Below are 42,531 nucleotides of genomic sequence, written 5' to 3'. Positions count from 1 at the left end.
AGGCAAGCCCGGCGCCTCCGCGCAAGCGATGAGCGAAGGCGCGGCGTTGCAGTGGCTGGGCGAGCGAGGCGTGGCGGTGCCCGCCATGCGCGCCTGCGCGCGGGACGACCTGGCCATTGCGGCGCGGGAACTGGGTTATCCGCTGGTGATCAAGGCCGACACCACCGAGACCCACATTTCCGACCAGGACGGCGTCATCCTGAATATCCGCAATGACGATGAATTGGCGCAGGCGCTGGCGCGCGTGGCGCAGTGGCGCAGCGAACGGGTGTTGGCCTTGCGCTATCTGCCAGGCAACGAGCTGGTCGCTGGCACCTTCGCGCATCCGCAGCTGGGACTGGTGCTGATGGTGGGATCGGGAGGGCTGTGGGTCGAACTGTTGAAGGATGTGCGCTTCGTGGCCTTGCCGGCCAGCGCCGACGAACTGACCCGCGCGCTCGAATCCACGTTGGTGGGGCGCGCCTTGCGGGAGGGCTACCGCGGCGCCAGCGGCTTCGAGCAGGCGGTCCAACTGTTGTGCGCGTTGGCGGACGCAGCGCTGCAAGCCGCGCCGGCGGTGGCGCAGATCGAGCTGAACCCGGTCACGGTTGGAAAACATGGCGCCGCCGCGGTCGATGCGGCGATCTATCTGCAGGCATAGGCATACAAGCACAAGGAGATGGTGATGAGCAAGTTCGCTGCAATATTGGCGGCGCTGGCCTTGGCCGGTTCCACGGCGCCGGTCTGGGCGCAGGCGGCCGGGTATCCGGAAAAGCCCGTGAAAGTCGTGGTGCCGTATTCCGCCGGCGGGCCGGCCGATGCGCTGATGCGCGCGCTCGGCCAGAAGCTGAGCGAGAAGTGGGGCCAGCCGGTGATCGTGGAGAACCGGCCGGGCGCCAATGAAATCATCGGCGCCGACCTGGTGGCCAAGGCCGCGCCCGACGGCTACACCTTGCTGCTGGGATCGGAAGCCGCCTTTTCGCTGAACCCTCAGCTATACGCGAAGCTGCCCTACAAGGCGGAATCCGACCTGGCGCCGGTCTGCCGCGTCGTCACCGCGCAGCTGATGCTGGTGGCGCGTCCGGATTTTCCGGCCAGCGACGTGGCCGGTACCATCGCCTTCCTGAAGTCCAATCCAGGCAAGCATACCTTTGCCATCACCGGCATAGGCGGGGTGCTGCATCTGGCGGCGGCCTGGTTCGACAAGCTGTACGGCGTGCAGACCACCGAAGTGCCTTACAAAGGATTGCCGCTGGCGCTGCAGGACGTGATGGCGGGGCGCGTGGACATGCTCTTCGCCATCAGCGGCGGTCCCATGCCGTATGTCGCCACCGGCAAGCTGAAGGCCATCGCACTGGCTGGACCGCATCGCGTGGCGATCGCGCCCGACGTGCCGACCTTCGCGCAGGCCGGCTATCCCGAATTCGATGCGTCGGTGTACTTCGCGCTGGCCGCGCCGGCGGGCACGCCGCAGGCCATACGCAGCAAGATCGCCGTCGACGTGGCCGCGATCGTGGGGGAGGCCGATTTCATCGACAAGAACCTGACGGCGATCGGCTTCGAACCCGTCAGCGAAACGCCGGAAGCTTTCGCAGGCTTCCTGACCAAGGATCGCGCCGTCGCGGCGCAACGCGTGCAGACCGCCGGCGTGAAGCTGGATTAGGCCGGGCACAGACTACACGGAGCATCACCATGACTACCCTGACTTCCGACATGGGCTGGAGCAATGCCACGAAGATCGTGGTGCGCGGCCACGATCTCAATCGCGACATCATCGGCCGCTTGAATCTCGGCGATTTCGCCTTCCTGGAAATTACCGGCCGGACCCCCAACCCGCAGGAGTCGACGTTGTTCAACGCGCTGCTGGCGGTGCTGGTCGAGCACGGCATGACGCCCACCGCGATGGTGGCGCGTCTGACCTATCTCGGCGCTCCCGAATCGATGCAGGCCGCCATCGCGGCCGGTCTTTGCGGCATGGGGACCAAGTTTGTCGGCACGGCGGAGGGCGCGGCCCGGCTGTTGCAGCAGGCATTGCCGCTGGGCAGCGCGGAGCCGCTGGATATCGACGGGGCCGCGCGCGCCATCGTCGCCGACCATCGCGCCGGCAGGCAATTGGTGCCGGGCCTGGGGCATCCGGTGCACAAGCCGGTGGACCCGCGCGCAACAGCCCTGTTCGCCGTCGCCGAACGCACCGGATTCAAGGGCCGCTATGTGGCGCTGATACAGGCCTTGTCGGCAGAGGCGGAGCGGGCATTGAACAAGCCGGGCGTGCTGCCGGTGAATGCCACCGGGGCGCTGGCGGCCCTGGCGAGCGAGCTGGGCATACCTTGGCAGCTGTGCCGCGGCATCGCCGTGATCGGTCGCGCGGTCGGGCTGGTCGGCCATATCGCGGAGGAATTGCGCAATCCCATCGCCGAACGCCTGTGGGTGCGCACGGATGCGGAAGTGTCGGCGCATCTGCACGCGGCTGCCCGGGAGGCGGGCGCATGAAACTGCTCGAACATGTCCGCGTCCTGGATCTGGGGCGCTTCATCACCGCGCCTCTGGCGGGCCAATTGCTGGGTGAATTGGGCGCCGACGTGGTGAAGGTGGAAGCCGCGGACGCCATGGATCCGTTCCGCGCCTTCGAGGGCGGGCTGTACGGCCCGCATTTCCAGTCGCACAACCGCAACAAGCGTAGCCTGGCCCTGGAATTTGGCAGCGCCGAGGGACTGGCGGCGCTGCACAGGCTCATCGCCGGCGCGGACGTCGTCCTGCTCAACATGCGGCCAGGGGTCGAAAGCAAGCTGGGGCTGGATTACGAAAGCCTGCGCCAGCTCAATCCCGGGCTGGTCTATTGCTCGGTCACAGGCTTCGGCGCCAGCGGTCCGTATGCTCACCGCCCGGCGTTCGACAATGTTGGACAGGCGCTGTCAGGCTGGCTGTCGATGTTCCATCAAGGCGCCGATCCGCGCGTGCCGGGACCGCCCGTGTCCGACTCGCTGACGGGCTTGTACGCGGCCTTGGGCGTGCTGGCCGCATTGCTGGAACGGGCTCGCAGCGGCCTGGGCCGCAAGGTGGAAGTGTCCATGCTGGAAGCGCTGATTGCGTTTTCGACGGAACCGCTGGGCCAATTGTCGGCCAAGGGCGAGCGGCCGGGCTATTACGGCCGAGCGTCCATGTCCCAGTCGTACATCCTCACCTGCGCCGATGGCCTGCGCATCGGCCTGCACCTGTCCAGCCCGGAGAAGTTCTGGTGCGCATTGATCGCCGCCATCGAGCGTCCGGACCTGTTGGCGAAGTTTCCGGACCGGGCCAGCCGGGTCGCGCAGTACGACGCCATCGCGACCGAACTGGCCGCCGTATTCGCGCAGCGCGCGCGTGCAGACTGGATGACGGTCCTGGAAGCGCACGATGTGCCGGCCGCGCCGGAGCGCCTGCTCGATGAACTGGCCGATGACGCGCAGGTGCGCCATCTGCAGGTGTTCCACGAACTGTCGCATCCGCGCCAGGGGCGGGTGATGGCGGCCAACCGCGCCATCCGGTTCGACGGAGACAACCGCAGCGGCTTTCTGCCGCCGCCGGAATTCGGTGAGCATACGCTGGAGGTGCTGGCCGAGGCGGGGTTCCGACAGGAGGAGATCCAGGGCTTGCGCGAGCGCGGCGTGATCGGCGCCTAGCCACTGACGAAGGAGACGCATGATGATCAGACAACCGACGCGTTGGACGGCGTGCGCCGCGCTGTTCTGCGCCGCCGCCATGGCGCAGGCGCAGGATTACCCGAACAAACCCATACATCTGGTGGTGCCGTATCCACCTGGAGGCGGCACCGATGTGGTGGCGCGGGCGGTGGCGCAGCGCCTGCAGTCCGGGCTGGGCCAGCCGGTGGTGGTGGAGAACAAGCCCGGCGCCAGCGAGATCATCGGCACCGGCAGCGTGGCGCGTGCCGCGCCGGACGGCTACACGATAGGCCTGGTGACCAGCACCTACTCGATCAACTGGGTGCTGGATGGCGGGCTGCCGTACCGGCCCGCCCAGTTTTCAGCCGTTGCGCCGCTGGTGGGCGTGCCGATGCTGGCGCTGGTGCCTGCGGGTTCGCCGCATGCCGATCTGGCCGCGCTGATCGCGGCCAGCAAGCGCAGTCCCGGCCGCATGAATTACGCTTCGCTCGGCCCCAACAGTTTGCAGGCCATGTCCAGCGAATGGCTCAAGCATTTGTCGGGCGCCGATCTGACCGCGGTGGCCTACAAGGGCGCGGCGCCCGCTCTGGTGGCCTTGTCCACCGGTGAAGTGGATTTTGCCTTCGCCGGGCTGGGGGCCAGCCGTGCGTTGCTCGATGCCGGCAAGCTGAGGCCCCTGGCGGTGTCTACCCGCAAGGCCTTTTCCGCCATGCCGGCCCTGGGGGCGGTGGCCGCCGACGTGCCAGGCTTCGATATCCAGATCTGGTATGGCGTGGTGGCTCCGGCTGGCGTGCCGAAAGCCATCCTGCAAAAGCTCAACACGGCGCTGTCCGATCTGGCCGGCGACGCGCAGATGCAGCGCCAGTTCACGGACCTGGGCAATGTGCCCATGGCCATGGGCCTGGACGAGTTCAGCGCCTTCCTGGCGCAGGATGCGCAACTGTGGCGCGACATCATCACAGCCGCCGGCATCAAGCCGCAGTAGGCGCGGCGGGCGCGGCCTCAGCCGGCGTATGGCCGCGTCGAACTGCGAATGGTGAGCGTGGCCGGAAAACGCGAGGGCAGGGGATGGCCGGGGTCGGCCGGAATGGGTTCGGTTTCGCCGTGTATCCGGGCCAGCAGCAGGTTGATGGCGTAGGCGCCCATGGGATGGACGGGGGGCGCCACCGTGGTCAGGCCGTCGCCGACCAGCTCGAACCAGTCGGGGTCGCCGTAGCCCACCACCGACACGTCGGCCGGGCAGGCCAGGCCCAGGCCGCGCAGGGCCTTGAGCGCGCCGACGGTAAGGCGCGAGCTGCCTACGATCAGCGCGGTCGGCGGCTTGGCGCCGCTCATCATGCCGTGCACCGCGCGATGGGCGAACTCGACCCGGGGCGGTCCCACGGCGGTCATGCTGGCGTCCAGTCCGGCGTGCCGCATTGCGCCGTAGAAGCCGGCCAGCCTGTCCTCGCCGCAACTCAGGTCGGTGGTGGTGCCGACATAGGCGATGCGCCGGTGGCCGTAGTGGATCAGGTGCTCGGCGGCGGCGCGGGTCGCGGCCTGTTCGTCGATCACCACCGCTTCCGCCTCCATCGAGGCATGCTGGCGGATCAGCTGGATCGCGTGCACGCCCTTGAGCAGCGCCACGGTCTCGGGTTTGGGCGTGACGGTGGGCGTGATGATGACGCCGGCCGCGCGCGACACCACGAAGGCGCGCAGGTCGTTCAGTTCGCGCTCCGGGTTGTCCTCGGTGATGCTCAGGGCCAGCTGGAAACCGCGGGCAACGGCGGCGTCGGCGACGATCTTGGCGACCGAGGCGTAGAAATCGTTCTGGATGTCAGGCACGATCAGGCCTATCACGGGGTTGCGCGCCGAGCGCATGTTCTGCGCGCTGCCGTTGGGCACGTAACCCATCTTGCTGGCGGCTTCGCGCACGCTGGCCTTGGTGGCGGCGCTGATCTTGGGGTGGTCTGCCAGCGCGCGCGACACGGTTGCATGCGACAGGTCCAGCGCGGTTGCGATGTCCTTGATGGTGACGTTGGTGCGGGCGGCTATGTCAGCCATGGCTGGGTCCGTTGCTGGCGTTGCTGGAAGGCGTCGATCTCGGCGGTTCGCTGCAGCGCGAGGTCGATGTCGTCCGTGCCGTCGAGCAGCAATTGACGGCGCCCCGCATCGATATCGAAGGCGTAGTCGGTGCCGTCCGGTCCGGTGACGCGCTGGCTGGCCAGGTCGACGGTGCAGCTGCTGCCGGGGCGGCCCAATGCCTGTTCCATCAAGGTGTCGATGGCGTCGATGGGCAGGGTCACGGGCAGCAGGCCGTTCTTGAGGCAGTTCTCGTGAAAGATCGGCCCGTAGCTGGCGGCCACGATGGCGCGGATACCATATTCCTGATGCGCCCACACCGCATGTTCGCGCGACGAGCCGCAGCCGTAGTTTTCGCGCGCGAGCACGATGGCGGCGCCTTGATAGCCGGCCTGGTTCAGGACGCAGTCGGGGCGCGGCTGGCCGTGCTCGTCGTAGCGCAATCCCCCCATGAAACCATCGGCCAGGCCGCTGCGTTCGATAGTCACCAGCCAACGCTGGGGCACGATCGCGTCGGTGTCCACATGGTCTTGATTCATGGGCAGGATGATGCCGTGGGCTTGGAGGAAGGGCTTCATATTAGACCAGATCCCTATGGTCGATGATGGCGCCGGCAATGGCCGCCGCGGCCGCGCTGGCGGGGCTGGCGAGATGGGTTCGGGCTCCTGGTCCCTGGCGGCCTTCGAAGTTGCGATTCGAGGTCGAAACACAGCGTTCTCCGGGCGGCACTTTGTCCGCGTTCATGCCCACGCACATGGAGCATCCAGGTTCGCGCCATTCGAATCCGGCCGCGCGGAACAGGCGGTCCAGGCCCAGCTCCTCGGCGGCGCGCTTGACCCGCTGCGATCCGGGGACCACCAGCGCGCGCACGCCGGCGGCGACCTGGCGACCCTGCGCGACGCGCGCCGCGGCCAGCAGATCGGACAGACGCCCGTTGGTGCAGGATCCTATGAACACCCATTGCACCGGCACGCCGGCAAGGGCCGCGCCCGGCGTCAGGCCCATGTAGCGGTAGGCCTGGCGCAGCGCGGCGCGTTCGCCCGCATCGGCCGCGTCTTCGGGGTCGGGCAGGGCTTCATGCACGCCGGCGACTTGCGAGGGGCTGGTGCCCCAGGTCAATTGCGGACCGTCCAGCGCCAGCGTCAGATCCAGTTCGGCTTCGTAGCGCGCTCCCGCATCGCTGCGCAAGGCGCGCATTGCCTGCTGTGCGGCCTCGTCGCCGCTGGTGGCGGGCGCATGGCGGCGCAGGTAGTCCAGGGTAACGGCGTCGGGCGCGATCACGGCGGCGCGCGCGCCGGCTTCGATCGCCATATTGCAAAGCGTCAGGCGCTCTTCCATCGACAGCGCGGCCACGGGCGCGCCGGCCAACTCCAGAAAGCCGGCCGCCGCGCCGCGCACGCCTATGCGGCGCAGTACGTGCAGGGTCAGGTCCTTGGCGCTCAGGCCTGCGGGCAGGGCGCCGGCCAGCGTCAGGCGGATCGCCCGCGGGCGGCGCATCGCGAGCGTTTGGGTGGCCAGCACATGCTCGGCCTCCGACGTGCCTATGCCCCAAGCCCAGGCGCCCAGCGCACCCAGGGTGGAGGTATGGCTGTCGCCGCAGGCCACCGTCATGCCCGGCAGCACCAGGCCCAGTTCGGGCGCGATGACATGCACGATGCCCTGGTCGGGATCGTCGATGCCGTAGTGGCGTATGCCGCTGCGGGCGGCGTTGCTTGCCAGCGCGGCGATCATGGCCTCGCTGCCGGGCACGTGTTCGCCGCGCCGTCCGGGCGCGGTGGACACGATGTGGTCGGCGATTGCCACATTCCGTTGAGGGCTATGCACGCGGCGACCCTGGGCCCGCAGCGATGCGAAGGCCTGCGGACTGGAGAGGTCGTGCAGCAGGTGGCGGTCGATGTGGATCAGGCTGCGCCCGTCGGCCAGGTCAGCCACGTGATGGCTATCCCACAGTTTGTCGAACAGGGTTTGCGGCAAGCCGCCTGGAAGGTCGGACGGAGCGGTGGCGGGATTCTGCATGGCGACTCTCCAGTGCACACGTATGAATTCTATTGGGTAGGGGTAAAACTCGGGTAAACGAGCATCATCAGGCTTATTGACTCGAAAATCTCGGCTCATTATATTGCGATCAGTGCAAACGTGTGCATTATCAGAAGTCGCTTCCCAAAAAAATAACGAGGAGACATCCATGAAGTGCGTAAAGCAGGTTCGCAGTAGGGTGGCCGCCACGCTGGCGGCGCTGGGCATGTGCGCGGCGCTGGCGCCCGCCGCCGCCATGGCGGCCTATCCGGAGAAGACCATCAGGCTGATCGTGCCGTTCGGCGCGGGCGGCACCACCGACATCCTGGGCCGTGTGCTGGGGCAGAAGCTGGGCGACGCATTGGGCCAGACCGTGATCGTGGAGAACCGCCCCGGCGCCAATGGCAACATCGGCAGCGACGCGGTGGCGAAGGCGGCGGCCGATGGCTACACGCTGTTGTTCGCCGCCGATGCCACGCTGGTCATCAATCCCTCGCTGTATCGCCAACTGCCGTTCCAGCCCGAACGCGACTTCGCGCCGATCTCGCGCATCGCCGTGGTGCCTCTGGTGCTGGTGGCCAATCCGGGCGTCAAGGCCGACACGCTGCCGGAACTGGTCAAGCTGGGACGCAACGGCGATTCGCGGCTGGACTTCGGCAGCGCCGGCGCCGGCAGCATGGGCCATCTGGTCGGCGAACGCCTGAACCGCGCGACCGACATGAAGATGACGCATATCCCCTACAAGAGCGGCGCCCAGGCGATCGCCGACGTGGTGTCGGGCCAGATTCCGTTGCTGATCACGGGGCTGGCGGTGGCCGATCCGTTTCTCAAGAATGGCAAGCTCAAGGCCATTGCGGTCACTTCCGGCCAGCGCTTTCCAGGCGCGCCGACGGTGCCCACGATCGCGGAAGGCGGAGTGAAGGATTTCGATTCCCCCAGCTGGTACGGCTTGCTGGCGCCAGCCGGCACGCCCGCGCCGGTGCTCGAGAAAATCCACGGCGCCCTGGCGACCGCCTTGCAGACCGAGGAGATGAAGGCGCGCATGGTCGAACTGGGCGCGTGGCCAGTGGTCGACAGCCGGGCGGCCTTCGCCGAACTCATCAAGCAAGACACCGTCCGCTGGTCGCAGATCATCCAGGCCGCCGGCATCACTGTCCAATAACCTCACATTGACAAACTCATTCATGCGCATTACCGCCATACGAGAAATCGCCGTCCCGCTGCAAGGCAACATATCGAATTCGCTGGTCAACTTCGCCGAACATACAGTGTCGCTGGTGGCGTTGGTAAGCGATACGGTGCGCCATGGCCGTCCGGTCATCGGCTACGCCTTCGATTCCATAGGCCGTTATGCGCAGCCCGGGCTGCTGCGCGAACGCTTCATTCCGCGCCTGCTCGCGGCGCGGCCCGAAGCGCTGCTCAATGAGGATGGCACTGCCTTCGACCCGGCGCGCGCAAGCAGCGCCATGATGCGCAACGAGAAGCCCGGCGGCCATGGCGACCGGGCCGCCGCGGTTGGCGCGCTGGAGCTGGCGTTCTGGGATTTGAATGCCAAGCTGCGCGACGAGCCGGCTTATCGCGGCATTGCGCGGCACGCGGGGCGCGCGCCCGGTAGCGGCTCGGCGCAGGTGTATGCGGCTGGCGGTTACTACTACGACAGCGGCGACCCGGTACGTCGGCTGAAGGAGGAATTCCAGGCTTATCGCGATCAGGGGTTCGTCAAGTTCAAGATGAAGATCGGCGGTGCGTCCTTGTCGCAGGACCTGGCCCGCATCGAGGCTGCGCTGGCAGTAGCGGGCGAGGGCGCCAATCTTGCGGTCGACGCCAACGGGCGCTTCGACCTGCCTACCGCCTTGGCCTACGCCCGCGCCATGGAGCCTTACGGCCTGCGCTGGTATGAGGAAATCGGCGACCCGCTGGACTATGAACTCAACAGCCAGGTCGCGCATGCCTACGCCGGCCCGATCGCCACTGGCGAGAATCTTTTTTCGCTGCCGGACGTGAACAATCTGCTGCGCTTTGGCGGCATGCGCCCGGCCACCGATATCCTGCAGATGGACGCGGGCCTGGCCTACGGCCTGACCGAGTACCTGCGCATGGTGGCGGCGGTGGAGCGGGCCGGCTTTTCGCGCGGCTGCCTGCATCCGCACGGCGGGCACTTGATCAATCTTCACATCGCCGCCGGCCTGGGGCTGGGCGGATGCGAGGCATACCCGGGGGTGTTCCAGCCATTCGGCGGCTATCCCGCGCAATGCGCGCTGGGCGCAGGGCAAGTCCGGCCGACCGACGCCCCGGGATTCGGACTGGAACAGAAACAGGAATTGGCGCCGTACATTGCGGCCCTGGCTACAGGCAGTGCTTGAGGAAGCTGACATCATGAAGATTGCGATTATGGGATGTGGGGCCATGGGCTCCGTGTACGCCGGTCTGCTGGCGGCTGGCGGGCATGATGTGCTGGCCATCGATCATTGGGCCGAGCACGTGGAGGCCATGGCCTCGCGCGGCTTGCGCGTGGAAGGCGCCAGCGGCGACCGCGTGGCGCGGGTGCGCGCATTCAGCCAGGCGCCGGCCGAAGCGGTCGATCTGATCATCATTGCGGTGAAGGCCGCGCAAGCCGGCAGCGCGGCCGTTCAGGCGCGATCGATGCTTGGGCCGCGCACGCGGGTGTTGACGATACAGAATGGCCTGGGCAGCGCGGACAGCGTGGCCGAAGCCATAGGCGCGGACAGGTTGGCGGTGGGTATCGCCGCCGCGTTTGGCGCGTCCTTGCCTGGACCGGGGCATGTCCACCACAACGGCATGTCCGCGGTGCGCATGGGTGCCTATGCGAGCCTGCCGCAGGCGGACCTCGAGGGTATCGCCGCGGTGTGGAGCGATGCCGGCTTCAATGCCCAGGCGGTCGACAACTTGGCCGCGATGCAGTGGGAAAAGCTGATCTGCAACGTCGCCTACAGCGCGCCTTGCGCGCTCACCGGCCTGACCATAGGCGCAGTCATGGACGATCCGCACATCGGCGCGGTCAGCCAGGCGGCGGCGACCGAGGCATGGACGGTTGCCCGCGCGCTGGGAGTTCCGATCCAGGTCGCCGATCCGGTCGCGCACGTCCGCGCCTTCGGCGACCGCATACGCGAGGCCAAGCCTTCGGTGCTGCTGGACCATGAGCGCAAGCGCACGAGCGAGATCGACTACATCAACGGCGCGATTCCCGTGCAGGCCAGGAAGGCAGGCGTTTGCGCGCCTGTGAATGAAACCTTGACCAGGCTGGTCAAACAGCGCGAGGACGGCTTCAGCAGCGGCCGCGCCAAGCATTAGCGGGCGCTTGGACCGAGCGCACGGCAAAGCGCGCTCTTTTCCGCAGGAAAGAGCGCGCTGGCGCGGTGTTGGATGGCTTTTAGATAGCGGCTGTCAGGGTGGCGTGCAGCCAGCGTCCGATGGCGACCGCCTGCGCGTCTGCATGGGCCTGTGCGAGCACCTGGATGCCCAGCGGCATGCCCTCTGAACTCAAGGCAGGCACGCTCACGGCCGGCGCGCCCAACAGGGACGACACGCAGCTGAAGGAATAGTCGCCCGTGGGCTGCTGCGTATCCTGCAGCGCGGCGATGAGCGGGGCCGGACCGCAGGACGACAGGCCGATCAACGCATCGCACTGGGTCGTCAGCGCAGCAAGGCGTTGGCGCGCATGCTCGCGTTCCAGCAGCGCCTGGCGGTACAGGTCGAGGGTCATGCCCGCGCCCAGGTCGAGCTGCCGCACCAGGCTGGGCCCCAGCGTCCCGGGATGCTGTTCAGCCAGATTCTTCAGGCTCCAGTGATGTTCCCAGGCGATGATGCGCATGGACAGCGTACCGGCCTGGGCGATGGCCTGCTCGAAATCCTCCAGCAGCGGCAGATCCCCGCGCCGGATGATACGCACGCCCTCCGCCGCCAGGCGCTGCAACGCCTCTTCGAAGACGTGGCGCGACGCTGCATCCAGGCGTTGCCACCCCTCGCTTTCAAAGACCGCAAGGCGTTCGGGTTTGAGCGGCAGCCGTGGCCTGGGTGTTTCATACAGCCCGGGGTGGCCCGGATCGCCGCCGACGCGTTTCACGATTTCGATGGAGGTGCGCCACATGTCGGTCGCGCAGCCGGCATGCACGCCGATGTGGGACTGGCTGAACCCCTGGCGTTCGCCCCGGTTGATCGCGCCGTATGTCGGCTTGAGCGCCCAATTTGCGCTGAAGCTTGCGGGCCTGATGACCGAGCCGACCAATTGGGAGCCGATGGCTACCGGCACCATGTTGGCGCCGACGACCGCGCCGGAACCGCTGGATGAGCCGCCTGGCGTGCGCTGCGCGTCGAAAGGGTTGGTGGTCGGTCCGGGGTCGAGAAAGCCCAGGGCAGTCGTGACGGTCTTGCCCAGAACTATCGCGCCGGCGTCGCGCAGCGCCCGGACCACGGCGCTGTCGCGCTTGGGGAAATTGCCTGCGTAGGCCGCGCTGCCCATCTGCGTGGGCATGTCGCGGGTTTCGATCAGATCCTTGATGCCGACGGGCATGCCGTCTATCGACGACAGGGGCCGGCCCTCGCGATAGCGCTTGACGGAGGCGTCGGCGGCTTCCCTGGCCGCGGCTTCATTCAGGACCACCCAGCCCTGGACAGCGGGCTCACGCGCCGCAATGACGTCCAGGCAGCGTTCCAGATAGGCGCGAGGCGAGTCGCTGCCTTCGCTGAATCCGCCTCGGCGGTCGTGGAAGGTCAAAGAATCATGGGTACTCGGATCGTAGTGCAATGCCTGCTCCTGTGCTTTGGTGTTGAGGGGTATGCGCCGGGTCAGTCGGCCTGGAGGCCGGCCTCGTCGATGAGCGTCGTCCAGCGCTGGTATTCCGCCATGAAGAATTGATCGAACTGCGCGGGCGTTCCGGTCTGCGCCTGCATGCCCAGCGCGGCCAGGCGGGCCTGGATATCAGGCATCGCCAACACCGTACCCAGGTCCTGGTTCAGTTTGGCCAGGAGGTCCGGCGGCAAGCGGGCCGGCGCGAACAAGCCATACCAGGCTTCGAGCCGCAGCTCCGGCAAGCCGACTTCGGCCGTGGTCGGTACGTCCGGCAAGGCCGCCAGCCGCGATTCGGATGCGACCGCGTAGGCCTTGGCCCGGCCGCTGGTGACGTACCCGATCACGTTGCCGTTGCCCAGCTGCATGAGCATGTCGACTTCGCCGCCCAGCAGGGCGCGCGAGGCCTCCAGCGCGCCGCGGTAGGGCACATGCATGATGTCCACGCGCGCCTGGCGCTTGAACATCTCGGCGTAGAGTTGCAACGCCGAACCCGTTCCGTTCGACGCATAGGTGTACTTGCCCGGCGCGTCCCTCAGCTTCTGCACCGCCTCGGCCATGGTATCGGCAGGCATGGACGGATGGGCCAGGAGCAGGACGGGCAGGCTGCCGATCTTGCCGATGCGGGAGTAATCGCGGACGACGTCGATGCGCGCGTTCTTGTTCAGCGCGGGCAGGGTGACGAGTTCGGAGTACGTGAGCATCAGCGTGTAGCCGTCGGGCTGGGCGCGGGCGGCGAACTCCGAACCGATCAGAGTGCCGGCGCCAGAGCGGTTTTCCACCACCACGGCCTGGCCCCAGAGCTGTGTCAGCTTGGGTCCGATCAGGCGCGCCAGGATGTCGGCGGTGCCGCCCGCGGTAGTGGGAACGACTATCGTCACCGGCCTGTCGGGATAGGGATTGGCGGTGGCAGCCGTTGCGTTCAGCGGCGCCATGCAAGCAAGAAGAAGTGCGACTCCGGCGCGTCTCAAGCCGTGTTTCATCTGTAGCCCCTTGGTGGTTCATGTCCAGGGGATGCGCCCCCTTGATTTTCGACCATGGTGACCTGCGCCAGCGTTGCTTTCAAACGACTTTATCGCTAGCATGATTTACATTTTCTCAAGCGAAAAGAGACGTCGCATGGACGCTTTGCCACCGCTCAATGCGGTACGCACTTTCGAAGCGGCGGGGCGCCTGGCGAGCATATCCGAGGCGGCGGCCGAGCTTTGCGTCACGCCCTCCGCGGTCAGCAGGCAGATACGGCTGCTGGAAGAGCATCTGGGGCGAAAACTGTTTTACCGGCAACATCGCGCCATCGTGCTGACGCCCACCGGCAAGCAGTATCTGGCGGACGTCGCGAAATCGCTGGTCGCGTTGCGCCGCGCCACCTCCGTCGCCATGAAGCCGCAGCGCCAGGCGACCTTCACGATACGCGCCCCTCACAGCATTGCGATGCGCTGGCTGCTGCCAGAGTTGGCGAAGTTCCGAGTGCAGTATCCGGACATAGACGTCAAGCTGCACACGTCCTTGACGCCGCCGGATTTCGAATGCGAAGACCTGGATGCGGGGATCGTCCTCGGCCGCGGCGATTGGAAGGGGGGGCTGAGCTACATGTTGCTGCGCAACGAGTTGATCCCCGTGTGTTCGCCGGAAAAAGGCAGACGCCTGCGCACGCCGAAGGACCTGGTGGGCGAAACTCTGCTGCATGTCTTTGGCCGTCCCGACGATTGGACGGCGTGGCTGCGCGCCGCCAAGGTCAGGGGTATCGATATCGATCGCGGCATGAAATATGAATCATCGGCGCTGGCCTACGAGGCGGCGCTGGAGGGATATGGCGTCGCCATCGCGCAGAAGGGCCTGATCGACCGGGACTTGCGGGAAGGGCGGCTGGTGGCTCCGTTCGACCTGACGGTGGACCAGGGCGACTACACCTACTACTTCGTCTTGCCGCCCGATGGCTACAAGCGCCGCTCGGCTGCCTTGACCACGTTCCGGCGCTGGGTCCGATCGGTCTCGCTTTCGGCATAGTCCGGCGCCGCATCGCCTTGCTTCGATCAGCTAGTCCGCTGCGCCGCCCTGTTCCATTTTTGGGTTGCTGAGGGCGGTTTTTGATCCTAGTCGGCCCGCGCTGACTTGACTATCGTTACGCGCGGTGCGCGCTCCGGCGCGGATAAGGCCAATCCGCAGGTGCCTGAGTGCGGTTGGCTGCAACGACGAGAACAAGGGGAATCCAATGACAACTTCAAGTACAGATGCGTACAACAGCACGCCAGCATGGGTGGCGAAGGCGCTGGCTTGGCCAGTGACTGCGGGGTTGGGGCGCACGCTGCTGACCTTGCCGTTCTGGTACAGCGGCATCGGCAAGCTGCTGGATTTCCAGGCGGCGACCGAGGAGGCTGCAGGCTTCGGGCTGAGCCCCGCGCCGCTGGTCGCCGCGGCTACCATCGCGGTGCAATTGCTGGGATCCGCCCTGATCATCCTGCGGCGCAGGCCTTGGCTGGGCGCGGGCGCGTTGATTGTGTTCGTGCTGATGGCGATTCCCGTGGCCCATCCGTTCTGGCAGGTTGAAGGCGCGCAGCGGCACTATCAATTGATGTGGGTGGCCGAACACATGGGCCTGATTGGCGGCCTCATGCTGGCCGCCTCCATGGGAGAAAAGAGCCGTTCAGCCGGCCGGCAAGCGGGCTAGACCCGCATGCTGCTATCCATGGGCGGCCTCGTGATAACCGCCGCCCAGTGCGCGGTGCAAGGCGACATCGATCGCGAAGCGCCGGCTGTCCAGCGCCGCCACCACGCGCTTCTGGGTCGCCAGCCGGTCTTCGACGATCAGGACCGATTGGAAATCCGCCGCGCCGCTGGTGTAGCGGGCGCGCGCCAGTTCCCAGGCGCGTTCGAGCATGTCCAGGGATTCCCGCGCGTAGCCGAGCTGTTGGTCCAGCGAGCGGTGGTTAAGGGTGATGCCGGCGATTTCGTTGACGGCCTGCGCTAGCGCCGCGTCGTAGTTGGCAACGGCGGCATCGTAGTCGGCGCGCGCCACGCCATAGGCGGCCTTGCGGCGCCCCGCGTCGAATATCGGCAGGCTGAACGCCGCGCCGACCGAGCCGAAATCCGCGCCGGAACGCAACAGATTGCCGATCCCCAGCGATTGCAGGCCCAGGACCGCGCTCAGGTTGATGTTGGGATAGAAGTCGGCTTGGCGCGCGTCGATCTGGTTGGACAGCGCCTCTACCCGCCAGCGCGCGGCGGTCAAATCAGGGCGCCGTCCCAGCAGGTCTGCGGGCAGGTTGGCGGGCAAACCGGACGCGCGCAGCACGGGGCGGGCGGGGCGGTCTATTTCCAGCGCGGCATCGGGTCCGACACCCAGCAGCGCGCTCAGGCGAAAGCGGGCCAGGCCGATCTGTTCCTCGGACGCCGCCAGTTCGGCGCGCACCGCCGGCGGGCCGGCTTGCGCCTGGCGCAAGTCGGCCTCGGAGTCGTAGCCGGCCTCAAAGCGCATCCGCACCAGGCGTTCGCTGTCCTGGCGGATGCGCAGCACCTCTTGCAGCATGTCGCGGTCGTTGTACAGGCGCAGCAGATCGGCGTACACCGTCGCAATCGCGGTAGACAAGCTCAGTTCGGCGGCGGCGCCGTCCGCCCGCGCCGCGGACAGTTCCGATACGGCGGACGCCAGCAGCGCGCGGTTCTTTCCCCAGAAATCGAATTCGTAGGAGAAATCCAGCGCCGCGCGTGCGCTGTCGTTCCAGCCGCGCAGCGCATCGGACACGGGCGCGCCGGTTTCGGTGCTGGGCTTGGCCTCGGTCATGCCGCCTGTCAGGGCCGCATGCGGATACAGCGCGGCGCCCGCGCCTTGCACGCCGGCCTGAGCGCGCCGGATGCGCGCCTGCGCCACGGCCATCGTCGGCGCTTGGGACAGCGCTTGCGAGATCAAGCGGTCGAGCTGAGCGTCCTGATACTGCTGCCACCATTGCCGCGCCGGCCACGCCGACTGCTCCGCCGCCAGGCTGCGGGCGCTGGCGAGGCTCTGGCCGGACGCCGGCGCGGGCTTGGGACCGAGGTCGGGCGGGGTGACGCAGGCCGATAGCAGCAAAGCCATCGCCAGGCTCAGGGCGGGTGCATGGCGGCGCATGTTCATGCTTGCTCCTTGGCGGCGCAGGTGAAGCCGGGATAGAACAGGCGCAGTGGATTCCAGGACGCCCGCGCCCCCGGACGGGAATCGATGGCGATGGTCGGCACGGCAGACATGCCGGTACCCAGCCGTTCCAGGCCGGGCTGATCCGGGTCCAGCACGATGCGGACCGTGAAGCGGCGCACGATCTTGGTGAAGTTGCCGGTGGCGTTGTCGGGCGGGATCACGGCGAACTCCGAGCCGCTGGCGCCCGCCACGCTCTCCACCGTTGCGCAATAGCGGGCGTCCGGTATGGCGTCGACGCGCACGCTGACCCGGTCGCCGGGGCGGATGCGGGCGAGTTGCGTTTCCTTGAGATTGGCCTCGACCCACAAGTCCCGGGTGGGCGCGACCGCCATCAGGCGGGTACCCACGGCAACGTATTCGCCCGGACGGACATTGCGGCCCGCGACGCGGCCCTCGCGCGGGGCGACCACGGTGGTCGCCGCCAGATCGTTGCGGGCCTTGGCCAGCCTGGCCTGGGCGCTGTCGCGGCTGGCTTGCGCCGCTTCGCGCTGCGCCTGCAGCACGGTCAGTTGCTGTTGCGCGTACTCCGCTTGCGCTTCGTTCTGGGTCAGGGTCGAGGCGGCCCGCACCTGCTCGGCGCTGGCCTGGTCGTAGAGCGCGCGGCTGACGCCGCCTTGTTGGACCAGCGATTGCGCACGGCGGTAATCCGCGAGGTTGCGCGCGGCCTGCGCGCGGGCGGAGGTGACGGTGGCCTGGGCGATGCGTATCTGCGTGGCCTGCAGCGTCTGCTGCGCGCCGATCTGTTCCAGCGTGGCGCTGGCCAAGGCCACCGCGGACTCCGCGTCGGCCACCGCGGCTTGGTAGTCCTTGGGATCTATCCGCACGAGTTGCTGTCCGGCTTCGACCTTGCGGTTGTTCTCGGTATCCACGCTCTGGACATAGCCGCTGACCTTGGTGGCGACATAGGTCAGATCGCCCTTCACATAGGCGTTCTCGGTGCGCTTGTAGGGCGTGGCGCCGTGCCACAGCGCGTAGGCGCCGTAGACCAGGCCGCCCAGGGCCAGGACGATGGCCGAGGCCGCCAGGATGCGGTGGCTGGTGTGCAGGATGACCTGGCGGACGCTGGGCGCAGGCGCGGGAGTGGTTTCGGTGCTCATGGAATGGCCTCTGATCTTCTTAGGCGGTCTTGCTGGAAAGGGATGGAACGGGAACGGGGGGTGCGGGCGCAGCCAGTGGGCTGGGCAGCCTGGGCAGGGCCCACACCAGCACCGCGCCCAGCATCAGCAGGACGGCAGCCAGCAGGAATGCGTCGCCGTAACTCAGGGTGTAGGCCTGCCCCGCGACGCTGCGCGCCAGGCGGCCCAGCGCCGCGCCCTGCGCGCCGCCCGGGTCGGCGACCCAGTTGGCCATGCCGCTGGCGGTCTGGCTCAGGCGCGTGGCGGTCTCGTTGGCCAGTGCGCCCACGCTTTCAATCAACATGGCGGAGTGGTACTTCTCGCGTTCGTTGACCACATGGCTGAACACCGCGATGCCGCTGACCAGGCCCAGCACCCTCGAATAGTTGAAGATGATTCCGCAGGTAGCGCCGTCGGTCTTGCCGATGCCGTAGACCGCAAAGCGCAAGGTCGCAACCGAGAACAGGCCTTGGCCCAGTCCGGCGACCAGCAACGCCGGCGCAAAGTTCTGCGCAGTCCATTCTGGGCTGAGGGAGCCGCTGAGCAGGCAGGCCAGCGCGAACAGGGCCAGGCTGGCGCTGAGCACCAACCGTTGGTCGACGCGCGGCGCCAGCCAGAAAGCGATGGGCAGCGAAACGACCGTACCCAGCGATAGCGGCAGCAGCATCGCGGAAATCTGTTCCAGCCGGAAACCGTGGATGCGCATCAGGTACTGCGGCGCGATCCAGACGGCGAACAGCGTCCCGAAACGGAAAATGATCTGCAGCACGATGGCCCAGCTGAAGGTGGACTTGCGGAAGATGTCCAGGTGCAGCAGCGGGCGGTTTGCCTTGAGCAGGCTGGCCGCGCCCAGACCCAGCCCGACCAGGCCCATCAGCAGACAGGCGCTGATCCACCAGGTTTCAAGCCAGAAATGGCGTTCGCCTTCCGAGATGGCGATGACCAGGGCGCTGAGACTGGCCGAAAGCAGGGCGTAGCTGGGCCAGTCCTTCACTTTGAGATAGTGGATGTCGCCGCGGTCCTGGCGCAGCGCGCGCCGGGCCAGCAGGTAGTACGCCGCGCCCAAGGCGGCCTGGGCCCAGAACAGCATGCGCCAGCCACCCAGCGCCGCGAGTTCGGCCGCCAGCCAGCCCGCCAGGCCGACCCCGATGGATGTGGCCGCGGCAAAGGCCGCCAGGCCGCGCACCTGGTTCCGGCCAGGCGGCAGGGTGGTCATGACCAGCAAGAACATCAGCACGGGCAGCATGCCGCCGAAGAAGCCTTGCGCGAATCGCATGGTCAGGGCCCAGGCCAGGTTCGGCGACAAGGCCACGGCCGCGGACGCCAGCGCGAAACCCAGGCCGGCCCAGCGCATGCTGCGGCCGCGGCCGAAAGCGGCGGCCGAGGTCATCACGATGGGTAAGCAAAAAATCTGGCCCACGTTGTAGATCGTGGTCAGCCATGCGCTCGCGTCGGCGCTGGCGGACAGGCCGCCGCCTATGTCGCCGAGCGCCAGGATGGCGGCCAGGGGAAAGGTGGATCCGATCACCGCGCCTAGCGAGGCGACCGCCAGGGCGTAGAAGCGGCCGGGCAAGGGCGGTGGCGCGGGTAATGAAGGGGCTGACATGGCTTTGTCTATAAATACTAATAGTATCGTTAGGCAAAATATATACTCTCGGTATCGTTAGGACAACCGGAATTCGACGAGAATTGGCAACATCGATGGAACGGTGCAACCCGCAGACGCGATCGACGCCAGCGGGAAGCGTCTGAATAATTTTGGACTCAGGGAGTAGACGTGGCGGAACCCAAGACCCAGAGGCGATCACGCGTGTCGCACGGCGCCGTGCGCAGCGAGGAAACCCATAGCGCCATCATCGAGGCGGCGGCCGCCATTCTTGAGGAGTCCGGCTATGCCGGCTTCACGTTGGACGCGGTCGTCAAACGGGCGGGCTCCAGCAAGCCTTCCATTTACCGCTGGTGGAAGAACAAGGCGGCGCTCATCATCGAGGTGTACGAACGTTCAGGCGAATCCGCCCTGACCACATCGCGCAAGGGCAACTTGCGCGACGAGCTGGCCGACTTCCTGGCCGCATTGTGGAACTGGTGGGGCGGCACGCGGGCGGGTGAGGCGCTGCGCAGCATCGTGGCCGAGGCGCAATCCGATCCGCAGACGCTGGGCCTGCTGCGCGACGAGTTCGTGGACCGGCGCAAGAACAACCTGCGAGTGATCTTCCAGCGCGCCTGCGACAGGGGCGAGCTGCAGTGGAGTCCGGATGTGGAAGCCGCCATGTCCTTGGCGATGGGGACCAGCTGGTTCCACATGCTGACGGGCACACTGGCCGACACGCGCCTGTGCGAGGTTTATGCCGACATGCTGGTCCGGGCCTTGACGGTGTCCCGGGCTAGCTAGCGCCCGCGTCGCCGCTACGCCAGGAACGTCCTGTCGATGTCCTTGATCGTCGCCGTGCCGGCAAGTTTCATGCTGAGCTCCAGTTCGTACTTCAAGGTGTTCAGCACGGACGTCACGCCCGCGGCCCCACCCAAGGCCAGGCCGTACAACACCGGGCGGCCGACGGCGACCCCGCTGGCGCCCATGGCCAGCGCCTTGAACACATGCACGCCACGGCGTATGCCGCCATCGAGATAGACAGGCACCTTGTGGCCGACGGCGTCCACGACCCCGGGCAGCGTCGTGAACGCCCCGGGAACCGAATCCAGTTGGCGCCCCCCATGGTTGGACACCTGGACGGCGGCCGCGCCGGCATTGACGGCGTCCTTTGCATTGCCGGGCGATTGAATGCCCTTGACCACGACGGGCAGGCCCGACTCGCGGGCGATGAACTCCAGGTCCTTGAAATCCAGATCGCGCTTGAAGATCGTGAACAGCTCGGCCAGCGTCGCGCCCGCAGGCGCGTTGGGGACGTTGGGGAATGGCAGGGAGGCCGGAAATTTGAAGCCCGTGCGGCGGTCCGATTCGCGGTTGCCCGACCACTCCAGATCCACCGTGAAAACAATGGCCGTCGCGCCCATGGCCTTGGCCCGCGCGATCAATTCGCGGTTCACACCCATGTCCTTGGTGAAATACAGCTGGAACCACTTAGGGCCGCGACTGACCTTGGCCATCTCCGACAACGGGACGTTGGCCAGCGTCTGGGCGGTGAACAGCGCGCCGGCATCGGCCGCGCCTTTCGCGGTGCCCAGTTCCGCTGAGGCGTGGGCCAGGCCGTGCGCGGCCATGGGGGGCACGAAGATCGGGATTTCGACCTTGGACCCGAGCAACTCGGTCCGGGTGTCGGGTTGCTTCACCCCGGCCAGATAGCGCGGCATGATCGCGTGATCGTCGAACGAGCGCACGTTTTCGCGCAAGGTCCATTCGTCGCCGGAACCGCTGCTGATGTAGCTGAACTGCGGAACGGGGATGAGTTTCCTGGCCTCTTCCTCGAGGTCATGGAGATTGATGATGTCCAGCTTTCTTTCGGCGCTGCCTGCCTTGTAAACGCCAGCGCCAGCGGGGGCTGCCTGTGCGGCAGAGGCAGGCGAGGCCGAAGCCGCCAGGAGGCCGCCCGCCATCATGCTCAGGCTGCCGATCATCATTTCACGTCTGGAAGTTTGCATGTTCTCTACTCCGCCGGTTGGGGTGAGCCCGCCGGCAACATCTCTTGGTCCGGATTACGCCTGGCGCGAACACGTCCACGCCGAAATCGCTACGCTTTCAGCGGGTGCTGAAGACGTCCTATAAGCTTAAGCAGCAGGACATTGGTGAGGTAGTGGCTAATAATTGATCTGACTGTCCTGATTTTGTATCTAATTGGCAGCACCATCGTGGGATGACATGCCATCTGGCGGTGCAAATCTGTGCCGATGACTCGGGGCAGAACCCATGCTGCACACAAATCTACAAAACTATAAATATCTTTATTGTAGAAAAAATATATAAATTGGTAGAATTGCCGCCGAGGCCGCGAAGACGGCCCCGAGCGGCCGCCGGCCGCGTTTCTGGAGACCAAGAGTGAAAAGCTTTTCCGCGATCGTCCTGGCGGTTGGCCTGGCATGCGCAACGTCAGTACCGGCTGCCAGCCCGCCGCCTCCGAATGTGCTCATCATCCTGGCCGACGACCTGGGCTACAACGACATCCAGCCTTTCGGCCAGGACGTGATCCAGACTCCTGCGCTCAAGCAGCTGGCGCAGGAAGGCATGCGCTTCACCAATTTCCACGTCAACCCGACCTGCTCGCCGACCCGCGCGCAGTTGCTTACCGGGGTGGACAACCACTTGGCAGGCATGGGCGCCATGGGCGAGTACCACATCCCCGAGATGGACAAGCATCCCGGCAATTACATCGGTTCGCTCAACGACCGGGTCAACACGCTGGCCGAAGTGCTCAAGGAGCGCGGCTACGCGACCTTCATGGCGGGCAAGTGGCACCTGGGCGGCAAGCCGGAGCAGTTGCCGGGGGCGCGCGGATTCGAGCGGTCCTTCGCCCTGATCAACCCAGGAGGCAGCCACTGGGACAACAAGGGTTTGTTGGCGGTGCAGCCGCGCACCCGCTTTGTCGAGGACGACAAGACGGTGGCGCGCGACACGGGCGAGTTCTCGTCCAATCTCTATACCGACCGTTTCGTCGACTACATCAAGGCCGCCCAGCAGGCAGGCAAACCGTTCTTCGGCTATCTGGCGTTCCAGGCCGTGCACGACCCCTTGCATGCGCCGGAGGCCGACATCGCCAAGTACCGGGGCAAGTTCGCGGAGGGCTACGACGCGCACCGCAAGCGGCTGTTCGAGAACATGCAGCGCCTGGGCGTCATTCCCGCCGGCACGCGCATGTCCGCGCCGGCGCCGCTGTTCACACCCTGGAAGGACCTGGTGCCAGAGGAGCGCGCCCGGCAGGAACGCGTCATGGAGATCTACGCCGGCATGGTGGACAACCTGGACAGCAATGTCGGGCGCGTCATCGACCAGCTCAAGCGCAGCGGCCAGTATGAGAACACGGTGATCTTCTTTTTCTCGGACAACGGGCCTTCAGCCGCATACATGGATTTCTATCCAGGCAATGCCGACGGCAGCTGGATCGCCAAGGAGTTCGATACCTCGTTCAAGAACATGGGCGCGCCCGGATCGTTCGCCGGCGTGGGTCCGGGCTGGGCTTATGCCAGTTCCGCGCCCTTCAAGCTTTTCAAGCTGGTCATGACCGAAGGCGGCACGATTTCGCCGCTGATCGTCAAAGCGCCCATGGTGGCCAAGCCCGGCGCGATGAATGACGGCTACCTGGGCGTGGAGGACATCTACCCGACGGTGACGGCCATGATGGGCGCCGCGCGCGGCGAAACGCGCCAGGGCGTGCCGCTGGAGCCGCTGAAGGGCGAGTCGTTCCTGAAGGTGCTGGACGGCAGCGCGGCGTCGGCGCGCGGGCCGGACTTCGAGCGGGGCGCCGAGCTGTTCGGGAACAAGGAGTACCGGATGGGAAAGTGGAAGCTGAGCTGGCTGCCCGAGCCCTTCGGCAGCGCCGGCTGGCAACTCTACGATACCGATGCGGACCGCGGCGAAACCGAAGACCTGGCAGCCAGGCACCCGGAACTTGTCAGGGAAATGGCGGCCAAGTACGAAGCCTGGAGCAAGGCCAATCGCGTCATCCAATGGGATGCGCAATACCTGGCGGACCAGCTCTTCAACTACTTCGACTGGCGCAAGGGCATGCCGCGCCAGATCGTCGATCAACACTAGCCGGCCATGTTTTCGATGAAACGCGCATGGGTCGCGGCGGCGCTGCTGTCCGGGTTTGCCGCGGCGGGGGCGTATCTGCTGCCGGCCGCGGCGCCGCAGGCAGGGCAACTGGGCGATGGCCGCCATGGGCCCGCCGGCATGGTGTGGATTCCGGCCGGCGATTTCCTGATGGGCAGCGACAGCCCGCGCTCGCAGGCCAATGAGCGGCCGGCCCACCCGGTGCGCCTGGCCGGATTCTGGATCGATCGCGACCACGTGACGAACCGGGACTTCGCCAGGTTCGTGGCCGCGACCGGCTACCTGACCACGGCGGAGCGGGCGCCTGACTGGGAGACGATCCGCGTGCATCTGCCGGCGGGTACGCCGCGTCCCGCAGGACTGGCGCCAGGCGCGCTGGTGTTCGTGGGCAGCAGCAAGCCCGTGGACCTGAACGACTATGCGCGCTGGTGGCGTTTCGCGCCGGGCGCCAGTTGGCGTCATCCGCAGGGGCCGGGCTCGGACATCGCCGGCAAGGACGAGCATCCCGTCGTGCAGGTGTCGTACGAGGACGCCCAGGCGTACGCGGCCTGGGCAGGCAAGCGCCTGCCGACCGAGGCCGAATGGGAATATGCGGCCCGCGGCGGCCTGGAACAGGCGGACTTCGCCTGGGGGGCGAACTTGCGGCCCGACGGCAGGCTGATGGCGCGCACCTGGGACGCGAGCCTGGCGTTTCCGCTGCAGTCGCCCAAAGTCATGCCGGGCACCGAACCGGCCGGCAGCTATCCGGCCAATGGCTACGGCGTCCGCGACATGGCGGGCAATGCCTGGCAGTGGGTGGCCGACTGGTATCGCCCGGATGCATTCCGCCTGCAATCGCAGGAGCGGCGGGTGGGCAATCCCGCCGGACCCGCCGCTCCCTACGACCCCGCCATGGTCAGGCCCGAGGCGCCCAAGCGCGTCATCCGCGGCGGTTCGTTCCTGTGCAGCGAAGATTATTGCGAAGGCTACCGGGTCAGCGCGCGGCAGGGGCAGGATCCCTACAGCAGCGCCTCCAACGTCGGGTTCCGGATGGCGTTGAGCGCCGCGGACTGGCAGCCGCAAAAGCCCTAGCGCCCTAGCGCCCTAGCGTGCTAGCGCGAGTTCGCCAGGCGATCAGCGTGTTCCAGCACCAGGGCGGTGGTGACGCGCAGATGCTCGGACAGCAGGGCGCAAGCAAGGTCGGCGTTCTTGGCGAGGGCGGCCTTGGCGATGGCTTCGTGTTCGGCCTGCACGTCGCGGGCGTCGGCCTCCGCCGGCCCCATGACCGACAGGTTGCGGTAACGCGCGGTCTGCTGGCGCAGGATCAAGGAAAACCGCATGCTCCAGCGCGAGGGGCAGGCCGACAGCAGGGCTTCGTGGAAGGCATCGTGCGCGAGTTCCCACGCGGGATTCAGGCCGGCGGGATCCGCCAGCATCATCGTTTGGCGGTTCAGCCGGTGCAGGGCCGCCAGCACCCGGCCTTCCCATTCAATGTCGCCATTGGCGATGGACGCGCGCAAGGCGTCGGATTCGATGCGCTGGCGGGTTTGGGTGATATCCAGCAGTTCTTCCCGGGACGTGCGGCTGACGCTGAAGCCGCGCTGGTCCTCGGCATTGACGAAGCCGGTGGTGGCCAGGCGCGAAAGCGCCTCGCGCAGCGGGTTCACGCCCGTGCCGTAGCGCAGCGCCAGTTCCTTCAGCTTGAGCTTGGAGCCTGGCAGCAGCCGGCCGGCAATGATGTCTTCCTGGATGGCGGTGGTGAGCACCGACGCCTGCGTGGGTTGCTGCGTGGCATGGCCAGGGGCGTGGTCGGCGGCGAGCGGCTGAGGCATGGAAAGAACAGATCCGGGTTGGGCACCCGAATTTTACGCGCCGGGCGCAAAATCGACAAACCAATAAATATATATTTTTATTGATTTGTAGATAAAAATGCCTATACTGATCCGCAGGTTGGACCGGCATGCCGCAGCGTCCATCCCGCCTGATCCCGGCGCCCGGCCCGCGGATGCGGGCGCGGCGCTTCATCGCTCATCAAGGACGATTAGCTCATCATGAAATTCATACGCTTTTCCCACGGCAACGAGCAGCATCTCGGCATCCAGGAAGGCGACCAGGTGGTCAGCCTAGGACAGCACGAACTGCTGGACCTGTTGCGGCAAAAGGCGGACCTCTCCGCATTTGCCCGCCAGGGGGCGGCTTCCGGCAAACGTTTCGCCCTGAAGGACATCCAGTACCTGCCGCCACTGGCCAATCCTGGAAAGATCATCTGCATCGGCCTGAACTATTCGGATCACACCGCCGAAAGCAAATTCGAGCAGCCCGCGTACCCCACGGTGTTCAACCGCTTCAATAGCAGCCTGATCGCGCATGAGCAGCCCATGATCCGCCCCAAGTCCTCCGATTCCCTGGATTACGAAGGCGAGCTGGCCGTGGTGCTGTCAGGGGGCGGGCGCTACATCAGCAAGGAGGATGCGCTCAAGCACGTGGCGGGCTACTCGGTCTTCAACGACGGTTCGGTGCGCGAGTACCAGTTCAAGTCGCCCCAATGGACGGTGGGCAAGAACTTCGACGGCACCGGCGGATTCGGTCCGGCGCTGGTCACCGCGGACGAATTGCCGCCGGGCGGCGCAGGCCTGGCGCTGGAAACCAGGCTGAACGGCAAGGTGGTGCAGTCGGCCAACACGCGCGACATGATTTTCGACGTGGCCACCCTGATTTCGCTGCTGAGCGAAGCGTTCACGCTGGAAGCGGGCGACGTCATCGTGGCCGGCACGCCGTCGGGCGTGGGCTGGGCGCGCGAGCCGCGCCTGCTGATGCAGGACGGCGACGTCTGCGAAGTGTCGATCGAAGGCGTGGGCACGTTGCGCAACCCCATTGCCTTGGAGCGCTAGCGCCTGCCGCCGGGCAAGAACAGCATTGGATACCGCCAGAGGCCGGCCGTACCGGCCCTGGCAGGAATATGGAGAGAGACATGAAGGAAATCGAGATCCCCGTCCTCGTGGTCGGGGCCGGGCCTGCCGGCCTGGCGGCGACGGCCCTGCTGGCCAAGTACGGCATCCAGACCCTGGCCATCACGCGTTACCCGGGCACCGCCAACTCGCCGCGCGCGCACATCACCAACCAGCGCACCATCGAAGTGATGCGCGACCTGGGCATCGAGGACCGGGTGCGGGCGCAGGCCACGCCCAACGCGCTGATGCTGAACAACGTCTGGGCCACCAGCTTTGCGGGCAAGGAGCTGGCGCGCCTGCAAACCTGGGGCGGCGGGGACCAGCGCCGCGGCGATTATGACAAGGCCAGCCCCTGCGCCATGTGCAATATCCCGCAGCACCTGCTGGAGCCCATCATCCTGACGGCGGCGCGCGAGCACGGCGCGCAATTCCTGTTCAACACCGAACTCAAGACCATCAGCCAGGATGCGGACGGCGTGGTCGCCGAGATGGTGGACACGATCAGCGGCGAGGAAATCCGCGTCCGCGCCCAGTACGCCGTGGGCGCCGACGGCGGCAATAGCCTGGTGGCGAAACAGCTGGGCTTCGAATTCGATGGAGAAATGGGCCTGGGCGCGGCCATCAGCTGCTGGCTGGAAGTGGACCTGACGCCCTATGTGCAGCACCGCCCCGGCGTCCTCTACTGGATGGCCGAGCCGGGCAACAGCTATTGGTTCGGCAGCGGCACCTTTGTCTGCGTGCGGCCCTGGAACGAATGGATCATGCTGTCCATGTACGACAAGTCCAAGGGCGAGCCGGACCTGAGCGAGGACGCCATCGTGGCGCGCGCGCGCGCGGTGATCGGAGTGCCGGACATTCCCGTGAAGGTGAAGTCGGCCAATAAATGGCAGATCAACCATATCGCCGCGCGCGAAATGGGCAAGGGCAGGGTGTTCCTGGCGGGCGATGCCGCGCACCGCCACCCGCCGGCCAACGGCCTGGGCACCAACACCTCGATCCAGGATGGCTTCAACCTGGCCTGGAAGCTGGCCCTGGTCCTGAAGGGGCAGGCCGGTGCGGGCCTGCTCGACACCTACAGCCATGAGCGTCAGCCTGTCGCGCGTGGCGTGGTGGACCGGGCCATGAAGTCCGTGAACGACATGAAGGCCATCGCCGATGCCATCGGTTTCACGCCGGGTCAATCGGCGCAGGACGGCTGGGCCAATCTGGACGAGCTTTTCAGCGATAGCGACCGCGGCCGCGAGCGCCGGGCGCAGCTGGACGCGGCCGTGGCACTGCAGAACTACCAGTTCAACTGCCATGGCGTCGAACTCGGCCAGATGTATGCGTCTTCAGCCATCGTGCCCGATGGCAGCGCGCGCCGCCCGTCCGAACGCGACAGTGAGCTCTATCACCAAGCTACGACCTTCCCGGGCGCGTCCTTGCCGCATGCCTGGTTGGAACAAGGGCAGCGCCGTATTTCCACGCTGGATCTGGCTGGACATGGGCGCTTCGCCCTGCTGGTCGGACGTACGGATCCGGTCTGGCGCACAGCCGCAGCGCAAGCCGCCTCTGCATTGGGCATCGACATCGCCGTGTACAGCATCGGGGCGGGTTGCGAGGTGCTGGACATCTACGGCGACTGGGCGCGGTTGCGCGAGGTGTCGGAGTCCGGCTGCCTGCTGGTGCGCCCGGATCGCCATGTCGCCTGGCGCAAGCTGGCCGCGCCGGATGAGCATCAGGCGGCGGCGGAATTGCTGGACGCCTTGCAAGGCATACTGGGCCGTCAGGCCCGCGCCGGCCTGGGCGCACGCGCCGTGGCCGAAGCCGCTTTGTCCTGAGCGGACACCGTTCCTAGGGAGACTGAGCCATGTCCTTCAACAAAGCCAACGCCGCGCGCTACGGCGTGCATTCCATCGATCATTTCGCCTTGATCGTGCCCGACCTGGCGGAAGCCGAGAAATTCCTGACGGCGTTCGGCCTGGACGTCCGGCCGGCTGCGGGCGGGTTGGAATTGCGCTGCGCGGGCGACCAGCATTGCTGGGCGCGCATCGCGGGCGAAGGTCCCAAGCGTCTGGCGTATCTGAGCCTGAACTGTCATGGCGATGAGTTCGAGGCTATCAAGGCGCAGGCCTACGCCCAGGGCGCGCGGCCAGCGGCGGCGGCTCCGGGCGCCGCCGCTGCCGACGAGGGCTTCTGGTGCCTGGACCCCGACGGCAATCTGCTGCAGATCAAGGCCGGGCCCAAGACCACCCCGCATACCAAGAGCCGCAATGCGTGCGTGCAGATCGCGCCCGGCCAGCGCGGGGCGCTGGGCCGGTCCGTCAGGGCCGCGGTCAGTCCGACGCGGCTGTCCCACGTCCTGCTCTTCACCACGGATCTGGAGCGCAGCCTGGCGTTCTACGCCCAGGCTTTGGGCCTGTACCTGTCGGACCGCTCGCGCGATATCGTCGCCTTCATGCACGGACGGCACGGCTCGGACCATCATCTGCTGGCCTTCGTGCAGGACCGCGCGCCCGGGTGGCACCATAGCGCGTGGGACGTGCCGGGCATCGAAGAGGTCGGCAGCGGTTCCGAGCAGATGCGGGCCGCGGGCTATCCGGAGGGCTGGGGCGTGGCGCGCCACACGCTGGGTTCGAACTACTTCTACTACGTGCGCGACCCCTGGGGATCGTTCTGGGAGTACTCGGCCCACATCGACTACGTACCGGCCGGATACGACTGGCCGGCCGGAGACTATCCGCCAGAGGATGCGCTCTACATGTGGGGACCGGAAATGCCGGAGTACTTCATCCGCAACACCGGCTAGTCCTCCTGCAGCCGCCCGAAGCGCTCCGCCAGATAATCCACCAGCGCCCGGACCGACGACAGCAGGCCGCGCCGCGAGGGGAACACGGCGTGTATCAGTTCGCGGCGCGGCGCCCAGTCCGGCAGTAGCCGGACCAGCTGTCCCGCCTGCAGCTGTTCCCGCACCATCAACGTGGGCAGTTGCACCACGCCGACGCCGGCCATCGCCGCGTTGCGCAAGGCGATCATGTCGGTGGTGATCATCCTGGGGGCGAGCGAGACCGTGGCCTGCTGGCCGTCCTGCTTGTACAGCTCCAGGCGATAGGCCTGGTTGGGCGCGCCCAGCGCCAGGCTGGGCCAGGCGCCCAGGTCGTCCGGCGTTGCCGGCTGGCCGCATTCGGCGGCCAGCGCGGGGCTCGCGACCAGGCTCTGCCCGCGATCCGCCAGTACGCGCATGACCAGGTCGCTGTCCTCCAAGGGAGGCGGCCGCACGCGTATCGCCACGTCGACGGCCTCGCCCAGCACGTCGACCCGGCGGTTGGTGGCCTCCAGCTGTATCACCACGCGCGGGTACTTCAGCATGAAATCCGCCAGCATCCCGCCCACATGGGTATGCAGCAAGGCGATCGGGCAGGTCAGCTTGATGACGCCGCGCGGTTCGACCTGGGCCGCGTCTATCACTTCCTGCGCGGCCTCGGCTTCGGCCAGCATGGCCTTGCAGCGTTCGTAATAGGTCTGGCCGATATCTGTGACCATGAAGTGCCGGGTCGAACGCTGGATCAGCCGCACGCCCAGGCGTTCTTCCAACAGGGCCAGCCTGCGGCTGAGGCGGGACTTGGGCATGCCCAATGCGCGTCCGGCCGGCGCGAAGCCCTGGTGCTCGACGGTCTGCACAAAATAGAAAAGATCGTTGAGATCCTGCATCGCGTTCCTTTACATCCAAAAATAGGACTCTGATAACAAAAAAAGGGTCTTTCGCCAATTTTGTTCTATTTTTATTATTTGTGCAGCCATAAGGCTTCTGATTCGGCACACCGCCATCGATTTTCAATCAAGGAGTACACCATGTCTGCACCCGCCAACTTCAACGGCCAGCGTCCCGTCATCGATCCCGCCGACGCCGTCATGCTGCTGATCGACCACCAAAGCGGTTTGTTCCAGACCGTGGGCGACATGCCCATGCCCGAGCTGCGCGCTCGCGCCGGCGCGCTGGCTTCTATGGCGACGCTGACCAAGATGCCCGTCATCACCACCGCTTCCGTGCCGCAAGGTCCGAACGGCCCGCTGATTCCCGAAATCCACGCCAACGCGCCGCATGCGCAGTACATAGCGCGCAAGGGCGAGATCAATGCCTGGGACAATCCCGAGTTCGTCGCCGCCGTGAAGGCCACCGGCCGCAAGACGCTCATCATCGCCGGGACCATCACCAGCGTGTGCATGGCGTTCCCGGCCATCAGCGCGGTCGCCGACGGCTACAAGGTATTTGCGGTGATCGACGCCTCGGGCACCTACACCAAGATGGCCCAGGAAATCACGCTGGCGCGCGTGGTGCAGGCGGGCGTGGTGCCGATGGACACGGCCGCCGTCGCTTCCGAGCTGCAGAAGACCTGGAACCGCGAAGACGCCATGCAGTGGGCCGAGGTCTACACCAAGGTGTTCCCGGCCTACCAGCTGCTGATCGAAAGCTATGCGAAGGCGCAGGAAGTGGTGAAGAACAACGAAGCGCTGGATTCGCAACGCTGATCCGCTATGCAACCTTGCGGCCGTCCGGGCCTTGAGGCCCGGATCAGGCCGCCACGCCATGCCGCTCGGCAATGCGCAGCAGCAAGGCTTCCAGTTCCTGGAGTATGGGCCGGTGGTCGTCCACCCGCCGCACCAGGGCCGAGGGCATGGCGGGCAGATCTATCTCCACGAAAGCGATCTCGGGCGTCGCGTAATAGCTGGCGGCGCGCTTGGTCAGCATCAGCAGGCCCTCGCGCGTGTTCACGGCGGCGATGCCTTCGCGGATCGTGCGCACCACGGGGCCGTCGCCGATGGGCTTGCCCTTGGGGGTATGGCGGGGAAAGTGGTAGTCCTGCCATTCCTGGTTGACCGATCCCGGCACCATGCGCACCAGGCGTTCCTCGGCCAGCAGTTCGGGGTCCAGCAGGGTCGCGGCGGCAAACGGGTGGTCCAGCGGGACGCACAGCATGCGTTGGTCCCGCAACACGATGGGCCCGTGGCACAGGCCGTCCGCGCCCAGCGGCAAACGGCAGAACGCCACATCGACCGAGCCGTCCGCCACCGCCGCATAGTGGGTGACGTAGGTCAGTTCCACGAACTCCAGTTCCACGTTGGGATGCGCCGCCTTGAATTCCGAGACCAGGGGCCGGTATAGCTCGTAGAAGCCGCCGCCCAGGAAGCCGATGCGCAGATGGCGCGGCTTGCCCGCGGCCTGGCGCTTGCAGTCGTCCAGCGCGGCTTTCAGCATGATGACGGCCGGCCCCGCGCCCAGTTGCAGGGTTTCGCCCAGCGGCGTCAGCGCGACCCGGCGGCTGCTGCGCTCGAACAAGGGGGCGCCCAGCGTTTTCTCCAGGGCCTTGACCGCCTCCGACACGGAAGACTGGCTCATGTGCAACGCTTCCGCCGCGCGGCCGAAATGCAGCTTGTCCGCGACGGCCAGAAAACAATCGAATTGGCGTAGATCCATGGCTGCGGGGCACCTCGGCGGGGAGATTGGTGGCTGCTTTATCAATCGGAATAGACGATTGATTGTATGAATAATAGCGCTTGTTCGAGCGTGGCCCGATGGGCAGAATTCGACCTGTTCACACAAGCTTAGCTCATTGATGAGCGATAAGGAGACAGGCATGAGTTCATCTATGCCAAACAGGTCAGATCCAAAAGGATCGGCAGAGCCGATTGAATTCATGGTGGAGGGGGATCTGGTCCGCGGCACCTTCTACCTGCCGCGGGACGCCGCCGGCCCGGTGGCCGCGGTCGCGCTCGCGCACGGCTGGTCCATGGTGGCGGGCGGAGACCTGGAGGAGTACGCGGCGGCGGTGGTGGCCCAGGGCCTGGCCGCGCTGACCTTCGACTTCCGCCATCTCGGCCGCAGCGAGGGCATGCCGCGCCAGGAGATCGATCCGCAACGGCAGATCCAGGACTTCCGGTCCGCCATTTCCTATCTGCGCCGGCGCCCGGAAGTGGACCGCGAACGCATCGGCATCTGGGGCAGCAGCTATAGCGGCGGCCACGCCTTGACGGTTGCGGCGATCGACCGGCGCGTCAAATGCGTGGTCAGCCAGGTCCCCACCACCAGCGGCTTTTCGGCCGCGCAACGGCGCGTGCGCTACGACAAGGCGCAGGCGCTGCAGGCCGCGTTCGAAGCCGACCGCGAGGCTCGCGACGTGGGCCAGCCGCCGGCCACGCTGCGCATGGTCGACGCCGACCCCGACGCGGCGGTCGCCTATCCAGGTCCGGATTCCTACAACTACATGACCGGCGAAGCGCGCCGCTGCCCGGCATGGGTCAACGAAGTCACGCTGCGTTCGCTGGAGCTGGCCCGCGCCTATGAGCCCGGCATGTACGTGCGCCGCATCGCGCCCACGCCGCTCCTGATGATCGTCGCCACCGGCGACGGCCTGACGCCGGCCGATCTGCAGCAGGACGCGTTCAACGCGGCGCACCAGCCCAAGGAGTTGCTGCTGCTGCCTGGCGGCCACTACTCGGTCTACACGGAACACTTCGAACGCACCAGCAGCGCCGCGGCCAACTGGTTCGCGCAGCATCTCGCTTGAGACAAGCACGGATAAAAAAATGACGACGACAATAATGATGGAGACACAGGACCGCCAACGCCGCCACGCTTCGTTGCGCGCGGCGGCCGTGGGCAATGCCCTGGAGTGGTTCGACTGGACTTTGTACGGCACGTTCTCGGCCTACCTGGCGATGAACCTGTTCGATCCGTCCGACCGCGGTTCGGCGCTGCTGGCCACGCTCGCCGTGTTCGCCGGTGGCTTCCTGGCGCGGCCGATCGGCGGCTGGCTGTTCGGCCGCATCGGCGACCGCTACGGCCGCAAGTTCACGCTGGTCCTGACCATGTGCCTGCTGGCGTTGACCAGCCTGGCGATTGCGCTGCTGCCCACCTATGAGCAGGCAGGCGTGATGGCTTCGGTGCTGCTGTTCATCTGCCGCCTGATGCAGGGGCTGGCGCATGGAGGCGAGTCCGGCGTCGCCTATACCTACGTAGCGGAAATCGCGCCGCCCGCCAAGCGTGGCTTGTGGTCCAGCTCGGTGTTCGTCAGCGTCACCATCGGCGTCATGGCGGCCACCGCGCTGGCGGCGTTGCTGACTTCCTGGCTGGGCAAGCCGGCGATGGAAGCCTGGGGCTGGCGCGTGGGCTTCGGCGTGGGCGCGCTGCTGGGCGTCTATGCGCTGTTCCTGCGCCGCAGCGCCAGCGAGAGCGAGGTGTTCGAACACAGGACGGAGCAGGGCGGCGCGCAAAAGGTATCGGCCCGCCAGGCCCTGAAGATCGCGCGCAACATCGTGATGATCGCCGCCGCGTCCAACGCTACCTACTACACCTGGGTCACGTTCGCGCCGGCCACTGCCATCGCCACCAAGGGCATGGATCCTGCCGGGGCCTACACGGCCAGCCTGATCGCGCAGCTGGTGTGCCTGCTGTGGCTGCCGGTGTGCGGCTGGCTGGCCGACCGCTACGGCCGCAAGCCCATGGTGATGGCCTTCGGCCTGGGTGTGGCGCTGGCGGTGTTCCCGGTATCGCACATCGTGACCGACCAGCCCTGGACCCTGTTCGTGGGGCAACTGATCGGCCTGCTGGTCTGGGCGCTGCTGGCGGCGATCTTCCCGGCGGTGGTGGCCGAGCAGGTGCCGACCAGGGCGCGCGCCATGGGCGTGGGTTTCATCTCATCGCTGTCGGTCGCGATCTTCGGCGGCACGGCGCCCTACATCAATGCCTGGCTGGGCGCCCAGGGACTGGACTGGGTCTATACGGCCTACGTGGGGGCGCTGGGGCTGATGGCTTTCGCGGGCGCCTTCCTCATCAAGGAAACGGCGGGCATGGACCTGAACGACATTCGCCTGCCGGGCGAGGAGGCGGGCGCGACCGCCGGCAACAAGCCCGCCAAGCGCGCGGCATTCAACTGAACTTTCATACATCCATCATCACATGAGCAATATGAACTATCCGGATCTGGCAGGAAAAATCGCGGTCGTCACGGGCGCCGGCGGCGGGATCGGGCGCGCCATGGCGGCGGCGTTCCGCCAGCAGGGAGCGACCGTGGTCGCCACCGACCTGAACCTGGAAGCGCTGTCCGGCGTGGACGCGGATTGCCGCGAGCTGGACGTGACCCAGGCGCAGGCGGTGCGCGAGCTGGCCGACGCGGTGGCCGCGCAATATGGCGCGCTGGACGTGTGGATCAATAATGCCGGCTTCATGGCCCGCATGCCCGCCCTGGACCTGGACGAGGCCGCATGGCAGCGCACCATGGACATCAATCTCAAGGGTACGTTCTTCGGCGCCCAGGCGGCCGCGCGGCACATGATCGCGCAAGGCAGTGGCGCCATCATCAACCTGTCCAGCTATGCCGGCGTCAAGCCGCGCCCGAACTGCGCCGACTATGCCGCCGCCAAGGCCGGCGTGGCCCACCTGACCCAATGCCTGGCGCTGGAATGGAGCCCCAAGGGGCTGCGCGTCAACGCCATTGCGCCCGGATTCATCGAAACGCCGATGAGCAGCTGGATGCACGGCGACGCCGCCACCTATGCCGCATACGTCGAACGCCTGCCCGTGCAGCGCGTCGGCCAACCGTCGGAGATCGCCGATGCGGCGCTCTACCTGGCCTCGCAGGCTTCCGCCTATGTCACGGGCCACGTGCTGATGGTTGATGGCGGAGTCTCCAAGACATGAGGACCGGGAACGGCATGGAATCGTATTGGGCCGGCAAGGCTGCGGTCGTCACGGGCGCGGCGCGGGGGCAGGGCGCTGCCGAGGCGCTGCGCCTGCTGCAGGCGGGCGCGACCGTCTACGCGCTGGACGTCCTGCCTGATGGCGATGCGAACTGGACGGACTTGCGCGCGGCGGCCGGCGCCGATGCCGGGCGGCTGCGTATCCGCGTGGCGGACGTGGCCAGCGAATCCGATTGGCTGGCGCTGGCCGACGAGATCGCGGAGTCGGGCGTGCCGCTCTATGGCCTGGTCAACAACGCGGGGGTGACCCTGCGCAAGACCGTGACCGAGACCACGCACGCGGAATGGCGGCGTCTCCTGGACATCAACCTGGACGGGCCTTTCCTCGCGATCCGCAACCTCGCCCGGCTAATGCCGGAGGGCGCCGCCATCGTCAATACCTCGTCGACGGCCGGGCTCACGGGCTATTTCAGCGCGGCCTACACCGCCAGCAAGTGGGCCTTGCGCGGCCTGACGCGGGCGGCATCGCTGGAACTGGCGGGGCGCGGCATACGCGTCAACACCGTATGCCCGGGCCTGGTGGAAACGCCGATGATCATGCAGCCCAACGCCGTGCATGATGCCGCACGGGCGCGCCTGTTCTATGAAGGCAACCGCGATGCGACGCCGCTGTCGCGCGGCGCGGACGCCGACGAGATCGCGGCGGCGGTGATGTTCCTGTTGGGACCGGAGGCTTCGTTCATTACCGGCGCGGACCTGCCGGTCGACGGCGGCATGACGGGAGGGGGCGTGTACTGGCGGATCGGCAAGTCCACCGGCAACCTGTAGCGGCAGTCCCGGGCGCAGGCCCGGGACTGGTCCAGACGCAGGGCGCTGGAGGCTTAGTGCTTGTCGCCGTAGATGTTGCCGGCTATGCCGCCGGCGGCGGCGCCGATGGCGGCTCCGGTCCAGCCGCTGCCGCCTGCGATGGCGGCGATGCCCGCGCCGGCGGCGGCGCCTATGGCCGCGCCCGACAGCGTGCCTTGCTGCTTGGAACTCATGTTGGTGCAGGCAACCAGCGACCCCATCATGAGGCCTATGGCAATCGATCGGATGACTTTCATGGCTGACTCCTAGCGGGCGCGCTTGGCGGGAGTGGCGGGAGTGGCCGGCGCGGCTGGCGCCGCGGGCGCGACGATTTCGAACCAGAGCGTTTCGACCACGGGCCGGTCCATCCTGCTCGGATTGGCCGCATACCAGCTATCCAGGCTTTCGCGCACGGAGTCCAGCGTGTGGCTCTGCAAGCCCTTGGCGAAGCGGGGGATCAGCGTCTGGTTGGCCGCTGGCGCGCGGCGTTGCTGATAGGCTTGCTCCACTTGGATGAGGTTGGCCATGCCCAGCAGATAGGCCTTTTTCAGGTTTGCGTCGGACTCCGTCCATTGTTTCCCGGTGATGATGGGCGCGGGATCGGAAGGCGCGGCCACCACCGGCGCGGCGGCCAGCAATGACAGCGCCAGCGCTGCCGGACCTAACAGGTGTTTCACTTTCATCGCATCGCTCCTTGGTGGAACAAAAGATAGAAAAACAACCCAATGACGCCATTCGCGCCGCGCGCTTGCAGAGGCCAGACGGCGGGCGACATCGATCAATTTAGGCTCGAAAGCAAGCCGGCGCAAGAGGCGCGGCGGGCGCAGTCAGATTCCCAGATAGGCCTGCCGCACCTTGGGATCGGACAGCAGCGATTGCGCCGGTCCCGAAAGCGCGATGCGGCCGGTCTCCATCACATAGCCGCGGTCTGCGGCCGTCAGCGCCAGGTGGATGTCCTGTTCCACCAGCAGCACCGTGACGCCTTCCTGGCGGATGTCGCCCAGCACGCCCATCAGTTGTTCGACCACCACCGGCGCCAGGCCCAGGCTCATTTCATCGATCATCATGAGCGCCGGCGCGGCCATCAATGCGCGCGCCATGGCGCACATCTGCTGTTCGCCGCCAGACATGCTGCCGGCAAGCTGGCGGCGCCGTTCCGACAGCCGCGGAAAGTAGGCGTAGACGCGGTCCAGGTCGCGCGCGACATCTGCCTTGCCGCTGCGGCGGTAGGCGCCCATGAGCAGGTTGTCCTGCACCGTCATGCGGTCGAACAGCTGGCGTCCTTCGGGCACTTGCACCATGCCGCAGGCAAAGGCCTCGTCCGGCGTGGAGCGGGACAGTTGCCGGCCGTCCATCACGATGCTGCCGGTGCAGGGCAGCACCCGCGACAGCGCCCGCAGCATGGTGGTCTTGCCGGCGCCGTTGCTGCCCACCAGGGCCACGATCTCGGCGCGGCGGACTTCGAGCGCGATGTCGCGCAGCACCGGCAGTTCGCCATAACCGGCGCTCAGTCCTTCCACTTTCAGCAAGGGGGCGGCGGCGTCGCTCATGCGCGCCTCTTGCCCAGATAGGCCTGTACCACTGCGGGATCGGCCAGCACCTCGTCGGGCGCGCCGTCGGCGATCTTTTCACCGTGATGCAGCACCAGCAGCCGGTCCGACAGGCTCTTGATGGCCTTGATGACGTGTTCGATCACCAGCACGCTGATGCCGCTGGCGCGGACCTTGCGGATGACCTCGATGACTTCGTCGATCTCGACCAGGTTGAGCCCGGCCATGACCTCGTCGCACAGCAGCACCTTGGGCTGCATGGCCAGGGCCTTGGCCAGTTCCAGCCGCTTGCGGCCCGGGCCGCCCAGCTCGTCGGCGCGTTGTCCCGCGGCGCGGCCCAGCCCGACGAAGTCCAGGCAGGCGCGCGCCTGCTCGCGCGCCACCGCCAGCTTGGGCTGGCCGCCGCCGTGGCCGAACAGGGCGCCGACCGCCACATTGTCCAGCACCGACAGGCCGGGGAAGGGCCGCATGATCTGGAAGGTACGGCCTATCCCCAGGCGGGCGCGGCGGTAGGCGGGCAATCCGCCTATCGGCCGGTCCTGATAGAGGATCTCGCCTGCGCTGGGCGCCAGCGTGCCGCTGATCAGGCTGACCAGCGTGGTCTTGCCCGCGCCATTGGGGCCGATCAGGCCAAGGATTTCGCCCTCGGCCAGCGTGAAGCTGACCTGGTTCACGGCCACCAGCCCGGCAAAGCGCCGGGTCATATTGCGCAGGTCCAGGATCGCGCTCATAGCCGGTGCGCCCGTATGTTTTCGACGAAATAGCGCCAGCCCGACTTGCGGAAACGGCGCAGCAGGTCGGCCAGGCCGCGCGGCATCAGCACCACCGCCGCGACGATCACAGCGCCGAAGAACAGGCCTGCGGCGCTGGTGATCTCGCTGGACAGCAGTTCCGAGATGGCCGACAGCGAGAACGCGCCCACCACCGGGCCTAACACGGTGCCGGCGCCGCCGAATACCGCCATGATGATCATCTTCACGTTGAGGCTGATATCGAAGGCGCTTTCCGGATCCAGGAAAGTGATCCAGTAGGCGTGGATGCCGCCGGCCAAGGCGCTGAACACCCCCGAGATCGCGAACGCCGTCACCTTGTACAGCGTGGTGTTCACGCCCATGACGGCCGCGCCTTCCTCGTTCTCGCGGATCGCGATCAGGCCGAAGCCGAAGCGGCTGCGCGTCAGCCAGGCGATGGTAAGCGTGGCCAGCACCAGCAGCCCCAGGGCCAGTTCGTAGAACAGCGGATCGTTGTTCAGGGGCGGCAGCACCAGGCCGATGTTCTGCCCGGCGAGTCCGATGTTGGAGACGATGGCCGTCATGACTTGCGCCAGCGCCAGGGTGGCGATGGCGAAGTAGTGGCCGCGCAGCCGCAGCACCGGCAGGCCCAGCACCACCGCGAAGACCACGGCCAGCGCGACGCCCAGCGCCAGCCCCGCCGCGAAGGGCAGTTCCCATTGCGCCATGGCGATGGCCACGCCATAGCTGCCCAGGCCGTAGAAGACCGAGTTGCCGAAGGATGCGTAGCCGGCGTATCCGCCGATGATGTTCCAGCCCTGGGCCAGCACCGCCAGCAGCAGGGTGTTGATGCCGAACTGCACCAGCACGTCCGAGCCATACCAGGGCACGCCGGCCAGCGCGGCCAGCGCCAGCAATGCCAGCAGCACGCGCGGCGCCGTCATGCCGCTCTGCCCAGGAGGCCGCTGGGCTTGACCAGCAGCACCAGCACCAGGATGCCGAAGCTGGCCACGTCGGCGTAGGTCGGCCCCACGTACAGCGTGGTGAGGGATTCGACAATGCCCAGGAACAGTCCGCCCACCATCACGCCCAGCGGATTGTCGAGCCCGCCGATGATGGAAATGGCAAAGCACTTGGCGGTGAGCGTGGCGCCGATGTACGGATTGATCTGCGAGACCGTGCCGTAGAGCCCGCCGGCCGCGCCCGCCAGCGCCAGGCCCAGCCCGAACGTGACGGCGTAGAGATGGCGCGGCTCGACGCCATAGAGCCGGGCCGCGATCAGATTCTGGGCGGTGGCGCGGATGGCGCGTCCCAGGCGGCTGTGCAACAGGAACAGCCACATGCCTAGCGTGAGCGCCGACGCCACGCCAAACGCGGCCAACCGCGCCAGCGGCAGCGTCACGGGGCCGACGGCGTAGCTGTCGCCGGCGTAGGGCGGGTTGATGGTGCGGAAGTCGGCCGAGAACGCCAGTTGCGCCAGATAGGTCAGCACGACCTCCAGGCCGAAGGTGATGAGCAACGTATTGAACATGGGCGCGCGCACCACCAGGTTCAGCAGGCCGCGCTGCAGCGCATAGCCCAGCGCGAACATGGCGGCGGCGGTTAGCGGCAATCCCAGGAACGGGTCGATGCCGGCATCGTTGTACAGATACCAGGAGGCGTAGGCGCCCAGCATGATGAAGGCGCCGTGTGCCAGGTTGACGATGTTCAGCACCCCCCAGACCAGCGCCAGGCCTTGCGCCATCACGGCATACAGCCCGCCCAGCAGGATGCCGTTGACGAGGATTTGCGCGAGCAGGTCCATCGCGTCTTCCCGGAAGCCGCGGGCCTAGCGCGCGTTCCAGGCCGGCATCGGGTACTTGGGCTGCGTGATGAAGCCCTTCGCACCGTAGATCTCGGCCAATTGGTCGCCCTGCACCTGGATCACCACCTGGGGCAGGTCGATCTGCCCTTGGGCATTGAAGGCGACGGGGCCGTACAGGCTGTCGAACTTGATCTTGGCCAGCGCGTCGCGCACTTGCTGCGGCTTGGCGCTGCCGGCGCTTTCCATGGCATAGACCAGGGCTTCGACGTCGGCCACGCCGGACGCTGCGTGATAGTCCGGGTCATAGCCGAACTTGGCCTTGTAGGCGCGGGCGAACTGCTCGGCGTCGCCGAACCAGCGGTCCTTCAGCGCGGCCGAAGGCAGCCAGGCCGTCATGCCAAAGGCATAGTCCGCGTCGCGCCCCAGCGCCTTGCGGAAATCCTCCGACGGCACGCCCACGGTGAAGGAATACATCTTGGGCGCGACGGCCAGGCTCTTGGCCTGGCGCACGAAGTTCAGGATCTCGGTCTCGTGTCCCGCCACCAGCACGGCATCCACGTTCTTGCTCTTGATCTGGGACAGCAGCGAGTTGAAGTCGGTGGCGTTGGTGCTGTAGCGCTCGTCCATCGCCACGGGCAGTCCGGCTGCCTTCAGCAGCGGGCGGGTGCCCTGCGCTACCGAGACATCGAAAGCGTCATCCGCGTACAGCAAGGCCACGCTGGCGGGCGCGGGCTTGAGCGCCTTCAGCATTTCCACGGTACTGCCGAAGTAATTGCTGGCCGGCGCCAAGGTGCCGAAGATGTACTTGAATTTGCGCGAGAAGATCTGGTCCGACGCGCCGCCGCCCTGGACCATGGGCACTTTGTACTTTTCCGAGACCGCGGAATCGGCCAGCGCGAAATTGCTGGCGAAGGGGCCCAGCAGCAGGTTGGCCTTGTCCTGCGTCACGAGCTGCGTGTACTGCCGCACGCTCAGGTTCACGTCCGACTGGTTGTCGTAGATCTTCAGGGCCAGCTTGTGGGTGGCGTCGCCAATCTTTACGCCGCCTGCGGCGTTGATCTGGTCCACCGCCATCTGGTAGGCATCGCGGTAGTAGCGGCCGGTATTGGCGACAGGTCCGGTCAGTTGAACGGATGCGCCCAGCAGGACATCGGGCGCCGGCGCCGCTGCCGGGGCGGCGCCGTACAGGGCCAGCGCCAGGACGGGCAGGGCGAACAATAGTCTCCGAGACATGATGATGTCTCCTGCAAGTTCTTATGCGGTCCATTCTCTGCCCCTGCGTTTACGTCTACCTGAACCGCGGCGCAGCCCGTCACTGGTTACATATTCTGACTAAGCTGATCAAATGAAACAGCGTTCCCGGAACCTGTGATTTGGTTGTACATATTGCTAGCGGTCGCTTCGGGCGGCATGGCCCCTCGAAGCCGGCAGGCAGATAGAAGACAGATAAATCCGAGGAGGAGTCAATGCGTACGTTCAATCGCAGGGCCGCCGCATGGCTGGCGAGCGGGCTGATTGCAGTGCTGGCAGGCTGCGCATCGCCCGGAGGCAAGAAAGAAACCGTAGACATGAAGGGGCTGTCCCAGCCCGTGGAGATCGTGCGCGACCGGCATGGGGTGTCGCACATCTACGCGCAGAACCAGGATGACCTGTTCTTCGCGCAGGGCTTCAGCGCGGCGCGCGACCGCCTGTGGCAGCTTGACCTCTGGCGCCGCCAGGGCGAGGGCAAGATGGCCGAACAGTTCGGCCCGCGCTTCGTCGAGCAGGACCGCGCGGCGCGGCTGTTCCTGTACCGCGGCGACATGCAGGCCGAATTCGCCAGCTACCATCCGCAGGGCAAGGCCATCCTCACGTCCTTCGCCGCGGGCATCAACGCCTATGTCGATTGGGTCAAGGCGAATCCCGAGCAGATGCCGCCCGAGTTCAAGCTGACCGGCACCGAACCCGGCTACTGGAGCCCCGAGACTTCGCTCATCCGCATCTATGGCTTGACGCGCAATCTCAGCGAAGAGGTCAGGATGGCGCAACGGGTCGCCGCGCTGGGCCTGAACGCCGTGCAAGGGCTCAGCACCTTCGAGCCGCCGCTGGCCCTGCAGGTGCCTGCCGGCCTGGACGTGCGCCAGATCGACAACACGGTTCTGGCCGACTACAACCTGGCGCGCAACGGCCAGAAGTTCGTCGCCGCCGACTTCCCGCGCAGCCCGCTCGCGGCCGCCGACCGCGACAAGCTCGCGCGCGAGCTGTCGGCCAGCATGCAGGCCTCGCTGGATCCCGCCTTCGATCCCATGGCGACCCGCTATGAAAGCAATAACTGGACCATAGGCGGGCAGCACACCGCCACAGGCAAACCCATCCTGGCGGGCGATCCGCACCGTTCCATCACCATGCCGTCGCTGCGCTACATGGTGCACCTGAACGCGCCCGGCTGGAACGTGATCGGCGCCGGCGAACCAGCGCTGCCCGG

General features: G+C 66.8%; 41 protein-coding genes (1 of these 41 cut by a window edge). 22 read left to right on the top strand and 19 right to left on the bottom strand.

Annotation, left to right across the window (positions count from 1 at the left end):
- From WBB14_RS05255 to WBB14_RS05235, 5 genes are all read left to right on the top strand, one after another.
- Nucleotides 1-640 (top strand): acetate--CoA ligase family protein (locus tag WBB14_RS05255; protein WP_424238880.1); only part of this gene is annotated, 640 nt, incomplete at its 5' end.
- Between the two features lie 24 nt (nucleotides 641-664).
- Nucleotides 665-1,642 carry a Bug family tripartite tricarboxylate transporter substrate binding protein gene (locus WBB14_RS05250; protein ID WP_424238879.1) on the top strand — a complete coding sequence of 326 codons (978 nt, stop codon included), beginning with the start codon at nucleotides 665-667 and terminating at the stop codon, nucleotides 1,640-1,642.
- Nucleotides 1,643-1,671: 29 nt separating this feature from the next.
- Nucleotides 1,672-2,469, top strand: a complete 798-nt coding sequence (locus WBB14_RS05245; RefSeq protein ID WP_424238878.1) for a citryl-CoA lyase — start codon at nucleotides 1,672-1,674, stop codon at nucleotides 2,467-2,469.
- Nucleotides 2,466-3,638, top strand: coding sequence for a CaiB/BaiF CoA transferase family protein (locus WBB14_RS05240; RefSeq protein ID WP_424238877.1), 1,173 nt, complete (start codon nucleotides 2,466-2,468; stop codon nucleotides 3,636-3,638). Before WBB14_RS05245 ends, WBB14_RS05240 begins: the two co-directional genes overlap by 4 nt.
- A gap of 19 nt (nucleotides 3,639-3,657) precedes the next feature.
- Nucleotides 3,658-4,623, top strand: a complete 966-nt coding sequence (locus WBB14_RS05235; protein ID WP_424238876.1) for a Bug family tripartite tricarboxylate transporter substrate binding protein — start codon at nucleotides 3,658-3,660, stop codon at nucleotides 4,621-4,623.
- 17 nt (nucleotides 4,624-4,640) lie between these two features.
- Here the strand turns inward: WBB14_RS05235 and WBB14_RS05230 are convergent, their stop codons facing one another.
- Genes WBB14_RS05230 through WBB14_RS05220 form a run of 3 tightly spaced genes read right to left on the bottom strand, consistent with a single transcriptional unit; the run spans nucleotide 4,641 to nucleotide 7,715 of the window.
- Complete coding sequence (locus WBB14_RS05230) at nucleotides 4,641-5,681, bottom strand: LacI family DNA-binding transcriptional regulator (RefSeq protein ID WP_424238875.1); 1,041 nt, start codon at nucleotides 5,679-5,681, stop codon at nucleotides 4,641-4,643.
- A complete protein-coding gene (gene leuD / locus WBB14_RS05225; RefSeq protein WP_424238874.1) occupies nucleotides 5,669-6,277 on the bottom strand; it encodes a 3-isopropylmalate dehydratase small subunit in 609 nt (202 codons plus the stop codon). Before leuD ends, WBB14_RS05230 begins: the two co-directional genes overlap by 13 nt.
- Before the next feature lies 1 nt (nucleotide 6,278).
- The gene (locus WBB14_RS05220) at nucleotides 6,279-7,715 is read right to left on the bottom strand and encodes a 3-isopropylmalate dehydratase large subunit (RefSeq protein ID WP_424238873.1); all 1,437 of its coding nucleotides are present in this window, start codon (nucleotides 7,713-7,715) and stop codon (nucleotides 6,279-6,281) included.
- Between the two features lie 169 nt (nucleotides 7,716-7,884).
- On the opposite strand from WBB14_RS05220, the gene WBB14_RS05215 reads away from it, so the two are divergent.
- The 3 genes from WBB14_RS05215 to WBB14_RS05205 are packed head-to-tail and all read left to right on the top strand — an operon-like array spanning nucleotide 7,885 to nucleotide 11,027.
- Entirely contained in the window at nucleotides 7,885-8,877 is a 993-nt protein-coding gene (locus WBB14_RS05215) for a Bug family tripartite tricarboxylate transporter substrate binding protein (protein ID WP_424238872.1), read from the top strand.
- A 22-nt stretch (nucleotides 8,878-8,899) separates the two neighbouring features.
- Nucleotides 8,900-10,078: a mandelate racemase/muconate lactonizing enzyme family protein gene (locus WBB14_RS05210; protein WP_424238871.1), complete on the top strand. Its 1,179-nt coding sequence runs from the start codon at nucleotides 8,900-8,902 to the stop codon at nucleotides 10,076-10,078.
- A 13-nt stretch (nucleotides 10,079-10,091) separates the two neighbouring features.
- The gene (locus WBB14_RS05205; RefSeq protein WP_424238870.1) at nucleotides 10,092-11,027 is read left to right on the top strand and encodes a ketopantoate reductase family protein; all 936 of its coding nucleotides are present in this window, start codon (nucleotides 10,092-10,094) and stop codon (nucleotides 11,025-11,027) included.
- A gap of 79 nt (nucleotides 11,028-11,106) precedes the next feature.
- On the opposite strand, the gene WBB14_RS05200 is transcribed toward WBB14_RS05205, so the two are convergent.
- Entirely contained in the window at nucleotides 11,107-12,480 is a 1,374-nt protein-coding gene (locus WBB14_RS05200; protein ID WP_424238869.1) for an amidase, read from the bottom strand.
- 41 nt (nucleotides 12,481-12,521) lie between these two features.
- On the bottom strand, nucleotides 12,522-13,457 hold the full coding sequence (locus WBB14_RS05195) for a tripartite tricarboxylate transporter substrate binding protein (protein WP_424238868.1): 936 nt from the start codon (nucleotides 13,455-13,457) through the stop codon (nucleotides 12,522-12,524).
- 184 nt (nucleotides 13,458-13,641) lie between these two features.
- Here WBB14_RS05195 and WBB14_RS05190 point away from each other — a divergent pair, with 184 nt between their 5' ends.
- Together WBB14_RS05190 and WBB14_RS05185 are read left to right on the top strand one after the other, a co-directional pair.
- The gene (locus WBB14_RS05190; protein WP_424238867.1) at nucleotides 13,642-14,529 is read left to right on the top strand and encodes a LysR substrate-binding domain-containing protein; all 888 of its coding nucleotides are present in this window, start codon (nucleotides 13,642-13,644) and stop codon (nucleotides 14,527-14,529) included.
- A 205-nt stretch (nucleotides 14,530-14,734) separates the two neighbouring features.
- Entirely contained in the window at nucleotides 14,735-15,190 is a 456-nt protein-coding gene (locus WBB14_RS05185; protein ID WP_424238866.1) for a DoxX family protein, read from the top strand.
- A gap of 12 nt (nucleotides 15,191-15,202) precedes the next feature.
- On the opposite strand, the gene WBB14_RS05180 is transcribed toward WBB14_RS05185, so the two are convergent.
- From WBB14_RS05180 to WBB14_RS05170, 3 genes are read right to left on the bottom strand one after another with little or no spacing between them, the layout of a single operon-like run.
- Nucleotides 15,203-16,633 (bottom strand): efflux transporter outer membrane subunit, encoded by a 1,431-nt coding sequence (locus tag WBB14_RS05180; RefSeq protein WP_424238865.1) that lies wholly within the window; start codon nucleotides 16,631-16,633, stop codon nucleotides 15,203-15,205.
- Nucleotides 16,630-17,790 (bottom strand): HlyD family secretion protein, encoded by a 1,161-nt coding sequence (locus tag WBB14_RS05175; protein ID WP_424238864.1) that lies wholly within the window; start codon nucleotides 17,788-17,790, stop codon nucleotides 16,630-16,632. Before WBB14_RS05175 ends, WBB14_RS05180 begins: the two co-directional genes overlap by 4 nt.
- Nucleotides 17,791-17,809: 19 nt before the next feature.
- A complete protein-coding gene (locus tag WBB14_RS05170) occupies nucleotides 17,810-19,414 on the bottom strand; it encodes an MFS transporter (RefSeq protein WP_424238863.1) in 1,605 nt (534 codons plus the stop codon).
- A 204-nt stretch (nucleotides 19,415-19,618) separates the two neighbouring features.
- Between WBB14_RS05170 and WBB14_RS05165 the strand changes: the two genes are divergently transcribed.
- Nucleotides 19,619-20,200 carry a TetR/AcrR family transcriptional regulator gene (locus tag WBB14_RS05165; protein WP_424238862.1) on the top strand — a complete coding sequence of 194 codons (582 nt, stop codon included), beginning with the start codon at nucleotides 19,619-19,621 and terminating at the stop codon, nucleotides 20,198-20,200.
- A gap of 14 nt (nucleotides 20,201-20,214) precedes the next feature.
- Here the strand turns inward: WBB14_RS05165 and WBB14_RS05160 are convergent, their stop codons facing one another.
- Complete coding sequence (locus tag WBB14_RS05160) at nucleotides 20,215-21,405, bottom strand: lactate oxidase (protein WP_424238861.1); 1,191 nt, start codon at nucleotides 21,403-21,405, stop codon at nucleotides 20,215-20,217.
- Nucleotides 21,406-21,799: 394 nt separating this feature from the next.
- Here WBB14_RS05160 and WBB14_RS05155 point away from each other — a divergent pair, with 394 nt between their 5' ends.
- Together WBB14_RS05155 and WBB14_RS05150 are read left to right on the top strand one after the other, a co-directional pair.
- Nucleotides 21,800-23,512, top strand: a complete 1,713-nt coding sequence (locus WBB14_RS05155) for an arylsulfatase (RefSeq protein WP_424238860.1) — start codon at nucleotides 21,800-21,802, stop codon at nucleotides 23,510-23,512.
- Between the two features lie 6 nt (nucleotides 23,513-23,518).
- Nucleotides 23,519-24,601: a formylglycine-generating enzyme family protein gene (locus WBB14_RS05150; protein ID WP_424238859.1), complete on the top strand. Its 1,083-nt coding sequence runs from the start codon at nucleotides 23,519-23,521 to the stop codon at nucleotides 24,599-24,601.
- 20 nt (nucleotides 24,602-24,621) lie between these two features.
- On the opposite strand, the gene WBB14_RS05145 is transcribed toward WBB14_RS05150, so the two are convergent.
- A complete protein-coding gene (locus tag WBB14_RS05145; RefSeq protein ID WP_424238858.1) occupies nucleotides 24,622-25,341 on the bottom strand; it encodes a GntR family transcriptional regulator in 720 nt (239 codons plus the stop codon).
- Between the two features lie 219 nt (nucleotides 25,342-25,560).
- Here WBB14_RS05145 and WBB14_RS05140 point away from each other — a divergent pair, with 219 nt between their 5' ends.
- From WBB14_RS05140 to WBB14_RS05130, 3 genes are all read left to right on the top strand, one after another.
- Complete coding sequence (locus WBB14_RS05140) at nucleotides 25,561-26,400, top strand: fumarylacetoacetate hydrolase family protein (protein ID WP_424238857.1); 840 nt, start codon at nucleotides 25,561-25,563, stop codon at nucleotides 26,398-26,400.
- An 80-nt stretch (nucleotides 26,401-26,480) separates the two neighbouring features.
- The gene (locus WBB14_RS05135) at nucleotides 26,481-28,280 is read left to right on the top strand and encodes an FAD-dependent monooxygenase (protein ID WP_424238856.1); all 1,800 of its coding nucleotides are present in this window, start codon (nucleotides 26,481-26,483) and stop codon (nucleotides 28,278-28,280) included.
- A gap of 29 nt (nucleotides 28,281-28,309) precedes the next feature.
- A complete protein-coding gene (locus WBB14_RS05130; RefSeq protein WP_424238855.1) occupies nucleotides 28,310-29,248 on the top strand; it encodes a VOC family protein in 939 nt (312 codons plus the stop codon).
- Here WBB14_RS05130 and WBB14_RS05125 read toward each other — a convergent pair.
- Nucleotides 29,245-30,150, bottom strand: coding sequence for a LysR family transcriptional regulator (locus WBB14_RS05125; RefSeq protein ID WP_424238854.1), 906 nt, complete (start codon nucleotides 30,148-30,150; stop codon nucleotides 29,245-29,247). The two genes, WBB14_RS05130 and WBB14_RS05125, sit on opposite strands and share 4 nt — an antisense overlap.
- A 141-nt stretch (nucleotides 30,151-30,291) precedes the next feature.
- Here WBB14_RS05125 and WBB14_RS05120 point away from each other — a divergent pair, with 141 nt between their 5' ends.
- The gene (locus WBB14_RS05120) at nucleotides 30,292-30,969 is read left to right on the top strand and encodes a hydrolase (RefSeq protein ID WP_207464763.1); all 678 of its coding nucleotides are present in this window, start codon (nucleotides 30,292-30,294) and stop codon (nucleotides 30,967-30,969) included.
- A 43-nt stretch (nucleotides 30,970-31,012) separates the two neighbouring features.
- Here WBB14_RS05120 and WBB14_RS05115 read toward each other — a convergent pair whose 3' ends face one another.
- Nucleotides 31,013-31,915 (bottom strand): LysR family transcriptional regulator, encoded by a 903-nt coding sequence (locus tag WBB14_RS05115; protein ID WP_424238853.1) that lies wholly within the window; start codon nucleotides 31,913-31,915, stop codon nucleotides 31,013-31,015.
- A 220-nt stretch (nucleotides 31,916-32,135) separates the two neighbouring features.
- On the opposite strand from WBB14_RS05115, the gene WBB14_RS05110 reads away from it, so the two are divergent.
- From WBB14_RS05110 to WBB14_RS05095, 4 genes are read left to right on the top strand one after another with little or no spacing between them, the layout of a single operon-like run.
- Nucleotides 32,136-33,005 carry an alpha/beta hydrolase gene (locus WBB14_RS05110; protein WP_424238852.1) on the top strand — a complete coding sequence of 290 codons (870 nt, stop codon included), beginning with the start codon at nucleotides 32,136-32,138 and terminating at the stop codon, nucleotides 33,003-33,005.
- 37 nt (nucleotides 33,006-33,042) lie between these two features.
- The gene (locus WBB14_RS05105; protein ID WP_424238882.1) at nucleotides 33,043-34,374 is read left to right on the top strand and encodes an MFS transporter; all 1,332 of its coding nucleotides are present in this window, start codon (nucleotides 33,043-33,045) and stop codon (nucleotides 34,372-34,374) included.
- A 22-nt stretch (nucleotides 34,375-34,396) separates the two neighbouring features.
- Nucleotides 34,397-35,137: an SDR family NAD(P)-dependent oxidoreductase gene (locus WBB14_RS05100; RefSeq protein WP_424238851.1), complete on the top strand. Its 741-nt coding sequence runs from the start codon at nucleotides 34,397-34,399 to the stop codon at nucleotides 35,135-35,137.
- A 14-nt stretch (nucleotides 35,138-35,151) separates the two neighbouring features.
- Complete coding sequence (locus tag WBB14_RS05095) at nucleotides 35,152-35,964, top strand: SDR family NAD(P)-dependent oxidoreductase (protein WP_424238850.1); 813 nt, start codon at nucleotides 35,152-35,154, stop codon at nucleotides 35,962-35,964.
- A 53-nt stretch (nucleotides 35,965-36,017) separates the two neighbouring features.
- Here WBB14_RS05095 and WBB14_RS05090 read toward each other — a convergent pair whose 3' ends face one another.
- From WBB14_RS05090 to WBB14_RS05060, 7 genes are all read right to left on the bottom strand, one after another.
- Complete coding sequence (locus tag WBB14_RS05090; protein ID WP_013393765.1) at nucleotides 36,018-36,239, bottom strand: YMGG-like glycine zipper-containing protein; 222 nt, start codon at nucleotides 36,237-36,239, stop codon at nucleotides 36,018-36,020.
- Nucleotides 36,240-36,248: 9 nt separating this feature from the next.
- Nucleotides 36,249-36,665 carry a hypothetical protein gene (locus tag WBB14_RS05085; protein WP_424238849.1) on the bottom strand — a complete coding sequence of 139 codons (417 nt, stop codon included), beginning with the start codon at nucleotides 36,663-36,665 and terminating at the stop codon, nucleotides 36,249-36,251.
- 144 nt (nucleotides 36,666-36,809) lie between these two features.
- Nucleotides 36,810-37,532: an ABC transporter ATP-binding protein gene (locus tag WBB14_RS05080; RefSeq protein WP_424238848.1), complete on the bottom strand. Its 723-nt coding sequence runs from the start codon at nucleotides 37,530-37,532 to the stop codon at nucleotides 36,810-36,812.
- Nucleotides 37,529-38,263, bottom strand: a complete 735-nt coding sequence (locus WBB14_RS05075) for an ABC transporter ATP-binding protein (protein ID WP_424238847.1) — start codon at nucleotides 38,261-38,263, stop codon at nucleotides 37,529-37,531. Before WBB14_RS05075 ends, WBB14_RS05080 begins: the two co-directional genes overlap by 4 nt.
- Entirely contained in the window at nucleotides 38,260-39,207 is a 948-nt protein-coding gene (locus WBB14_RS05070) for a branched-chain amino acid ABC transporter permease (RefSeq protein WP_424238846.1), read from the bottom strand. Before WBB14_RS05070 ends, WBB14_RS05075 begins: the two co-directional genes overlap by 4 nt.
- Nucleotides 39,204-40,067 (bottom strand): branched-chain amino acid ABC transporter permease, encoded by an 864-nt coding sequence (locus WBB14_RS05065; RefSeq protein WP_424238845.1) that lies wholly within the window; start codon nucleotides 40,065-40,067, stop codon nucleotides 39,204-39,206. Before WBB14_RS05065 ends, WBB14_RS05070 begins: the two co-directional genes overlap by 4 nt.
- A 24-nt stretch (nucleotides 40,068-40,091) precedes the next feature.
- Nucleotides 40,092-41,300: an amino acid ABC transporter substrate-binding protein gene (locus WBB14_RS05060; protein WP_424238844.1), complete on the bottom strand. Its 1,209-nt coding sequence runs from the start codon at nucleotides 41,298-41,300 to the stop codon at nucleotides 40,092-40,094.
- 233 nt (nucleotides 41,301-41,533) lie between these two features.
- On the opposite strand from WBB14_RS05060, the gene WBB14_RS05055 reads away from it, so the two are divergent.
- A protein-coding gene (locus WBB14_RS05055; protein ID WP_424238843.1) for a penicillin acylase family protein crosses the window boundary here: on the top strand, nucleotides 41,534-42,531 show its 5' end (the start). Its footprint extends 1,465 nt past the window's final position; only the first 998 of its 2,463 coding nucleotides appear in the window; it begins with the start codon at nucleotides 41,534-41,536; the stop codon falls past the right edge of the window.

This window comes from Achromobacter sp. (assembly GCF_049647645.1).
In the GTDB taxonomy this organism is placed as follows: Bacteria; Pseudomonadota; Gammaproteobacteria; order Burkholderiales; family Burkholderiaceae_B; genus Achromobacter.
This window is presented reverse-complemented; position numbering and strand designations above follow the sequence as displayed.

Coding starts and splice junctions, on each gene's coding strand:
- WBB14_RS05065 (WP_424238845.1), bottom strand. CDS start 40,067: ATGGACCTGCTCGCGCAAATCCTCGTCAACGGCATCCTGCTGGGCGGG.
- WBB14_RS05215 (WP_424238872.1), top strand. CDS start 7,885: ATGAAGTGCGTAAAGCAGGTTCGCAGTAGGGTGGCCGCCACGCTGGCG.
- WBB14_RS05220 (WP_424238873.1), bottom strand. CDS start 7,715: ATGCAGAATCCCGCCACCGCTCCGTCCGACCTTCCAGGCGGCTTGCCG.
- WBB14_RS05185 (WP_424238866.1), top strand. CDS start 14,735: ATGACAACTTCAAGTACAGATGCGTACAACAGCACGCCAGCATGGGTG.
- WBB14_RS05205 (WP_424238870.1), top strand. CDS start 10,092: ATGAAGATTGCGATTATGGGATGTGGGGCCATGGGCTCCGTGTACGCC.
- WBB14_RS05145 (WP_424238858.1), bottom strand. CDS start 25,341: ATGCCTCAGCCGCTCGCCGCCGACCACGCCCCTGGCCATGCCACGCAG.
- WBB14_RS05060 (WP_424238844.1), bottom strand. CDS start 41,300: ATGTCTCGGAGACTATTGTTCGCCCTGCCCGTCCTGGCGCTGGCCCTG.
- WBB14_RS05090 (WP_013393765.1), bottom strand. CDS start 36,239: ATGAAAGTCATCCGATCGATTGCCATAGGCCTCATGATGGGGTCGCTG.
- WBB14_RS05245 (WP_424238878.1), top strand. CDS start 1,672: ATGACTACCCTGACTTCCGACATGGGCTGGAGCAATGCCACGAAGATC.
- WBB14_RS05190 (WP_424238867.1), top strand. CDS start 13,642: ATGGACGCTTTGCCACCGCTCAATGCGGTACGCACTTTCGAAGCGGCG.
- WBB14_RS05160 (WP_424238861.1), bottom strand. CDS start 21,405: ATGCAAACTTCCAGACGTGAAATGATGATCGGCAGCCTGAGCATGATG.
- WBB14_RS05095 (WP_424238850.1), top strand. CDS start 35,152: ATGGAATCGTATTGGGCCGGCAAGGCTGCGGTCGTCACGGGCGCGGCG.
- leuD (WP_424238874.1), bottom strand. CDS start 6,277: ATGAAGCCCTTCCTCCAAGCCCACGGCATCATCCTGCCCATGAATCAA.
- WBB14_RS05105 (WP_424238882.1), top strand. CDS start 33,043: ATGGAGACACAGGACCGCCAACGCCGCCACGCTTCGTTGCGCGCGGCG.
- WBB14_RS05240 (WP_424238877.1), top strand. CDS start 2,466: ATGAAACTGCTCGAACATGTCCGCGTCCTGGATCTGGGGCGCTTCATC.
- WBB14_RS05235 (WP_424238876.1), top strand. CDS start 3,658: ATGATGATCAGACAACCGACGCGTTGGACGGCGTGCGCCGCGCTGTTC.
- WBB14_RS05110 (WP_424238852.1), top strand. CDS start 32,136: ATGGTGGAGGGGGATCTGGTCCGCGGCACCTTCTACCTGCCGCGGGAC.
- WBB14_RS05070 (WP_424238846.1), bottom strand. CDS start 39,207: ATGACGGCGCCGCGCGTGCTGCTGGCATTGCTGGCGCTGGCCGCGCTG.
- WBB14_RS05175 (WP_424238864.1), bottom strand. CDS start 17,790: ATGAGCACCGAAACCACTCCCGCGCCTGCGCCCAGCGTCCGCCAGGTC.
- WBB14_RS05130 (WP_424238855.1), top strand. CDS start 28,310: ATGTCCTTCAACAAAGCCAACGCCGCGCGCTACGGCGTGCATTCCATC.
- WBB14_RS05170 (WP_424238863.1), bottom strand. CDS start 19,414: ATGTCAGCCCCTTCATTACCCGCGCCACCGCCCTTGCCCGGCCGCTTC.
- WBB14_RS05125 (WP_424238854.1), bottom strand. CDS start 30,150: ATGCAGGATCTCAACGATCTTTTCTATTTTGTGCAGACCGTCGAGCAC.
- WBB14_RS05230 (WP_424238875.1), bottom strand. CDS start 5,681: ATGGCTGACATAGCCGCCCGCACCAACGTCACCATCAAGGACATCGCA.
- WBB14_RS05210 (WP_424238871.1), top strand. CDS start 8,900: ATGCGCATTACCGCCATACGAGAAATCGCCGTCCCGCTGCAAGGCAAC.
- WBB14_RS05250 (WP_424238879.1), top strand. CDS start 665: ATGAGCAAGTTCGCTGCAATATTGGCGGCGCTGGCCTTGGCCGGTTCC.
- WBB14_RS05080 (WP_424238848.1), bottom strand. CDS start 37,532: ATGAGCGACGCCGCCGCCCCCTTGCTGAAAGTGGAAGGACTGAGCGCC.
- WBB14_RS05085 (WP_424238849.1), bottom strand. CDS start 36,665: ATGAAAGTGAAACACCTGTTAGGTCCGGCAGCGCTGGCGCTGTCATTG.
- WBB14_RS05120 (WP_207464763.1), top strand. CDS start 30,292: ATGTCTGCACCCGCCAACTTCAACGGCCAGCGTCCCGTCATCGATCCC.
- WBB14_RS05075 (WP_424238847.1), bottom strand. CDS start 38,263: ATGAGCGCGATCCTGGACCTGCGCAATATGACCCGGCGCTTTGCCGGG.
- WBB14_RS05180 (WP_424238865.1), bottom strand. CDS start 16,633: ATGAACATGCGCCGCCATGCACCCGCCCTGAGCCTGGCGATGGCTTTG.
- WBB14_RS05100 (WP_424238851.1), top strand. CDS start 34,397: ATGAGCAATATGAACTATCCGGATCTGGCAGGAAAAATCGCGGTCGTC.
- WBB14_RS05150 (WP_424238859.1), top strand. CDS start 23,519: ATGTTTTCGATGAAACGCGCATGGGTCGCGGCGGCGCTGCTGTCCGGG.
- WBB14_RS05135 (WP_424238856.1), top strand. CDS start 26,481: ATGAAGGAAATCGAGATCCCCGTCCTCGTGGTCGGGGCCGGGCCTGCC.
- WBB14_RS05195 (WP_424238868.1), bottom strand. CDS start 13,457: ATGGCGCCGCTGAACGCAACGGCTGCCACCGCCAATCCCTATCCCGAC.
- WBB14_RS05115 (WP_424238853.1), bottom strand. CDS start 31,915: ATGGATCTACGCCAATTCGATTGTTTTCTGGCCGTCGCGGACAAGCTG.
- WBB14_RS05140 (WP_424238857.1), top strand. CDS start 25,561: ATGAAATTCATACGCTTTTCCCACGGCAACGAGCAGCATCTCGGCATC.